The sequence below is a fragment of the Methanocella sp. genome (assembly GCF_035506375.1).
Taxonomy (GTDB): Archaea; Halobacteriota; Methanocellia; order Methanocellales; family Methanocellaceae; genus Methanocella.
Genome location: NZ_DATJPM010000043.1, coordinates 1 through 50,307, shown reverse-complemented (window position 1 = coordinate 50,307; position 50,307 = coordinate 1). Strand labels below are relative to the sequence as shown.

Annotated in this window: 59 protein-coding genes; 24 read left to right on the top strand and 35 right to left on the bottom strand. The window is 53.7% G+C overall.

Annotation, left to right across the window (positions count from 1 at the left end; genetic code table 11):
- Positions 1–647 (bottom strand): SDR family oxidoreductase (locus VMC84_RS05855; RefSeq protein WP_325379044.1); only part of this gene is annotated, 647 nt, incomplete at its 3' end.
- A gap of 84 nt (positions 648–731) precedes the next feature.
- On the opposite strand from VMC84_RS05855, the gene VMC84_RS05850 reads away from it, so the two are divergent.
- Genes VMC84_RS05850 through VMC84_RS05840 form a run of 3 tightly spaced genes read left to right on the top strand, consistent with a single transcriptional unit; the run spans position 732 to position 3,354 of the window.
- Positions 732–1,085 carry a PadR family transcriptional regulator gene (locus VMC84_RS05850; protein WP_325379042.1) on the top strand — a complete coding sequence of 118 codons (354 nt, stop codon included), beginning with the start codon at positions 732–734 and terminating at the stop codon, positions 1,083–1,085.
- A 46-nt stretch (positions 1,086–1,131) separates the two neighbouring features.
- Entirely contained in the window at positions 1,132–2,868 is a 1,737-nt protein-coding gene (locus VMC84_RS05845; protein ID WP_349256748.1) for an MFS transporter, read from the top strand.
- Between the two features lie 48 nt (positions 2,869–2,916).
- Positions 2,917–3,354: a universal stress protein gene (locus VMC84_RS05840; protein WP_325379040.1), complete on the top strand. Its 438-nt coding sequence runs from the start codon at positions 2,917–2,919 to the stop codon at positions 3,352–3,354.
- A gap of 111 nt (positions 3,355–3,465) precedes the next feature.
- On the opposite strand, the gene VMC84_RS05835 is transcribed toward VMC84_RS05840, so the two are convergent.
- Positions 3,466–4,125, bottom strand: coding sequence for a DUF2284 domain-containing protein (locus VMC84_RS05835; RefSeq protein ID WP_325379039.1), 660 nt, complete (start codon positions 4,123–4,125; stop codon positions 3,466–3,468).
- Between the two features lie 367 nt (positions 4,126–4,492).
- Here VMC84_RS05835 and VMC84_RS05830 point away from each other — a divergent pair, with 367 nt between their 5' ends.
- The 3 genes from VMC84_RS05830 (at position 4,493) to VMC84_RS05820 (ending at position 6,495) form a co-directional block, all read left to right on the top strand.
- Entirely contained in the window at positions 4,493–4,657 is a 165-nt protein-coding gene (locus VMC84_RS05830) for a hypothetical protein (RefSeq protein WP_012900561.1), read from the top strand.
- A gap of 147 nt (positions 4,658–4,804) precedes the next feature.
- Positions 4,805–6,076 (top strand): MFS transporter, encoded by a 1,272-nt coding sequence (locus VMC84_RS05825; protein WP_325379038.1) that lies wholly within the window; start codon positions 4,805–4,807, stop codon positions 6,074–6,076.
- Positions 6,077–6,264: 188 nt separating this feature from the next.
- The gene (locus VMC84_RS05820; protein ID WP_325379037.1) at positions 6,265–6,495 is read left to right on the top strand and encodes a DUF2769 domain-containing protein; all 231 of its coding nucleotides are present in this window, start codon (positions 6,265–6,267) and stop codon (positions 6,493–6,495) included.
- A gap of 127 nt (positions 6,496–6,622) precedes the next feature.
- Here VMC84_RS05820 and VMC84_RS05815 read toward each other — a convergent pair whose 3' ends face one another.
- The 8 genes from VMC84_RS05815 to VMC84_RS05780 all read right to left on the bottom strand — a co-directional run bounded on the left by VMC84_RS05815 (position 6,623) and on the right by VMC84_RS05780 (position 13,245).
- Positions 6,623–7,429 carry an SPL family radical SAM protein gene (locus VMC84_RS05815; RefSeq protein ID WP_325379036.1) on the bottom strand — a complete coding sequence of 269 codons (807 nt, stop codon included), beginning with the start codon at positions 7,427–7,429 and terminating at the stop codon, positions 6,623–6,625.
- Positions 7,430–7,433: 4 nt separating this feature from the next.
- Positions 7,434–8,723 (bottom strand): Nre family DNA repair protein, encoded by a 1,290-nt coding sequence (locus tag VMC84_RS05810; RefSeq protein WP_325379035.1) that lies wholly within the window; start codon positions 8,721–8,723, stop codon positions 7,434–7,436.
- Between the two features lie 59 nt (positions 8,724–8,782).
- On the bottom strand, positions 8,783–9,664 hold the full coding sequence (gene uppS, locus VMC84_RS05805) for a polyprenyl diphosphate synthase (protein WP_325379033.1): 882 nt from the start codon (positions 9,662–9,664) through the stop codon (positions 8,783–8,785).
- Positions 9,665–9,777: 113 nt separating this feature from the next.
- Positions 9,778–10,101, bottom strand: a complete 324-nt coding sequence (locus VMC84_RS05800) for a DUF2551 domain-containing protein (protein WP_349256747.1) — start codon at positions 10,099–10,101, stop codon at positions 9,778–9,780.
- Positions 10,079–11,149, bottom strand: a complete 1,071-nt coding sequence (locus VMC84_RS05795) for a radical SAM protein (RefSeq protein ID WP_325379029.1) — start codon at positions 11,147–11,149, stop codon at positions 10,079–10,081. The genes VMC84_RS05800 and VMC84_RS05795 overlap by 23 nt, the downstream gene beginning before the upstream one ends.
- Before the next feature lie 56 nt (positions 11,150–11,205).
- Complete coding sequence (locus VMC84_RS05790) at positions 11,206–11,682, bottom strand: hypothetical protein (RefSeq protein WP_325379027.1); 477 nt, start codon at positions 11,680–11,682, stop codon at positions 11,206–11,208.
- Positions 11,683–11,694: 12 nt separating this feature from the next.
- Complete coding sequence (mtnP, locus tag VMC84_RS05785) at positions 11,695–12,540, bottom strand: S-methyl-5'-thioadenosine phosphorylase (RefSeq protein WP_325379025.1); 846 nt, start codon at positions 12,538–12,540, stop codon at positions 11,695–11,697.
- 9 nt (positions 12,541–12,549) lie between these two features.
- A complete protein-coding gene (locus VMC84_RS05780; RefSeq protein ID WP_325379023.1) occupies positions 12,550–13,245 on the bottom strand; it encodes a phosphoribosyltransferase in 696 nt (231 codons plus the stop codon).
- A 162-nt stretch (positions 13,246–13,407) separates the two neighbouring features.
- Between VMC84_RS05780 and VMC84_RS05775 the strand changes: the two genes are divergently transcribed.
- Complete coding sequence (locus VMC84_RS05775) at positions 13,408–13,698, top strand: DUF211 domain-containing protein (RefSeq protein ID WP_325379021.1); 291 nt, start codon at positions 13,408–13,410, stop codon at positions 13,696–13,698.
- 23 nt (positions 13,699–13,721) lie between these two features.
- Positions 13,722–14,246, top strand: coding sequence for a VIT1/CCC1 transporter family protein (locus tag VMC84_RS05770; protein ID WP_325379019.1), 525 nt, complete (start codon positions 13,722–13,724; stop codon positions 14,244–14,246).
- Between the two features lie 886 nt (positions 14,247–15,132).
- Here VMC84_RS05770 and VMC84_RS05765 read toward each other — a convergent pair.
- The gene (locus VMC84_RS05765; protein WP_325379017.1) at positions 15,133–15,636 is read right to left on the bottom strand and encodes a DUF6789 family protein; all 504 of its coding nucleotides are present in this window, start codon (positions 15,634–15,636) and stop codon (positions 15,133–15,135) included.
- Between the two features lie 95 nt (positions 15,637–15,731).
- Here VMC84_RS05765 and VMC84_RS05760 point away from each other — a divergent pair, with 95 nt between their 5' ends.
- The gene (locus VMC84_RS05760; protein WP_325379015.1) at positions 15,732–16,730 is read left to right on the top strand and encodes a replication factor C small subunit; all 999 of its coding nucleotides are present in this window, start codon (positions 15,732–15,734) and stop codon (positions 16,728–16,730) included.
- Between the two features lie 35 nt (positions 16,731–16,765).
- Here the strand turns inward: VMC84_RS05760 and VMC84_RS05755 are convergent, their stop codons facing one another.
- From VMC84_RS05755 to VMC84_RS05745, 3 genes are read right to left on the bottom strand one after another with little or no spacing between them, the layout of a single operon-like run.
- The gene (locus VMC84_RS05755) at positions 16,766–17,248 is read right to left on the bottom strand and encodes a DUF2240 family protein (RefSeq protein WP_325379013.1); all 483 of its coding nucleotides are present in this window, start codon (positions 17,246–17,248) and stop codon (positions 16,766–16,768) included.
- Positions 17,227–18,876 carry a transglutaminase domain-containing protein gene (locus VMC84_RS05750; protein WP_325379012.1) on the bottom strand — a complete coding sequence of 550 codons (1,650 nt, stop codon included), beginning with the start codon at positions 18,874–18,876 and terminating at the stop codon, positions 17,227–17,229. The genes VMC84_RS05755 and VMC84_RS05750 overlap by 22 nt, the downstream gene beginning before the upstream one ends.
- A gap of 17 nt (positions 18,877–18,893) precedes the next feature.
- Positions 18,894–19,379: a hypothetical protein gene (locus VMC84_RS05745; RefSeq protein WP_325379010.1), complete on the bottom strand. Its 486-nt coding sequence runs from the start codon at positions 19,377–19,379 to the stop codon at positions 18,894–18,896.
- A gap of 182 nt (positions 19,380–19,561) precedes the next feature.
- Here VMC84_RS05745 and VMC84_RS05740 point away from each other — a divergent pair, with 182 nt between their 5' ends.
- Positions 19,562–19,816, top strand: coding sequence for a hypothetical protein (locus tag VMC84_RS05740; protein ID WP_325379008.1), 255 nt, complete (start codon positions 19,562–19,564; stop codon positions 19,814–19,816).
- A gap of 495 nt (positions 19,817–20,311) precedes the next feature.
- On the opposite strand, the gene VMC84_RS05735 is transcribed toward VMC84_RS05740, so the two are convergent.
- Both VMC84_RS05735 and VMC84_RS05730 read right to left on the bottom strand, forming a co-directional pair.
- Complete coding sequence (locus VMC84_RS05735; protein ID WP_325379006.1) at positions 20,312–21,451, bottom strand: SPFH domain-containing protein; 1,140 nt, start codon at positions 21,449–21,451, stop codon at positions 20,312–20,314.
- A gap of 2 nt (positions 21,452–21,453) precedes the next feature.
- On the bottom strand, positions 21,454–21,888 hold the full coding sequence (locus VMC84_RS05730) for an NfeD family protein (protein ID WP_325379004.1): 435 nt from the start codon (positions 21,886–21,888) through the stop codon (positions 21,454–21,456).
- Between the two features lie 89 nt (positions 21,889–21,977).
- Between VMC84_RS05730 and VMC84_RS05725 the strand changes: the two genes are divergently transcribed.
- Complete coding sequence (locus VMC84_RS05725; RefSeq protein WP_325379002.1) at positions 21,978–22,550, top strand: hypothetical protein; 573 nt, start codon at positions 21,978–21,980, stop codon at positions 22,548–22,550.
- 28 nt (positions 22,551–22,578) lie between these two features.
- Here VMC84_RS05725 and VMC84_RS05720 read toward each other — a convergent pair whose 3' ends face one another.
- Together VMC84_RS05720 and VMC84_RS05715 are read right to left on the bottom strand one after the other, a co-directional pair.
- Entirely contained in the window at positions 22,579–23,307 is a 729-nt protein-coding gene (locus VMC84_RS05720; RefSeq protein ID WP_325379000.1) for a recombinase RecB, read from the bottom strand.
- Between the two features lie 105 nt (positions 23,308–23,412).
- A complete protein-coding gene (locus tag VMC84_RS05715) occupies positions 23,413–23,598 on the bottom strand; it encodes a hypothetical protein (RefSeq protein WP_325378998.1) in 186 nt (61 codons plus the stop codon).
- Between the two features lie 157 nt (positions 23,599–23,755).
- Here VMC84_RS05715 and VMC84_RS05710 point away from each other — a divergent pair, with 157 nt between their 5' ends.
- From VMC84_RS05710 to VMC84_RS05700, 3 genes are all read left to right on the top strand, one after another.
- The gene (locus tag VMC84_RS05710) at positions 23,756–24,103 is read left to right on the top strand and encodes a NifB/NifX family molybdenum-iron cluster-binding protein (protein ID WP_325378996.1); all 348 of its coding nucleotides are present in this window, start codon (positions 23,756–23,758) and stop codon (positions 24,101–24,103) included.
- Positions 24,104–24,170: 67 nt separating this feature from the next.
- Positions 24,171–25,322: a TIGR04083 family peptide-modifying radical SAM enzyme gene (locus VMC84_RS05705; protein ID WP_325378994.1), complete on the top strand. Its 1,152-nt coding sequence runs from the start codon at positions 24,171–24,173 to the stop codon at positions 25,320–25,322.
- Complete coding sequence (locus tag VMC84_RS05700) at positions 25,319–26,212, top strand: 4Fe-4S double cluster binding domain-containing protein (protein WP_325378992.1); 894 nt, start codon at positions 25,319–25,321, stop codon at positions 26,210–26,212. Before VMC84_RS05705 ends, VMC84_RS05700 begins: the two co-directional genes overlap by 4 nt.
- On the opposite strand, the gene VMC84_RS05695 is transcribed toward VMC84_RS05700, so the two are convergent.
- Positions 26,209–27,351, bottom strand: a complete 1,143-nt coding sequence (locus VMC84_RS05695) for a pyridoxal phosphate-dependent aminotransferase (RefSeq protein WP_325378990.1) — start codon at positions 27,349–27,351, stop codon at positions 26,209–26,211. The two genes, VMC84_RS05700 and VMC84_RS05695, sit on opposite strands and share 4 nt — an antisense overlap.
- Before the next feature lie 131 nt (positions 27,352–27,482).
- On the bottom strand, positions 27,483–27,656 hold the full coding sequence (locus tag VMC84_RS05690) for a hypothetical protein (protein ID WP_325378988.1): 174 nt from the start codon (positions 27,654–27,656) through the stop codon (positions 27,483–27,485).
- A gap of 236 nt (positions 27,657–27,892) precedes the next feature.
- On the opposite strand from VMC84_RS05690, the gene VMC84_RS05685 reads away from it, so the two are divergent.
- A complete protein-coding gene (locus VMC84_RS05685) occupies positions 27,893–28,441 on the top strand; it encodes a nitroreductase family protein (protein ID WP_325378986.1) in 549 nt (182 codons plus the stop codon).
- Between the two features lie 4 nt (positions 28,442–28,445).
- On the opposite strand, the gene VMC84_RS05680 is transcribed toward VMC84_RS05685, so the two are convergent.
- Positions 28,446–28,712, bottom strand: coding sequence for a hypothetical protein (locus VMC84_RS05680; RefSeq protein ID WP_325378984.1), 267 nt, complete (start codon positions 28,710–28,712; stop codon positions 28,446–28,448).
- 149 nt (positions 28,713–28,861) lie between these two features.
- Here VMC84_RS05680 and VMC84_RS05675 point away from each other — a divergent pair, with 149 nt between their 5' ends.
- Both VMC84_RS05675 and VMC84_RS05670 read left to right on the top strand, forming a co-directional pair.
- Positions 28,862–29,170 (top strand): hypothetical protein, encoded by a 309-nt coding sequence (locus VMC84_RS05675; protein WP_325378982.1) that lies wholly within the window; start codon positions 28,862–28,864, stop codon positions 29,168–29,170.
- Positions 29,171–29,280: 110 nt separating this feature from the next.
- On the top strand, positions 29,281–29,904 hold the full coding sequence (locus VMC84_RS05670) for a tetratricopeptide repeat protein (protein ID WP_325378980.1): 624 nt from the start codon (positions 29,281–29,283) through the stop codon (positions 29,902–29,904).
- A 322-nt stretch (positions 29,905–30,226) separates the two neighbouring features.
- Here VMC84_RS05670 and VMC84_RS05665 read toward each other — a convergent pair whose 3' ends face one another.
- Positions 30,227–30,400: a hypothetical protein gene (locus tag VMC84_RS05665; RefSeq protein ID WP_325378978.1), complete on the bottom strand. Its 174-nt coding sequence runs from the start codon at positions 30,398–30,400 to the stop codon at positions 30,227–30,229.
- A gap of 271 nt (positions 30,401–30,671) precedes the next feature.
- Here VMC84_RS05665 and VMC84_RS05660 point away from each other — a divergent pair, with 271 nt between their 5' ends.
- Both VMC84_RS05660 and VMC84_RS05655 read left to right on the top strand, forming a co-directional pair.
- Positions 30,672–31,205 (top strand): hypothetical protein, encoded by a 534-nt coding sequence (locus tag VMC84_RS05660; protein WP_325378976.1) that lies wholly within the window; start codon positions 30,672–30,674, stop codon positions 31,203–31,205.
- Positions 31,206–31,442: 237 nt separating this feature from the next.
- Positions 31,443–32,399 carry a J domain-containing protein gene (locus VMC84_RS05655; protein WP_325378974.1) on the top strand — a complete coding sequence of 319 codons (957 nt, stop codon included), beginning with the start codon at positions 31,443–31,445 and terminating at the stop codon, positions 32,397–32,399.
- Positions 32,400–32,480: 81 nt separating this feature from the next.
- Here the strand turns inward: VMC84_RS05655 and VMC84_RS05650 are convergent, their stop codons facing one another.
- The 4 genes from VMC84_RS05650 to VMC84_RS05635 all read right to left on the bottom strand — a co-directional run bounded on the left by VMC84_RS05650 (position 32,481) and on the right by VMC84_RS05635 (position 35,593).
- Positions 32,481–33,242 carry a DUF4386 domain-containing protein gene (locus VMC84_RS05650; RefSeq protein WP_325378972.1) on the bottom strand — a complete coding sequence of 254 codons (762 nt, stop codon included), beginning with the start codon at positions 33,240–33,242 and terminating at the stop codon, positions 32,481–32,483.
- A gap of 176 nt (positions 33,243–33,418) precedes the next feature.
- Positions 33,419–34,051 carry a flavodoxin family protein gene (locus VMC84_RS05645; protein WP_325378970.1) on the bottom strand — a complete coding sequence of 211 codons (633 nt, stop codon included), beginning with the start codon at positions 34,049–34,051 and terminating at the stop codon, positions 33,419–33,421.
- Between the two features lie 409 nt (positions 34,052–34,460).
- On the bottom strand, positions 34,461–35,099 hold the full coding sequence (locus tag VMC84_RS05640; protein WP_325378968.1) for a hypothetical protein: 639 nt from the start codon (positions 35,097–35,099) through the stop codon (positions 34,461–34,463).
- 2 nt (positions 35,100–35,101) lie between these two features.
- The gene (locus VMC84_RS05635) at positions 35,102–35,593 is read right to left on the bottom strand and encodes a hypothetical protein (RefSeq protein ID WP_325378966.1); all 492 of its coding nucleotides are present in this window, start codon (positions 35,591–35,593) and stop codon (positions 35,102–35,104) included.
- A gap of 385 nt (positions 35,594–35,978) precedes the next feature.
- On the opposite strand from VMC84_RS05635, the gene VMC84_RS05630 reads away from it, so the two are divergent.
- Positions 35,979–36,629: a hypothetical protein gene (locus VMC84_RS05630; RefSeq protein WP_325378964.1), complete on the top strand. Its 651-nt coding sequence runs from the start codon at positions 35,979–35,981 to the stop codon at positions 36,627–36,629.
- Between the two features lie 710 nt (positions 36,630–37,339).
- Positions 37,340–37,645, top strand: a complete 306-nt coding sequence (locus VMC84_RS05625) for a hypothetical protein (protein WP_325378962.1) — start codon at positions 37,340–37,342, stop codon at positions 37,643–37,645.
- A gap of 795 nt (positions 37,646–38,440) precedes the next feature.
- On the opposite strand, the gene truA is transcribed toward VMC84_RS05625, so the two are convergent.
- The 6 genes from truA to VMC84_RS05595 all read right to left on the bottom strand — a co-directional run bounded on the left by truA (position 38,441) and on the right by VMC84_RS05595 (position 43,867).
- Positions 38,441–39,244 carry a tRNA pseudouridine(38-40) synthase TruA gene (truA, locus tag VMC84_RS05620; protein WP_325379043.1) on the bottom strand — a complete coding sequence of 268 codons (804 nt, stop codon included), beginning with the start codon at positions 39,242–39,244 and terminating at the stop codon, positions 38,441–38,443.
- Between the two features lie 13 nt (positions 39,245–39,257).
- Positions 39,258–39,692: a phosphate-starvation-inducible PsiE family protein gene (locus tag VMC84_RS05615; RefSeq protein ID WP_325378960.1), complete on the bottom strand. Its 435-nt coding sequence runs from the start codon at positions 39,690–39,692 to the stop codon at positions 39,258–39,260.
- A gap of 39 nt (positions 39,693–39,731) precedes the next feature.
- Positions 39,732–40,151 (bottom strand): phosphate-starvation-inducible PsiE family protein, encoded by a 420-nt coding sequence (locus VMC84_RS05610; RefSeq protein WP_325378958.1) that lies wholly within the window; start codon positions 40,149–40,151, stop codon positions 39,732–39,734.
- 69 nt (positions 40,152–40,220) lie between these two features.
- Positions 40,221–41,909, bottom strand: coding sequence for a potassium channel family protein (locus VMC84_RS05605; RefSeq protein WP_325378956.1), 1,689 nt, complete (start codon positions 41,907–41,909; stop codon positions 40,221–40,223).
- 72 nt (positions 41,910–41,981) lie between these two features.
- Positions 41,982–42,809: a F420-dependent methylenetetrahydromethanopterin dehydrogenase gene (locus VMC84_RS05600; protein ID WP_325378954.1), complete on the bottom strand. Its 828-nt coding sequence runs from the start codon at positions 42,807–42,809 to the stop codon at positions 41,982–41,984.
- A gap of 140 nt (positions 42,810–42,949) precedes the next feature.
- The gene (locus VMC84_RS05595) at positions 42,950–43,867 is read right to left on the bottom strand and encodes an ATP-dependent 6-phosphofructokinase (RefSeq protein WP_325378952.1); all 918 of its coding nucleotides are present in this window, start codon (positions 43,865–43,867) and stop codon (positions 42,950–42,952) included.
- Between VMC84_RS05595 and VMC84_RS05590 the strand changes: the two genes are divergently transcribed.
- Positions 43,854–44,051 (top strand): hypothetical protein, encoded by a 198-nt coding sequence (locus VMC84_RS05590; protein ID WP_325378950.1) that lies wholly within the window; start codon positions 43,854–43,856, stop codon positions 44,049–44,051. The genes VMC84_RS05595 and VMC84_RS05590 overlap by 14 nt on opposite strands.
- Positions 44,052–44,108: 57 nt before the next feature.
- Here VMC84_RS05590 and VMC84_RS05585 read toward each other — a convergent pair whose 3' ends face one another.
- Genes VMC84_RS05585 through VMC84_RS05575 form a run of 3 tightly spaced genes read right to left on the bottom strand, consistent with a single transcriptional unit; the run spans position 44,109 to position 44,805 of the window.
- Positions 44,109–44,348, bottom strand: a complete 240-nt coding sequence (locus VMC84_RS05585) for a hypothetical protein (protein WP_325378948.1) — start codon at positions 44,346–44,348, stop codon at positions 44,109–44,111.
- A gap of 38 nt (positions 44,349–44,386) precedes the next feature.
- Positions 44,387–44,542, bottom strand: coding sequence for an ATP-binding protein (locus VMC84_RS05580; RefSeq protein ID WP_325378946.1), 156 nt, complete (start codon positions 44,540–44,542; stop codon positions 44,387–44,389).
- 2 nt (positions 44,543–44,544) lie between these two features.
- Positions 44,545–44,805: a hypothetical protein gene (locus tag VMC84_RS05575; protein WP_325378944.1), complete on the bottom strand. Its 261-nt coding sequence runs from the start codon at positions 44,803–44,805 to the stop codon at positions 44,545–44,547.
- 253 nt (positions 44,806–45,058) lie between these two features.
- Here VMC84_RS05575 and VMC84_RS05570 point away from each other — a divergent pair, with 253 nt between their 5' ends.
- Together VMC84_RS05570 and VMC84_RS05565 are read left to right on the top strand one after the other, a co-directional pair.
- A complete protein-coding gene (locus VMC84_RS05570) occupies positions 45,059–47,458 on the top strand; it encodes a DNA-directed DNA polymerase (RefSeq protein WP_325378942.1) in 2,400 nt (799 codons plus the stop codon).
- Between the two features lie 146 nt (positions 47,459–47,604).
- On the top strand, positions 47,605–49,785 hold the full coding sequence (locus VMC84_RS05565) for an amylo-alpha-1,6-glucosidase (RefSeq protein ID WP_325378940.1): 2,181 nt from the start codon (positions 47,605–47,607) through the stop codon (positions 49,783–49,785).
- The last annotated feature ends 522 nt before the right edge of the window (positions 49,786–50,307 follow it).

Below are 50,307 nucleotides of genomic sequence, written 5' to 3'. Positions count from 1 at the left end.
GGGGCGACAGCGGTCGCGGGGATGCCGAAGTACGTCTGGCCCCGGGCCCTGCGGGCGCCCTTGTCCAGGTTCGTGTCGACCATGGGTGGGATGAGCTCGAAGACCTTGACTGAGGTGCCTTCCAGCTGCTGCCTCAGCGTGAGACTGAACGTATGGACCGCGGCCTTCGTCGCGCAGTAGACCGGCATCGGGGCCATGGGATAGAAGGCCAGGCCCGACGAGACATTCACGATCGCCGCGTCCTTTTGCTTCATTAAATGAGGTGTGAAGAGCGCCGATAGGTACACCAGCGCCCGGAAGTTGACCTCGATCTCGTCCTCGCCGTCGGCCGCCCGGTGGCAGAGGAGGTCTTCCGTGCCCTTGCGGAAGTCGATCATGCGCTGGACGCCGGCGTTGTTCACCAGGACGCTGAGGCCGGGGAAGCTGGCGACCGCCCACGCGTACAGCGCTTCCCGCTCCGGCTCTTTCGAGACGTCGCATTGCTTCACGTGGATCTGCGGCAGCTTTTTCTTCGCGCTGGCCAGGCTCGCCCCGGTCCGCCCGCAGACGAGGACCTCGTTGCCTGCCCTGACGAATTCCTCTGCCAGCGCCAGGCCGATGCCGGTGGCGCCGCCCGTGATCAGTACGGTGTTGCCGCTGGTTTTCATGATCACACCAACGGCGACAAGCTATAAATACTATATCAGCTACCGATATATCGTCAGACGACTGACAATGAGCCAGGTGGGATTGTGGAAGATAAAACGAACAACGAGGTCCGGCGGATCTTTCTCAAGCTGATCGTGCTGAAGATCATCAAGGACAGGCCCACCCACGGCTACGACATCATCAAGACCATCGAGCAGCGGTCCGACGGCCGGTGGGCGCCGAGCGCCGGCTCCGTCTACCCGATCCTGGAAAGCCTCGAGAGGAATGGCATCATCCGCAGCGAAGAGATCGAGCGCAGGAAGGTCTACTCGATCACCCCGAAGGGCGAGCTCGGGCTCGAGCAGATGCTGGCGAAAAAGCGACAGCTGCTCGTGGAGATGACCCGGGCCATCGACTTCGCGACCGGAGAGGCCGGCGAAAACGAAAGAGGAAGGTAATACAGTGAGTGAAAACATCGACGTTACGAACACGGCGGGCGAAGAGATGCCGAAGAAGGGCATCTCGTACAAGTGGGTAGCGCTGTCCTGCGTGACCCTCGCCACGCTCATGGGCACCATCAACGGCAGCATCATCCTGATCTCGCTGCCCGCGATCTTCAAAGGCATCCAGCTGAACCCCATGGCCCCGGATGCCTTCCAGTACCTGCTGTGGATATTGATGGGCTACGGCCTCGTCACCGCCGCGCTGCTGCTGAGCCTCGGGCGGCTGGCCGACATGTACGGCCGGGTCAAGCTCTTCCAGCTGGGCTTCCTGATCTTCGCGGTGGGCTCCATCCTGCTGTGGCTGACGCCGGGCACCGGCGAGCAGGGCGCGCTGGAGCTGATCATCTTCCGCATGATCCAGGCGGTGGGCGGCGCGTTCACCATGGCGAACGGCGCGGCCATCATCACCGACGCCTTCCCGGCCAGCGAGAGGGGCAAGGCTCTCGGCATCAACATGGTCGCGGTCATGTCGGGCCAGTTCATCGGCCTTATCCTGGGCGGCATCCTGGCCGTCTACCACTGGCGCTACGTTTTCCTCATCAGCGTGCCCTTCGCTATCCTGGGAACGATCTGGTCCTACTGGAAGCTCAAGGAGCTGGCGATACCCGCGGCGAAGACGGGGATCGACTATATCGGCAACCTCATCTTCATCGGCGGGCTGACGTCCCTTTTGATCGGCATCACCTATGGCCTGATGCCCTACGGCAACGATGCTATGGGCTGGAGCAGCCCGTGGGTCATCGGGTCCATCGTGCTCGGCATCCTGCTGCTGATCGCCTTCCCGCTCGTCGAAAGCAGGGTAAAGTACCCCATGTTCCGCATCGACTTGTTCAAGATCAAGTCCTTCGCGTACGCCAACCTTGCCAGCACCACGTCGGCCATCGCCCGGGGCGGCGTCATGTTCATGCTGATCCTGCTCCTGCAGGGCATCTGGCTTCCGCTTCACGGCTACGCTTACGCGGATACGCCATTCTGGGCGGGCATCTACATGCTGCCCATGACCATCGGCTTCATCCTGATGGGGCCCATCTCAGGCATACTCTCGGATAAGTACGGCCCCCGGTGGATCGCCACGGGCGGCATGGCGCTCGTGACGCTCTGCTTCATAGGGCTGGCCACGCTGAACTTCGACTTCGAGTACTGGCAGCTGGGCGTACTTTTATTCTTAATGGGCTGCGGCAGCGGCATGTTCGCGTCGCCGAACAGCTCATCGATCATGAACTCGGTGCCGCCCCAGGACCGGGGCGTCGCCTCGGGCATGATGTCCACGCTGATGAACTCGGCGAATACGGCCAGCATGGCGATATTCTTTACGATCATCATCGTGGGCATCCAGAGCGCGTTTCCGGCCGCCGTACAAAATTCCCTGGCCAGCCTGGGGTCGGCGCAGCTTGGGCCGCTCGCGGCGGCGCTGGGTGCCATACCGCCGACTGGTGCGCTGTTCTCGGCGTTCCTGGGATATAACCCGATCGACGCGATCCTGAGCGCCCTGCCGGCTTCGGTCGCCAGCAGCATACCACAGAACGTCCTGGCCGTTCTACATAGCCATGACTGGTTCCCGAGGACGCTTGCCGATGCGTTCATGCCGTCGCTGCGGATATCGTTCATCATCGGCGCCATACTCTCGGGCATAGCGGCGGTGCTGTCGGCCATGCGAGGCGAGAAATACGTACATGAAGCCAGCGGCCCCGCCAACAGCATGACGGCCACGGCCGGCGTGCCGGAGGCGAAGAAGTAGATGCGGGTGCCGGGCATTACCGGTCCCTTTTTTTGGAGATTTCGAACTATGTCTGACCTTTTCAACAAAATATTGATCGCGACCGACGGGTCGCAATACTCCCTGGCGGCCATGCAGAAGGGCATAGACCTCGCCCGGTTATACGAGTCAAAGGTCTATGCGCTCTATGTTATCGACACGCGGGTGCTCGCCGGGACAGGCGGGATGCCAGAGCCTGAGAACATATACCAGCTGCTGGAGCTGGAAGGCAAGAATGCGGTCGGGCAGGTGAAAAAGGCGGCGGAAGGGCTACAGGTCGAGACGTTCGTTCTCCCGGGGCACCCCACCGAGACCATCGCCAGGTTCGCGAAGGACAACGGCGTTGACCTGATCGTGATGGGTACGCTGGGAAAGAGTAACATCGAAGAGATGCTTCTCGGCAGCATCGCCGATAGTGTCATCCGCATATCGCCATGCCCTGTACTCATAGTACGGGGTACCGTTTAATCTTTTTTGCTTCTTAACCTTTTCGAGACGAATTGCCGGAGGCTCAGAGCATATGGAGCCCGGCTTATTGGCAAGCCTAAAAAACAGAAGTAATAAAATTGTTTTGCCCGCTCATTCGATGAGCAGCAGCCCGTAGGAATTAAACCCGGGATGCATGAACTTCCCGTACTCGTTCTTTTTGCAGGGGATCACGTCAATAGGAAGCCCGAGCTTCCGGACCGTGGCGAACACGTCGATGCCCACGGCCTCCATGGAGGTCCGGACCTTCTCCGCATGCCGGCAGTCCCGCTTTACGCTCAGGTCTACGACGCCCTTCGCCTGCTCCGCCACGCAGTCCTCGCAGAAGTAGCAGGGATAAGCCCCGAAGGCCAGCGCCTTATAATAGCCCGCGTAGAAGGCGCACTGCTCCATATCATAAACTGTATTGTGGATCCAGAGTATCAGCCCCGAGAGGAAAGCGTGCCAGTTCGCGGGCACCTTATCAGGGTCTATCTCTTTCATCCCCGGAATGCCCTTAAAGTGTATGATGTAGGCCTTATGATATTCCTTCAGCATCTTCCTGGTATCTTCGGGCCCCGGAACATAGGGCGGACAGCTCAGATGCTTGCCGTAGCCCTTGCAGCCGAACATGCACTTCCAGCGCACCCACTCGCTCACCACGATGTCGCCGGGCTCGACCGGGCACAACTCCACATTACGCTTTCCAGCCATCGCCTTAAGGTCTTTTTCGAGCTTCGCGGCGCTCGATATTTGCTCCTGTTTCCGGGCCATAATACATAATGTATATAAGAAGGGCTTATAATATTTACGCCGAGGGCATGTCTATAAAGGCCGGGCTATTCCCGGTCGACTATTTAATATCCCGATCCCCCGGTATACGAGGGAAAGAAACCGGATAGCGGTCGAAACCGGTAAAAAGGCCATAATTGCGCAATAAATTGATTTCTATCTAGTATTATGCCATATTAAAGTGATATGACATTAAAAAGTCGATTATTCATCATTTTAAAGATAAATTCTAATTACAAGAGCCTCGAAGCCCTGCTGGCATTCTTCGGCATAATCAGGGGCTATGATACGATTTTCGCAGGTTAATGCTATTAACATGGAACTTAAAGTTTGACTAGGTGATATACCTATGGCTAGAAGAGAAGAACGTGGAGATATGACTGTCAGAGAGGCTGGCAGGAAGGGTGGAGAGACCACGAAGAGGACCCATGGCCACGACTTTTACGTCCAGATCGGGCACAAGGGCGGACAGAAGGTAAGGGATCTCATCAACAGGGCAAAGAGGTCCGAGTAAGCGGGGCTTCAAAGAAGCCCATGGCTTTTTTAAGCCCTTTACTTCGGCGGTCCTCCACGGGCCGCCAGGATCTTTTATCGTATATATTTTCAGTAAGCTCAGGGTAAATATTTATAAGCGAAGCTCTTTTTGGATAGACCGGGTACCATGGAGGACATATTCGGCATCCGGTCGTTCGCATCGAAGTTCGACCGGCAGGTCTGGGGGCTCTTCGGCGCTTCCATCGTGGGTGTGCTGGGCAGCTCACTCGTGATGACGTTCATGTCGATCTACATGTACGAGAGCCTGGGAATGTCCATGACCCAGGTGGGGATCGCCGATTTCATCACGACCATCGTCGGCGCGGCGGCCGCCTATGCCGGCGGGGCTCTGTGCGACGTCTATGGCAGAAAAAAGCTCCTCGTAGCGGGCCTTGCCCTACAGATCATCTCGTATCTCCTCATCAGCCTGGCCATCGATACTAAGGTCGCCATCCCGCTCTTCATCCTCACCCTGGCGTTCAACTCGTTCAACGGCGGGCTCTACCGGGCCATACCGGACGTCATGATCGCCGACGTCGTTCCTGCCGGCGAGCTCGTCGAGGCATACGGCCTGCTGCGTATAGGCTCGAACCTTGGGTGGGTCGTCGGGCCGGTCCTGGGCGGCGCGTTCCTCATGGTCACATCCTATGGGAATCTCTTTCTCATCACCGGCCTGACCACCTTCACGTACCTGCTCATCGCGGTATTTTTACTGCGGGATACCATGCCGAAGACCAGGCCGGAGCGGTTCCGGCTGAGGGACATCGTTACGGTTGCGAGCGACCGGCCGTTCCTGATGTTCTGCCTCATCATGCTCTTCATGACCATCCCGTACCAGCAGATGTACACGCTGTTCTCGGTCTACGCGTCGTCCTACGTGGGCCTCGATAACTTTTCGATCGGCGTGCTGTTCGCCCTCAGCGGCCTCATGGTGGCCCTATTCCAGTACTCGGTATCGGTCCGGGTCGGCCGCCACCCCATGACGTCCATGCTGGCCCTGTCCGCCGTTATTTTTGCGTTCGGCTTCTCTCTGCTCTCGGTCTCAACGTGGTTCTTCATGCCGTTCATCGGCATGGCTATCATCACGACCGCGGAGATGATCTGGTCCCCGGCGGCGTCCACCATGCAGGCGAACCTGTCGCCGGAGCGCATGCGCGGCCGGTATTTCGGCTTCAGCGGCCTCACGTCGAACATCGGGTGGGCAATCGGGCCGCTCTTCGGCGGCGTCCTGAAGGACTCGATGAATAATAACGTCCCTGCGCTGTGGGTCGTTGTCGGGGCCATGTTCCTGGTATGCGCGGTCGCCTTCCTGGGATTCAGGCGCTTCGTCCCCGACAGGATGAACTCTTCACGGGAAGCTGCAAAAGAAAAGGAGATGGAAGCGCCTTTGAAAGCTTAATGCGCGTCGTATTGTTTTAACCCTGTCAAACGTCTCGCTGGCCCGAGACATTCTTCACAGGTTAAGCACATGGGACGAGAAAAAGGCCTTTTCCGGCTTATTGTATGCTCTTCGGACCGTTGCAGGAGAGAATCGACTTTATATATATTAAATAAATAATAATAAGCTGTTAATGGTCGGGTGTGAATATGTTCGTTGAAAACAGCTTAGATAATAAAAACATATGCATGCAGTTCTGCGGTACGTGCCCCAGCTATACGGAGTGCGGCGGCAAGCTGCTCTTCTGCTCCCGGGGCAACCTGACGGGCAACGTGGCGAGAAAGGGGTGCAAATGTGGCATGTGTCCCGTCGCTGTGAAGCATAACCTGGACGGGGGCTACTACTGTATCCACGGCAATCTGGATACTCTTCTCGATTGAATTTTCTTCTTTTTTAAGGTCCCTCTCCATATTTTAGATTACAAGTATTATTCCTTTGGTTTCTCACCACATAGGCATACGTCAATAGCAATGTAATCCGACATTAATAAGTTGGAGAAGGCTATTTTTAATAATTCAACTCGAAGGAAAGCTTAATCTCTCGGCATATTTCCGCCGCATCTGCCCGTAGCGACTCAAATGTTCCATCATTTTTGAAGAGGGCGCTCCGGCAGGCATCTGCGATATCGGGCGCCTGCTCATTAAGGCGAGGCTCAATCCTGGCCCATATCCCGGGCTTGAGCCGCAGGCGGTCGATCATGACGTGCGAGGCGCCGGCATCTTTTATAGCCTTTAAAAGCTCCTCAAGCTGTACTTTATCGATAATACCGGGTACCATCGGGCCGACGAAAGCCCATGCAGGGATGCCTTCATCCGTAATTTTTCTCAACGCGTCCAGACGCTCCCAGGGCTTGGAGGCCCCGGGCTCAATGACGGCGCTCAGGCGGTCGTCCAGCGTGGTAATGGTGAAGCCGACTTCTTTTTCCCGAAAGCCCTGGAGAATATCTATATCGCGTAGCACAAGTGCCGACTTTGTCTGGACACACACGGGAAAATCCTTCGCCCGGAGCACCTCAAGGCAGCTTCGCGTGAGCTTTAGCTTAGCCTCGAGAGGCTGATACGGGTCCGTGACCGTGCTGATGCCGATCACTCCGCGCTTTTTCGTCCGGATCTCCTTTTCGAGGATGCGGGGTATATCCACTTTTGTGTTGACGAACGTTCCCCAGGCTTCGGGGCCGGAATACCTGAGAGTCGCGGGCGCATAACAATAGATACATGCGTGGCCGCAGCCCATATACGGGTTTAGTGTATAGTCTAATCCTGGCAGTCCCGACTTACTTAATGCCGACTTACAGCTTATTTCCCGGTAAATCATGGTCTCAGAAATCCGTCAGCCGCCTCTGGAAGCGGCTGTCCTTTAATACGAAGCTATTGAGCGTCCAGCGCTTTATGGGGATATCAAAGCGGCTCTGTATATAATTAAGCGCGGCTTCGAGCGAGCTGAACGAACTATATGGACCCCGAAGGGCGTTGCGGACGTTCTCCCTGACGTTCCAGACGCCCACGGGCATGATGTATCCTGAATGGGCCTCCCGGAGTATGACCACCTTCGCCTGACGCTTTTCCTTTAATAGATACTCGGATGTCGCCAGCCGGGCCGCATAGTAGCAGCCGCCGATCCTCGCGTATGTCGTCCGGCCGCCGCTCAGCTCGTGGTCCGATATGATCATGATGTCCCGGCCCGCCGGGTTCCAGATAGTGTCCGGGTACCAGGCCTCGACGAGCTCGTAGCTCCAGGGCTCGGGCGCCATTAAGACGATAAAGCGGTTATCCAGCTGCCAGCTCTCGAATACGCGGTACTCGCTGATGAGCGGGAGACGCTTGACCTCCTCGACCAGCGTCTCGCCTATGATGCTGTCCACGGCCGTGATGCTTTGCCGGGTAGGGACGAGCCGGCGGGTCTTTTTCGCGCCGAAGGCGCCCATGCTGAAGGCCCGCTGGATGCGCGTCACGAGAGTATTATCGTGGTAAAGCCCCAGCACTGCATCTCTGGCCATTAAGTCCTTATCGTAGAACGCCTTCTCGATGCGGTCGTCGAGCCGGAAGTTGCCGATCTCCATCTTTTTCAGGGGCGCGGAGGGGCCGAAGGGCTGCACTTCGTCGTCCAGCTCGATGCGCCCGGAGGGCTTTTTAAAGAACTCGGCGCTGGTATCGATGGGCTTCTCGGCCATCGAGAGAAGCTGCAGGTCGTTAACGAGCTTCTCGGCCTTCTCGGGCTTTTTCACGTTGACCGTCGCCAGGCCCCTGACCAGTGCGCTCCGCATGCCCACGATGTCGTCGATCGTTTTGCCGATCCACTGCTCGGGCGTGTCCATCTCGGAAGTATCGCCTACGATGGGCGGCACCAGCGGGCCGATAGAAACGGCAGGGTACCCATAGCGGCCTACGAAGACGCCCGGTGCCGAGCCGAAGAGCGAAGTGGTGTCGATGGACCGCTTTTGCTTAGCGGCCGCATAATATTTTACAAGCAATGGGCATCGCGTCTTGGCGCAGAGCATCTTCGTACCCTTGCACTCGACGCAAAGCGACCGTTCCCGCTCCCCTAAATAGCCTGCGCTTACCGGACGGTTAAACAGCTCATTCCCGGGTGCGGTCATGGTGCTCTCCATGTCTTATAAAAAATAGACGATGGCCGCATATAAAACCATTCAAAGCGGCATGAAAGTATTCAGGTGCCGCTCTTTGCGAGTTCGCGCTGGACGAGCGGATTTCCGAGGATCGTTTCAGCCTCGATGCTCCCGATGCCGAGCGCGTCCATCAGGCTCTTGCGCAGTCCTTCCCGGTCTATGCCGCCGTTCTGACGCTTCATCCTCAGCATGCTGACCGCCAGCTTGACCCGGTGCTCCCGCTCACGGCTCTGATAGGCCCTGACGGCCCGGATGAAGTCGATCTTGCGGAACTCGGGCCAGTATGGCGCGGCGATATATATGGCGGACTCGTTGCCACTGGCCTGCCAGGGCAGGAAATTCGATGTCCGCTCGTCGCCTCCGGTACGGATAATCAGGTCCACCTGGGAGCGCGGCTCGCTGCCGAAATACAGGTACCTGTCCACCATCTCCTCGGTGATGCTTTCGGGCGCAAGGGAGCCGCTTTCCACCTCTTTCGCCATCTTTCGGGCGCCATCGACGATCTCCTGACGGCCCCCGTAGGCGACGGCGACGTTCAGGTAGAACCGGTCGTAGCCGGCAGTCGCCGCCTCGGTGAGGGCGATCTCGTCCTTCACGTCCCGGGGCAGCATCGAGATGTCCCCGACCGGGCGTATCCGGAGCTTAGACTCGTGCGTCTTTTTACTTTCCCGTGCCTTACGGGCAAATTGCTTGAAGAGCCCGAAAAGGGCATTTTTCTCCTGCGCGGGGCGCTTGAAGTTCTCCGTCGAGAACGCGTACAGCGTAAGCTGTTTAATGCCCAGCTCTACACACCAGTCGAGCACCTTTTCCGTCGTGTCTGCGCCGTATATATGGCCCTGCTCGACCGTTTTGCCCAGGCGCTTTGCGTAGCGGCGGTTCCCGTCCTGGATTATGGCCACGTGCCGGGGTATTGGATGCTTCAAAACTTCATTTTTGAGGAAAAGCTCGTACCAGCTATATATTATCGGGATATGCTCGTACCAGCCTGTCGAAAGGTCCCATAAAAAAGACTTGATACTATTCATAAAGAGGATACTTAGCTCGTCTCTTCGAGAGCGGCTTTGACGAGCCTCTTGTATTTTTCCTTGATCGAGTACATGTTGTGGTCGCCGGTGACGTCGACGCTGAGGATGCCGGTCTTCGAGCCCATCAGGCCGACCATTGCCGGTGTTCCCTTATTCTTCACGTCGAAATTCTGCTCCCTGAGCTTTTCGTCGATATCCTTCGTCTCGTAGGGGCCGCCCTCCAGGAATATCTGTAAAACTGCCTTCCTTCTGCCGTCCTTATCCCGGCTCAGGTAATCTTTGATGCGGGCGAGCACCAGTTCGTCTTCAGAGCTATTCAGAGTCACCACTTCCAGATGATCGTAATGGTATCCTTTCTACGACAAGCCCGTTATCAAGCGGGTAGCGCTCCACGATGGAGCAGCGTGCGACGGCACACAGGCCTCCGGTTTCTTCAAGGAGCCACCATGCGGTCTCAATGCGGCCGCCGTATGAACGATACATGCGCCGGGGGATATTCGAGCCTTTCAGGATCCGAAGCGCATCCGTAATATTACCTTCTATTTCCCCGTATATAATTGTTCCATCAGCGCTTATCTCGTCAAAGGGCCTCACAGTATGTCGTGCGATACGCTTAAGCCGCTCGCGTAACTGGACAGCGTCCTTAAAGCGTGACGAGCAATACCTAGTATAGGCTATATTATTTAAAACTATCTCGTGCCCTGTTTTTTCGCTCCCCAGTACGGCGTTCGATATATCGTCCCGGAGCCGGTAGCCTTTTTTCTTCAGGGCCGCGGAGTTCGTGTCCGAGAACTCGAGCTCATTGACATTGAGAAATCCGCCGGCCTCCCGTACGGCTTCCGCCATCTGCGGCACAGGCCGGATGGAGGGGATCTCGACGCCCGCGTCCATCCCCAGCCCCTTCGAGCGCTTTAATGCATGGAAGAACGACGTCTCTCTAAAGCGGTCCCAGTCCTCAACGGGCGGGTGGAACCGGATCTCGTCCAGGCCGGCGTCCCGGAGCCTTTTCAGGATGGAGTCGGGCGGGGCGATGCCCGTGTAGAGGTGTATGTGGTGGCGGTCGCCGAATTTCGCCTTGAGTAATCGAATATAATGGAGCGTCCTCTCGAGCTTCAGCAGGGGCTCGCCGCCCGTTATGCCCGTTCCCAGCGCCCGCATGCGCTTCGCTTCGGCGATGACGTCCTCGTCGGACAGGACGCGCCGCTCGTTTGCATAGACGTCGTCCCGGCCCTTGCGCGCCTCGGAGAGGGGACAGTAAAAGCAATCCCTGGCGCATGCTCCCGTAACGAACAGTACCAGCTTCGCGCCCTTCATGCAGAGCCGGCACCCTCTGCACAGTTTCGTGTACATTGAGCCCGTCTCGTCGGCCTCGCTTATTTTCATGGACGAGGATTTCATGGCGACTATACCCATAAATACATTCTTATTTTAGAATAGCGTCAGCTTTCCTTGTTCGCCTCGATCACCTGCAGCTTCCAGTCGTCCTGCAGCTCTTCGGAAAGCTGGCCGATCTTCGAGGGGTTGCCATCCCAGAGGAGGGAGAGGTCCATGTCCGCCGACGCAAGGCGTTCCGATATAGTTATTGCCAGGCGGCGCAGCGCCTTGCGGCGCGAGAAGGGCACGCTGAAGATAGTCTTGTATCCGGACGGGCCGGTCTTCGAGTAGGAGACCACGATATAGTCTTCCAGCCGCAGGCGGTTGATATCGCCGTACTGGCACATCGTCTCGTACTCGTAGGCGATGTTCGAGTCGACCCGGGAAAGCGAGAGTAGGATCTTCGCGAGTATGTCCTTGTCCAGGCCTTTTTTCAAGTTGACCGTGATCTTGCCGATGGTACAGGTTAGCCGTGCGTCCTTATCTAAACGCTCGATGATGTACAGCGTCGTGTCGGTCTTCGGCTCGAGTTCAACGGTCATGGTATCATGCCATCATTTGATGTAAGGGTCGATCAACAGCCCCAGGTCACGCCTCACTTTCTCCGGGATGGCGTCGGGGCTGGTCGCGATGGCGCCCTCCAGGGCGTGCCGGCACGGGCAGTCCGCGTCGGCTATGCGGCCGACGGCCCTTCGGAGGATGCCCTTGACGGCCTCCTCGTTCTTCGCGGCCGTCTCGATGACCTGGCCGATGGAGACGGGATCCTCATACCAGACGTCGTAATCGGTAATAGTGGCCAGAATGCTGAAGCAGATCTCCGCTTCCCGGGCCAGCTTGGCCTCGGGCATCGCGGTCATGCCTATGATATCGAAGCCGAGTTTCCTGTAGATACCTGATTCGGCCCTTGTCGAGAACTGGGGGCCCTCCATGCACAGGTAGGTTCCGCCCTTGTGAGCCGGATACTTTTCCGAAGCCGTCTCGAAGAGAATCTTATTAAGAGCAGGACAGAATGGGTCGGCCATGCCGATGTGCGCGACGATGCCGCCCTCGAAAAACGTGGATGCGCGCCTGGCCGTGCGGTCGTATACCTGGTCCGGGACCACGATGTCCAGCGGCTTAAGGCTCTCCTTAAGGCTTCCGACGGCCGATACGGATACGATGTGGGTGACGCCGAGCATTTTCATGCCGAAGATGTTGGCGCGGTAGTTCAGGTCCGTAGGTGAATAGCGGTGCCCCCTTCCGTGCCTGGACAGGAAGACGGCGTCCACGCCGTTCATCGAGCCGATGATGAAGGAGTCGCTCGGCTGGCCGAATGGCGTATTCAGCTTTTTTTCTTCTATGTGATCGAACATAGAGGGGTCATAAATACCGCTCCCTCCGATGATACCAATCCTGACCATGAGGATACCTCAGTGCCTGACCGGTTCCCAGACGCCGCCGCCGAGCTTACGGATCACGCCGCGGTACTCCATCTCCTCGAGTATCTCGTCCAGGCGCCCGGGCTGCGTAATCTCAAAGTACGTCGGCTCGATCTGGTGATACTTCTTGAGGCCCAGCTTAATGTCGTCTATCGTCCAGACCTTTAGCGTGTCTTTCGACATGACCTGGCCCGTGATGTCGCACATATCCTCCATGAAGTTCCACGGGAAGATGACCCAGGCCCACTCATCCAGGAGCTCGCCGATATAGTCGGCTTTCGACTGCGAGCACATCAGGTGCTGCAGCGTCGCCGTACGGACCTCTTTCGGGCTGTACTTCGAGACGTATTCCTTCGCGAACGTCATACTCTTGCCGGTATCCGAGATATCGTCGACGATGAGCACGTTCTTGTCCTTGATCATGTTCTCGTCGATGGAATACCGGATGCGCGGCCCGCTGCCGGCGTTAGCCGTACCCGTGTAATGCTCGATCTTCAGGCTTATGAGATCGTTCAGGTTTAAAAAGTCACATAAGACCCGGCCGGCGAACCAGCCGCCCCGGGCCAGGGCCATTATGACGTCGGGCTTGTAGCCCGAGCTCCGTACGTCCTTGGATATCTTACGACACAGGCGATAGATATAATCCCAGTTAGTAACAACACATTTGAAGTTTTCAGGAAGCGACATTCGGTCACCAGCATAACTGCGAATTGCATCAACATGATAAGTCTTAAAGATATTTAAGACTATACGGCCCGATGCCAGTACGCCCGTATATGGTAAAACTTCATATACGTAGGATAAAGTTTGTATGTCAGGTAATATAATAGAATTACAGAATGATAAGAAATGACTGGCATTAAACGATTGGTACTGGACGTGCTTAAGCCGCACCAGCCGTCGATCCTGGAGCTGGCAAAGGCGATCGCCGCGCTGAAGCACGTGAACGGCGTGAACTTAAGCCTTTATGAGGTCGACACGCAGACGGAGAATATCAAGATCACGGTGGAAGGCGTCAACATCGATTTCGACGAGCTAGAGCGCGTTATCGAGGACATGGGCGCCGTCATCCACAGCATCGATGAGGTCGCCGCGGGCATCAAGCTCGTGGAAGAGGTCGAGACGCTGCAGGATCGCTAATCCCGAGCATTATGGCAATATTAATGGAAAGCGAGAGGGGCCGTTACATCATCCTCGGCAGCATCGACGGGATCCTGGCCGTCCTGGGCATCATCATAGGCCTATCCTCCGCCACGCTAGACCCGGGCGTGATCCTCAAGGCCGCCCTCGGCGGCGGCATCGCGCTCTGCCTGACCAACGGCATCGGCTCCTACCTGGCGGAAACGGCCGTCGAATACGGCAGGCTTTCCGACGTTGAGCAGGCCCTGTTGCAGGACCTGAGGCATACGAAGATCGAGAAGCTGACGAAGCGGAATATCCTGATCGATTCCTTCCTGTCCGGCAGTTCCAGCTTCTTCGGCTCGCTAATCCCCATCCTGCCCTTCGTCTTTGCCAGTGATGGCATCGCAATTTATCTTTCAGTCGCCCTGGCACTGGCATCGCTCGTGGTCCTGGGCTTGTTTTCCGGGCGGATCTCCCGGCAGAGCTATATCACATCAATAGTCCGCATGGTCGCCCTCGGCGTCATCGTCGTCGTCGTTTGCAGCATGCTACACCTGAGCCCTTAAGCTCCTCTAAACCTCCTAAGAATGCCCTAAGACTGTTTCAGCCACGAAGTGGCTCGAAGACATTATTAAATATTTTTGCTTTGTTGAATATGCCCTTTTAAGTCTCGGAGTGTACGGAGGCACTATTTTTCACCACAAAGACCGGTTGTTCCGTGTTTGTTTTGTGGTCGTTCGTCCTTTGTTTGTTTGGTTCGCTGATTTGTCCGGTTTTTCAACACGAAAACACGAATTCTTTTCTAGTCCCACGTAAGGGGGCACGAACCACACTAAGATGGATGCTTTCACGTCAAAACACCAAACAACTTCTCGAATGGCACGAACCTCACTAAATTAATTGAAACACTAGAGAAAGCATTAAGTTCATGCCGTTCTCGTGTTTCAATCCTTTAGTGTTTTAGTGTTCATTCGGGAGGTTGTTTCGTGTTTTAAGCGCCAGGCATGAGCCTTGGTGTTTTAGTGCCCTTACGTGGGATATAAAAGAATTCGTGGTTTCGTGGTGAAAAACCGACGGGCAGTACGAAAGTGGAAAATAGAGCAGAGGACCACTAAACAAACACGGAACCACTCGCATTTGTGGTGAAAAATAGTGTCCTCAGTGCCATTAAAAAGCTTAAAATACGGGAGTAATTCAACACAGCAAATATTTTCAAATAAGTTAGTGCCGCCCCTGGTGTAATCCTGGTGCCGCTTGAGAGCAACTGTAGTCTCAACCACACCAGGTTTACACCAGGCCGCACCAACGATTTTTAATTAGTCTTAGAGAACTCAGAGCCAGCTTAGAGCCACTTTGAGGCTGAAACCGTCTAGAGTAACTTATCTTTTTTTGAGAGCCTTGGAAAACATAAATATAAAAGCGGCCGGCCCGAGAGCCGACCTTTCTTCAATTTTAAGGTGTCCTGACCACGGGCCTCGTCGGAGCCGCCGCGCGCCGCGCCACCCAGGTAAAGACAGCACCCAGGAGCGCGCCCCAGATGATGGACGCGATGAACGATGTGACGATGCTCGCGAAAGTGATACCGGCCGCACGCGCTCCGGCGCCCATGCCCAGGATGAGCGGGATCAACAGCCCGAAGATGACCCATAGCACCACCATGAAGACAACGCCTTTGGAAATGGCGCTGGTCGTTGGTATACGCTCGTACAGGGCGCCGAAGACGATGCCCAGTATGAGGCCGACGATGGTTAAGAATATCAGCAGTACCATCGAAGCCGAGATCGTCAGCCCCGCTCCGCTCACGCCGGGCAGGATGCCGCCCAGCACGTTATTGATGTTAATATACTGTCCGATGGACGCCAGGCCGATAGCACCCAGTATGATAGTCAATAAGCCAATAATGAGCCCCGTAACGGCCCCCGCTATCGCCCCATCCGTAATGTCTCTTGCTGCCATTTATATACCTCCACCTGCTGCATGATAATTTCATTTCTCTTTTCATAATGTTTGGCCGCAATATCCACAGAGCTAAAGAAAATTTAAAGCGTAGAATGACCATTATAGTGGTGGAAGTTATCAAGATGGCATCGGACGATGTATGGACAGAGAAATACAGGCCGAAGACGCTCGACGAGGTCATCGGGCAGGAGCAGATAGTCCGGAGGCTGAAGTCCTACGTGAAGACGGGTAACCTGCCCCACCTTTTGTTCTCCGGGCCGCCGGGCGTTGGCAAGACCGCCTGCGCTATCGCGCTGGCCAGGGACATGTTCGGCGACACCTGGCAGAATAATTTTACCGAGCTCAACGCCTCCGACGAGAGGGGCATCGACGTCGTCCGTAACAATATCAAGAATTTTGCGCGCACAGCGCCGCTCGGGGAAGCCAGGTTCAAGATCATCTTTTTGGACGAGGCGGATGCGTTGACGTCCGACGCCCAGTCCGCGCTGCGGCGGACCATGGAGCGCTATACGGCGACCTGCAGGTTTGTCATTTCCTGTAACTACTCGTCCAAGATCATCGAGCCCATCCAGTCCCGGTGCGCCGTTTACCGGTTCGGCCCGCAAAGCCCTAAGGATATTGACGTGATGATCCGGCGCATCGAGAAGGGCGAGGGCATTAAGATCACGAAGGACGGCATGGACGCCGTCGTTTACGTCGCACGGGGAGATATGAGACGGGCCATAAACGCTTTGCAGTCCGCGTCCACCGTTTCGAAGGAGATAACCGCCGAGACCGTCTATGAGACGACGAGCACGGCGCGGCCGAAGGAGATCGAGGATATGCTGAAGCTGGCGCTCAACGGCCAGTTCATGGACGCCCGCAACATGCTCGACGACCTGCTAATAAAATATGGCCTGTCCGGCAGCGATATCATCGACCAGATCTACGCCTCCATGTTCTCGCTCGGGTTGAATGAGGAAGTTCTGGTGGCGCTGGTGGACCGCATCGGCGAGGCCGACTTCCGCCTGACCGAGGGTGCGAATGAGCGTATCCAGGTCGAAGCGCTTCTGGCGCACTTCAAGATGCACGGCGAGGCGATGAAAAAGTAATTTTTCCGGAGGGCTGTGCGAGCAAGAACACGGCATTACTTTTTCTCTTGAATTATTTCCTTATACGCTTCATCGATGTAGGGCTCGACGTTGAGCTTTTTCTCCCTGGCGATGATGAGGGCGGCCGCCTCGGGCGTCACAAGGCCCCCGTATTCTTTTTGCTTTTGCCCGATCAATTCCAGGGCCGCGACCCGGTCAATGCCCGCGGACACCAGCAGGTCAAGGGTGCGGTCAAAAAGACTTTTCTCTTCAAGGATGTCCTTTCCGGGCTTAAAGTCGGGAGGCACGACGACGCCCTTTACATTGAACGCGGGCACGAGCCTGTCGCCCGTCTCCTTGAGCACGCCCTGCTTTAAAGCGGCCTCCAGCACTTCCTTGCTCTCCTCGGGAGTGAACCACTTGAGCTCATAGGCCAGGGCAAACGTGAACTCGGTGCGGTTCAGCCGTGACTTGCCTCGCAGCTGGAAAGCGCGGGCAACGGCCAGCTCAAGGTCGCTCAAAGCCCTCGTTTCCTCCATAAAAGCATGCCGCCGGCCAGCGCAGCCAGAGACAACAGAACATCGACCGCCGGGGACAGTTTGGCCGTCGGCGTCGACGACGCCGCCGTGTCCGCGAGCGGCACTATCTTGACCTTCACGTCGATATCGGCGTTATTGGGCATGAGCACCTGCTTCTCGGTCATATAGCCCGGGGCGCTCACGGTAAGCACGTACGAGCCGCTTGAAACGGCGTACTGGAACGCGAATTTCCCCTCGTCGCTGGCCGATATCTGTATCGTGTCCAGGAGAACGGTCGCGCCCCGGACGGGCGACCCGGTGGAAGCGTCGACGATAACGCCCGTGACGTTATGTTTTGTTGAATCTACCGGCGATAGGGATATGGTGGGAGTCACGCTCGAGCCGGGCTTTATCGTGACAGTAGGTGTCACCGTTGTATTGTTCGGCTTCGGCGTGGGAGAGACCGTCGGGGTCGGCGTGAGCGTCGGGGCCGTGGACGAGCGCAGCTCGCGTGCGATCATGAATATGCCCTGGGGCGGGGATTGCTTCGTATAGCGATAGTGCAGCGATATGGAATCCTGGAGGTTTGCGGCCGAGACGCCCGTGTTAAAGGTCACCGAGGAAGTCGCCCCGTTTACGTTTAGCAGACCTACATCGCCCCGTGTCGCGGCATTCGTATCCTGATCCTGAGAGACCGTATATTTAATGTGCCGGGTATCGACGAACCCCTTATCCATATCCGGGTCATATGGGACCCAGACACCTTCGTCGGGGTAGTAGACCTCGATCCAGACATGCGAGCCGTCGCCCCAGCCGATCTCGGTCGTCGCCATCCCGCCGTTGACATTATAGGATACGGAATACTTATTTCCATAGATTATTCCGCCGACACAGCGGGCAGGTATGCCCGCGCTACGGAGCAGCGCCAGGGCCAGATGGGCGCGGTTTACACAGTTACCCTTCGAGCTGCTGAGCGAAGACAGGGCATCCTTGGCCACGTTCGAGTCCTGGTCCGGAATGCTGGCCTTGACGAAGTTGATGATGTTATCCACGGCTTCGGCCTCGGAAGTAACGCCCGATATTAGGGAGTTTTTCTTGTCTACGATCCTCTGGTCATCGGACTGCACCATGCTCGTGGGCAATAGATATTGTGAGATATAATCAGGGTAGGATATAGTACCGAGGGTGTCCTCGTAGGATAGCGGGCTCATGTCCTCCGATATATCGGCGTTGAAGCGCGTCGTGACGACCAGCGTCAGCGTCGAGCTGGTGCTCGAATTAATGTCCCAGACGAGCTGCTTATATGCGTTCCCGTAATGGTCGGTCATCATTCCGGAGATCGATGACGGCGCCGGGCTGGCGGAGATCTGGACGCCGGAGGCGCCGATGGAATAGCCCCCGTCGCTTAACGTGGAGGGGTATGACGCGTTATAGTATATCTTCGACCCATTCGGTATCGAGGCGGGGTTCAGGCCCGAGACCGTAATGGTCGTCGTCTGCGTGATCCTGGCCTGGGACCGGGCGCTGCCGTCGAAAACATACGTTTCCGCATTAGCGGCGCTTATCATATAGCTGATCAGAAGACATGCAATAATGAGAACGGTAAGTATGGCGCCTGCCATCTGGTGGTGAATACGCTTAGGCGGCACCGCGCAGCCCTCCGGACTTATCCCTTGAAATGTTCCATCACGGTCTCGATGGTGGCCGCCACTTCTTCAGGTATGGTCCGTCCCTGGCCATGTGTCTGCGCGATCTGCAGCGTGAGATCGTTGTTCATAGTGGCCCGGACGAGGAACACGTCGTCGACGAGAGACATCTTATCGTAGTTTTTATCCATGTACGTGTAGCCGACCGTGAAGCGGAAGTCGATGGTACCCTTCGGCGGTATCGACGAAAGCTCCTTCTCCAGCGTGGCCTGGCTCAACGGCACGAAGTCCAGCCTGTTCTGCACGATGTCGACCTTGATGTCCCGGCGCGCCTTGACAGTGTCCGGGTTTCTTTTTACGTTGGGCCCCGTCGTATCTATCTCCATATGGCCCGACTTCCCGTACATGCTCGCCATGACGCGGGCGAGGTATTTCAGATCGCCGTTAAAGCCGTAGCGCTGCTCGAAGTCGATCTGTTGAGGAAAACGATAGTAGATCCGATCCATAACCCATGCTCCTGCATAATTATTATAAGAAAAAGAAAGGCTTGTTGCGTCATAAACTTTACGTAATGGGCAGGCGGTTATGCGACAAGCGTTGATAATATCGTTTTTCGGCCGTATTTTCGCTCTAAACACAAGTTGCTTTCTAGTACTTCCCTGCGGATTTTCAGAGTGAGGGTATCCATATGATAAATGTCGTAGAGCTAATTGTCGATAACGAGTTCATGGACGTCGGCCAGCTTAAGACCGCTTATCTGACTGGCATCAGGGATTTCCTGACCGGTTACGGCTATGACGTTTCTCATGTGGATAACAGCGAATGGTATAGCTACGAGCAAAAGCTTCTGGTCGATACCGACGCGCCGGGCCGCTACATCAGCCAGGCGCTGGAGGCGCAGAACAAGAAGCTCAAGAACGCCTACGGCGTGCTCGTCGAGTGACCTCTTTTAATATTTTATAGCATTTTCATTTGTGCCGCGGGCAGAAATAATCACCTAAAACATGACAAGCTGAAATTAATTGCTGTGTTGAATTACTCCCGTATTTTAAGCTTTTTAAGGGCACTGAGGGCACTATTTTTCACCACAGAGGCACGATGGCACGGAGGCTCACAAAGTTTTCTTTTTAGATTAAGTTACAAAGTACACAAAGCCGGTTCATTGGCGATCAGGATACGGGGGCACAGTGGAATGAACATGCGAGCACTTTTTACCATTGTGCCTTCGTATCCTTTGTATCTTAAAAGTTCAAAAAGCGGCTCTGTGCCCTTTGTCTCTTAATTATAAAGAAAACTTTGTGAGCCTCCGTGCTCTTCGTGCCTTTGTGGTGAAAAATAGTGCCTCCATACACTCTGAGACTTAAAAGGGCATATTCAACACAGCTTTAATTTCTTTAATAAAGAAATAGAGGCATGGACAGAGCCATGCCCGTATCGTTTATTTCTTATCCAGCAGTTCCGTAGGCCTATCGGCACCGATCTTCTTAAGGTCCTTCGTGGTCTTGGCGGTGTCTTCGAGCTCCTTCTTGAGCTGGGACTCGATATCGGCCACTTCGGCCCTAAGCTCGTCCGGGTTGGGTATCTTACCGAGCACGTCCTCGGGCTTGCCCACGATCTTCTCGACATTGGTCGATTCGCCGACCTCGGGCACCTTCTCCTCGGAGGCGCCGAGATATTTCGCGGACTGCTCGATGAGCTTCGAGATCTCGAATGGGAAGATTATCTTCGTGGCCTGGCCGTTGGACATCTTCGACAGCGTGTCCAGCGATAGAACTGTAAGTGCTTTCTTATCCAGGGGCACGGCACCTAGCGATATGAGCCTCAACGACTGAGCTTCACCCTGCGCCTGGAGAATGCTCCCGACCCTGGTACCTTCGGCTTCCAGGATCTTCGACTGCCGGGAGCCTTCGGCCTTCAGTATCATGGCCTGCTTGGCACCCTCGGCCTCCAGGATCGCCGAACGCTTATTACCGTCGGCGAGAAGGATGGCCGCCCTCCTGCGCCTCTCGGCGGAGGTCTGCTCCTCCATGGCCGCCTTGACGGGCCCCACGGGGTCGACTTCACGGATCTCGACTGCCTCGACGCGCACGCCCCAGGCGTCCGTCGCCTTGTCCAGGATATCCCTCAAGCGGTTGTTGATGAGGTCCCGGTTGTAAAGCACCTCATCCAGCTCCATGTCGCCGATGACGCTCCTTAGCGTCGTCTGCGCGAGGGCGATGGTCGCCATGCGGTAGTTCGTGACCTCGAAGTAAGCCTTCTCGGGGTCTACGACTTTAATGTAAATGACCGCGTCTACGTTGGTGGGCGAGTTATCCTTGGTGATGACTTCTTGTTTTGGTATTTCAAGCACCTGCGTCCTCAAATCTAATTTAATGACGTTACTCACCAGCGGGATGACCCAGTTAAAGCCGGGGTTCAAGCGGCCCCGGTACTGGCCGAGCAAGATCCACAGGCCCTGCTGATAGGGCTGGATGATGCGTATGCCCGAGACTAAGATGAGAACGATGGCGCCGATTACTAACAATAAAACGATGCCGAAGAGTAGTTCTACTCCCGTGATTGCCTGTAATAATAACATCTTTATACCCTCTTGACGAACAGATGCACTCCTGAAACACTCACGACACTGACCTTCTGGCAGGCGTCGATGCACTCGTCGGACGTGGCGCTCCATATTTGGGAGTCGATCTTGACCTTGCCGTCGATGCTGTCCGGCGATACCTGCGTGATGACTTCCCCGGTCCTGCCGACGAGCGAGTCCATACTGGTTGTGAATGGCTTCTGGATAGGAGCCAGACGCTTATAGAACATGATAGTCAGCACGCTGACCACCACCGTCAACACCACTAGCAGCGCGATGCCCAGCGGAGACGTCACCAGCCCGGGGAATAATAACATGAGGCCGCCGACGATCACAAGGATCGTTCCCGGCACGACCGCAAAGAACCCCGGTAAGGCCAGCTCCACCAGTAAGAACATCACGCCGGCTATAAATAATATCCAGCCCAGTTCCATAGTAATCAACCACTTATACGCTGTTCAGTATCTTTATTCTTCCGAGAGTTTATATCCTTGAATGCCTTAGAAGGTAATTGGGCAAGGATATGGAGTTAAAACGCTCGTTCATAAGTCTATTTGCTTCATTATTAGTGCTGGCTGCCATATTATTTATAGCGCTGCCCATTACCGCCTCGGCACAACAGCAGGCGTTCGATAGCAGTTCAGACGCCGTGCCGCTTTCATTCATCCTTGACAATGCGCTGGATACTCACGCCCAGGATATTCAGGAAAATATATTCGAGTATGAGTTTAACGCTGCCGGAAATGACCCGGGCCTGCAGTCGGCCCTGGTTCTTAAGCGCAGCGACCAGCTCGCGAACGAGACGAACCATAAAAAGGCCTTCCTCCAGGCGCTCATTAAAAAGAACGATATGGTCCCGGACGACCAGGCCGCCGAAATGGCGGATTCCATCGGCGCCAGCGTCGACAGGCTGGGCAACTGGTCGAAAAAGCTCGGAGAGCACGCCGCCGGGCTATCGATACTGAACGGCCATAAAGCGTATTCGGAAAATGTGATACCACTGATCAGCGACATCAATGAGACGAAGGGGATATCGGATAAGCTGAAGGCAAATAAGAAAAATTCCGGCAATTATGGACACCCGGTAATAATGTAAATTCTTTCAATGGCGGTGAAAAAAGAGATTATCGAAAAATACTGCCCAGCAGCGAAGGCTTTACACTGCAGGCGCTGTCATGCCCGCATCCCGTACACCACTTACCCCGGACTGCTTCGGGCATCCTGCCTTTGTCCATATCGAGGATCCGATTGCGGGCATAAAGCGCTTTTCTCTTATCCTCGTATCGTATCTCAGCCCATCGCAGGCTCCAGCCGGGTACGTATTCGACGGCTCCCCATGTGCATTGTTCGCCGAATTTTTCGCTGAGAAGCATCGCATATGCGGCCAGGCGGATGCGGTCGGACGCATAGACGCCGGTTTCCGGGGGGCCTGACGCGGAGATGACGACCGGAGCATGTATGCCTCCGTGCTGTATGACCTTATCGATGGTACCGGATATCCGGAGCCGGTCGGAATAGGCATTGACCCCGATAGAAACCGGCCGCATAAGATTCATCAGCCCATCTTCTCCTGACCCGCCTTTTTCTCGGGCCACGCCTCCCAGGATCTTATCGGAAATTCCTCGCGCTTCCTGCGCTGCGCCCGATATGACAGGCTCATATAATGTTCCATAGACCGATATCGAATCGGCGCAGGCTCTTGTGACGGCTTCTTCAAATGATGCTTCCGGGCATGTGGACTGGACGACCTGTGACAGCTCATGGGAAAGCGCTTTAAAAAAGCCGGCCCTCACGCCCGAGTCGGTAACGTCGCGGGCGCAGCGTCTCTGAAAATATACAAGGCGAGGGCACATATAATAAGAGGAGATCTCGGAAGCGCGAATAAACTTATTTTCATTTAATTGCATAATTGTCTATTGCATCGTCAGGGGTAAAAACTTTTATGGTGTTGCCTGGAATTACCTGACGACCTTATTCTTGACCATGCAGTTCTCGCAACCCTCGCGCTCCTGGCAAAAAAGGTTCTCGTCGAAGTAGCACCAATAGCCGAAGTTACCTTCCTGCTCTGCGCGGGCCAGTGCCGTATAATTCGACCAGAACATACGGGATAAGCTTTTATCGACCATCTGGTACTTACTCATCATTTTATCCTACTATTTATATAATGTTTAAAGGTAATCGCCGATATCCACATGAATGGCGGCCGGCAGTAACGGAAAAATCGACGATTAAAAATTTTGATAAGCCGGTATCTAAGTGCCGCGGAATAATTAAGCCTCTCCGGGGTGAATATATGGATATATGACCCGGCTCGCCGTGCCTGTTGTTTCCCCGGAAGGATTATCATCGAAGGTCAACGACCACTTCGCTAAGAGCGAATACTTCGCCATCATCGAGGATAAAAAAGGCAAGCCCAGGATAGTCGATTTTATAAAAGGTGCGGCCTCCGAGAAGGCGTCTGCCGGAAAAGTCGCCGGCGCCGGCATCGACGTCGTGCTCGCCGGCCGCATCGGCTCCTGCATGATCAGCGTTTTTATGGATAAGGGCATTAAGATGTATAGCGGCGCCGCCGGCACGCTGCTGCAGGCTTTCAAGGACTATAAGGCGGGAAAGCTGGCCGAAGTCCAGCCAAATCCGTACCAGCTATGACGGCTGGCGAAAACTTATTCGTCTCCCGTGGCATACCATAATCATTATAGCAAGAGGGGCGAATCTGATGCCTTTTCACGTGATGCTTATCCCGACCCTGGGCTGCCCGTCGAAGTGCAGCTACTGCTGGAGCTCTGACCCGGACTCCCCGAAAATGAGCGTCGATACCATCAAAGAGGTCGTCGCATGGCTGAAGGAGTTCCGGCCTGGCGAGGCCGTCACGTTCACCTTCCACGGGGGCGAGCCGCTTCTCGCCGGGGCGGATTTTTATAAGAAGTCCCTGGCGCTACTTTCTAAGGGCCTGAAGGATCGCAAGATCGCTTTCGCCATGCAGACCAACCTCTGGCTCATGACCCCCGAGATCGCGAAAGTCCTGGCAAAGTACAACATCCCTATCGGCTCCAGCCTGGACGGGCCGAAAAAGCTGAACGACAAGCAGCGGTCCGAGGGCTACTACGACCGGACCATGCGGGGCTATCAGATCGCTAAAGAGAACGGCCTCGACGTTAAGTTCATCTGCACTTTTACCTCGTATTCCGTTAAGAAAAAAGAGGAGATCTTTGACTACTTCCTGAAGAACGACCTGACGCTGAAGCTGCATCCCGCCCTGCCGTCCCTGCGGAGCAATAAGCCCGGCGAGTGGGCCCTGGACCCGGAGGAATACGGCGAGCTGCTCGTCTATCTGCTGGACAAGTATCTCGAGAACATGGATAAGATCGACGTCATGAACATCGACCACCTCTGCAAGTGTATCTTCACCGGCCACGGGACCGTCTGCACGTACGTGGACTGCATGGGCGACACGTTCGCCATCGGCCCCGACGGGAGTATCTACCCGTGCTATCGCTACGTGGGCATGCCGAACTATGTCATGGGCAACGTCTACGATCACCCGACCATGGACGACCTGATGGGCTCGAAGGCCGGGATACTGATGCTGAGGTATAAGAAATACGTGGATAAGCACTGTAAGGACTGCGCGCACATCAGCTATTGCCGCGGCGGCTGCCCGTACAATGCCATGGCGCCCTATGACGGCAAGATCAAGGGCGTCGACCCACATTGCGTCGCCTATAAGCGTATCTTCGACGAGATCATCGGCCGCATGAACACCGACATGTTCGGCGGCTCGGGCGGCCTCGAGTCGGCGACGTTCGGGTTCCCGCCCGAGAGGTCCTCGAAGCAGGGCATCATGGCCATCATGTTGAAGGAGATATGAGCGTGCGCCTCGAAGAGCATGGCCTGTCGGCTCGTATCGTCCCCATCTCTCGCCTGGATGACCTGCGCCAGGGATTCGATGGGTTAATACAGCAGGGCCTGATAGACGAGGGACTAAACCAGGAATACCTCAAAAGATTCGTTTATCGCCCGCCCGAGGGATTTTCCGGGGCCATGTCGGTCATTGTCATGGCTAGCCGTATGCCCGCGATACGTTTTTCATTTATTAAAAATGAAGTTAAAATCCCGGTATACATACCGCCGACGTATATACACGGTGCCCGATATGACCGAAAGGCCCAGGACACGCTGGCGGAATTGCTGACACCATATAAAGTCACGCCGGCCGTGCTGCCGAAGAAGTTGCTCGCCGTCAGGAGCGGGCTCGCCGCGTACGGGAGGAATAATATCACGTACATCGAAGGGCTGGGCAGCTGTTACTGGCTATCGGCATTTTATACGGACATGCCCTGTGCCGAAGAGGGCACATGGCGCGAGCCGACGATGATGGAAAGCTGCAATGATTGCAGTATCTGCAGGGATAACTGCCCCACCGGAGCTATCGTTGAGAATAGATTTTTATTACATGCCGAGCGCTGCATTGTCTTCCATAACGAAATGCCGGGGAACGTGCCCTTCCCATCATGGATGGACGAGACGTGGCATAACTCCCTGGTCGGGTGCTTGTATTGCCAGGAGTATTGCCCGGAAAACAAGGGCATGATCGACATCGTCGACGGGGCCGAGTTCTCGCGGGAAGAGACGGAGCTCCTGCTGGCGGGCACGCCTGAGGATAAGCTGCCGGCGCCGCTGGTGAAGAAGCTCGAGGAGTGCGACCTGCTGTCTATCCTGGACATCATCCCGAGGAACCTGACGCCACTCCTGCATTAAAGCCCGTGCAAGTATTTATCCAGCCGGTCCATGCCTTCCCCGATGTTCTCCATGCTGTTGGAATAAGAGAACCGCAGGTACCCTTCCGCCCCGAAGTCCAGGCCGGGAGTCACTGCGACGCCCGCCTTTTCGAGAATATCACGGCTGAAGCTGAGAGAGTCGTTACTATATTGTTTCGCGTCCGTGAGGATATAGTAGGCCCCGGCGGGCTCGCTTTTTACGGGCAGGCCTATCTTCCCGAGCCTGCGGAGCATGTATTTCCGGCGCCGGTCATACTCCGCGACCATCGCCTTAATGTGGTCCTGCGGCCCCCTCAGGGCGGCCACGCCGGCGTGCTGCACGAAGCTGTTGGCGCAGATGAAGAAATTCTGCTGGAGTTTTTGCAGAGGGCGAACGCAGTCTTTCGGGGCTATGAGGTACCCAAGCCGCCAGCCGGTCATGGCATATAATTTTGAGAACCCGTTGAGCACGAAGGCGTTATCCGTAAATTCGAGGATGGAATGGTCCTCGCCTTTGTAGACGAGGCCCTGGTATATCTCGTCCGAAATGACTGGCACGTTCCCGGCCGCCTCGCATAGATCTTTGTATTCATTCGCATCCATGACGTGGCCCGTGGGGTTGGCCGGCGAGTTGATGAGGACCGCCTTTGTCCTCGGGCCTATTAGCTCTTTTACAATATCCGGCTCTAGCCGGAACCCGCCCTCTTCTTTCGTTTGGGCGAACACGGCCCTGCCGCCCACCCCATCGACGAAGTTGGGATAACAGGCATAATGCGGCCTGGACATGATCACCTCACCGCCAGGCTCAAGCAGCCCCATGAATAAAAGAAGCATCGCCGGGCTCGTGCCCGAGTTTACGATGACCTGGTCCGGAACGATATCCACGCCGAACTTTTCTTTATAGGTAAATGCGACGGCTTCCCGTAGCTCTAAGAGGCCGAGGCTGTGAGTGTATTTTGTCTCGCCCCGACGTAAAGCCTCGCCGGCCGCCTCGATAATATGGGGCGGTGTTATAAAATCGGGTTCGCCGACCTCCAGGTGGATAATGCTCCGGCCCGAGCGCTCCAGCTCCTGGGCGCGCTCCAGGACGTCCATCACGAAAAATGGAGGTATCCTTTCGGCTTTTGGCGATAACTTCATAGGGCATCCGATGGCCTATTTGCGGCATCAAGGATAATGTATCTTATGCCGGATAAAGCTGATGATTTTGAGGTATATAGCATACGCTGGCTCTGAGGCGATGCTACCAGCCGTTTACCGCGGGATCGACGTTATCGTGACTTCACTTTAAGGTGCGACATGCCGTACTGCTCGAGGAGCTCGTCCACGCAGGCCTGGAACTCGAACTCTACCTGCCGGGCATACGAGACATACAGGTCGATATTGTCGTACGGTACGTTGAAGTGCATGACAAAAGCGTCATCTACTGCACAGGATTCCATCATTTTTCTATCCCCTACTAGACACTATACGTGTCTATATTTTTGTAGTGCTTCAACCTATTAATATTTTTTCGATTGTAGTGCAGGCGGTCATAGCAAATATTATTACGCCCGGCCATTATGACTCATGGGGTACTGTGAAAAGAAGGGCTGGGTGTATATGGGTGACGAAATGTACAGAGAGGGCGAAATAGTCAGAATCTATAAAAAAGAAATTACTTGATATTAGAGGGGTTCATATGGACGTTTTCGAGGCGATCAAGAGCCGGAAGAGCATCCGGTCGTATGCCGATAAGGACGTGGAGGAAGAGAAGCTGCAAAAAGTTCTCGAGGCGGGGAGGCTGGCGCCCTCCGCGAAGAACCGGCAGGAATGGCGGTTTATCGTCGTGCGGGACCGGGAGACCAGAAAAAAGCTCGCCGTAGCGGCGATGGGCCAGAGGTCCGTCGAGCAGGCGCCGGTGACGCTGGTCGGGTGCGCGGTCGGGACGGACTACTATATGCCCTGCGGACAGCTCGCCTACACCGTCGATGTTTCCATTGCCCTGTCGTTCATGATGCTGGAGGCCACGGAGCTGGGACTGGGCACCTGCTGGCTGGGCGCCTTTCACGAGGACGCGGTCAAGGAGATCCTGAACATACCCGACGCTATGCGGGTCGTCGCCGTCATGCCTTTAGGCTACCCCGCGGAGAGCGTGGGCGGAACGGCGAAAAATAGCATAATGCGGATAGTATCGACGGGCTCATACCGGAAACCGCTGGACGAGATCGTTTATCGAGAAAAGTATTAGCTGATCATACCCAGGGCGGCATTGTCGGGTATTGTGACGGCCCCGGTGAGACCGTCGGCATGGCCGTGGGAGTGATAGATATAATCGGAGTCGCCGCTGGCACCGTCGTCGGCACGGTAGTCACGGATGGCACAGGCGTCGGAGTCGTATACCACTGTAAGTATGGAAATATGACCGGCCTGTGTACATCGGGCATGGGAACACAGCAGCAACAGCAGCCGCTCACGGCCAGCGCCAGCATGACGGCCACAATGAATAACAAGCGCTTCATATTTCTGATACCAGCTAAATTATTAACATAATATTATGGTGATTTTAGCTATAAAGATTTTTAACGCCATAATGGACAGGCCTGACATATCACATGTTATAGGAAAAGCCTTTTTTCAATGTAGCGCCATATCTTAATTGAGTGATATAATGGCTGAAGCAACAGTCGAAGAAAAAATGGCCAGCTTTATAAGCGGCAACGTAAAACGAAAACAGATACTCGACGTGCTCCACAAAAATGGCAGCGAGACTTATGAAAGCCTTCAGAAGCTGACGCGAATGCCCAACATCATGCTGAAGAACGTTCTCAAGGTGATGGAGGAAAAGGAAGTCATCGTAAAGAATAACGACCGCTATTCCCTCACGGAGAACGGCAAGAAAGCGGCGAATATCCTGCCCGGGCAGTCGAATAAGGCCAACGCCGGGCGGTTCGACGCGAACATACGCCGTGAGATTTGATCTTTTTATAAATTTTTCCTGCAATGCGGTACATACTTGAACAGCCTTTCTCTTTATTCTATTGAGCGATATTTTATATAATATGGTAATAATTTTTATAAAGGGCATAGATGATTAACGAGGATATTATTGACTATATAGTGGCTGCCAGACTAAATCCGAATGATCCAAAGGTCCATGACCGACTTGGTTATGTCTTTTTCAGTCGAGGGTTATTTTATAAGGCCTTAGATGAATTTAAAAAAGCCATTCAGCTAGAATCTAATGACATACATGCTCATAATGGTTTAGGGCATGTATTCGATAGAATAGGGATGTTCGACGAGGCTATAAAAGAGTACACGGTGGCAATCCATATGAGCCCCAATAATCCACAATTTCACTATGGCCTTGGGCAAGTCCTTAGAAAAAAGGGTGCATCGGATGATGCGGTAAAGGAATATAAGGAGGCTTTAAGGATAAGATCGGATTTTCCAGAAGCTCATTATGCACTGGGACACGTCTATAAAAATCGGGGAGCGCTGGACGATGCGGTGCAAGAATACCAGGAGGCCTTAAGGCTTAAGCCGGATTTCCCGGAAGCCCACTATACGCTGGGACTCGTCTTCTATAAAAAAGGTTTAATGTCCGAATCCATTTATGAATTTAACGAAGCTATCCGTTTAAATCCCGATTTTAAAGAAGCCCGCTTTTACCTCCAAAATATACATAAAAACATATTGAAAGGGATTTGAACCATCGATCTGCTGATTCGCAGGCTTGGCAGAACCTTCAGGCCTTTATCGGCTTCTCATTCTTCTGGCCCATATATTTCAGGCAGCAGTGAAAGCATAATTTCTTAAGCTGTCCATTCGTTATTATACGCTGCGGAAAGAATAGCTCGTTCCCGCAATCCTCACACACATGCGTTTTCATATGTTTACATTTCGGAAATACTGCCATATGATGGTTACGATTATATTCTATGGGCGTCTATATATTGATAAACTTACTTCTCGCAATATATAATTTTATCATTAAACGTTAAAAGATCATCCGGAGATAGGAGTGTGCCGGTTAATCCATATCGACCATTGGCGACACCTCTGCGATGTGCTTTGCAGGGCGTTGCGCGCACTCCTCGCACGAATCGCTGTCCAGTTCCCATCGGCTTAAAAAATCATTATAGCGCTTGAGCGTCGAGAATTTCCGGCCGCATTTACGGCATGTTGAGGTGATATTGAATTCCATGGTATCACCGGTATATCTGAAATATTCCTAATGTAAACATTATAAAATAATATGGCCCTAAATGTCCAAACGTTTTATCGATAAATGCCGCGTAAGTAGCGGCATAATCCCCGATCGCCAAAAATAAATTATTGGATATAGTGGTTATTCGCCTATTTTTACGGATGAAAAAGGCTAAAAGTGTAAATATCGGCATCGGATGAATATGTTTCATCGGCCTTATTCGGCAAATAGTTAAGCCGCCACCCGCCGACCCCCCTAGGGAGGTGTGGTGAATATTCCCAATCTATTGAGCAGTATCCTTCGCTCACGACAGACCTTCCGTGTGCTGTTGGTGTTCGTCTTTTTATCCTACGTCGCCCTGGATACGGCGACGACGCTGTACTGCGTCCACGTCTTCGCCGCGTCCGGCGTGAACGCCCTGGACAGCGAGATATCGCCCATCGTCCGGGTTCTGGGCGACGGGCCGCTGGCGGTCGTCGAGGCGAAGATTTTCGCCGGGTCCGTGTGTATTGCCGGCCTCTATTTACTGAGCCGGCTCGACGGCTTTCTCGAAAGCTGCAATATACTCGCCATCGCCCTCGTCCTCCTGGGTATCGTGGCCGGGGCCAACAACATCCTGGAGGCCTGGGGCAGGCCGGCGATCGGCATCCTGGGGATACCACTGGTATTCATCGGCCTCGCGCTGGCCTGCGCGCTCGAAGCCTATAGCGTAGCCTCGCTGCTTTCCCGTACGCGAGCCCCAGGAATTGAAGAAGGCGAAACCGGCGAAAAGCGGCCGGTGCGGCGCCCATGGCAACATTAGATCGGGCGAGTGAAGTCGCGTAGCTCGTCATATCGGGCGCCGCAGGCCTGAGTGACGTACCATAGGTTTAAGGTGCTTATCCAAGCCAACATGCGTTAAACGATTAGAAAATGTTTTGGACTGTAGACTCTATATGAGTAAATACGCCTACGGTGCCTATATCTAAATTCCGCGGCAATTCCCGGGTGCCGGCGATAAAAACCGCTTATACCGTAGATATCATATAAATAATCGGAAATGAACGATGCCGCTGGTATCGTCCCCATGCCCGACGACCTTTATTCGATCCTTGGCTTAACGCCCGGCTGTACCGTGGATGAGATAAAGCAGGCCTACTATAAGCTGGCAAAACAGTTCCATCCCGATGTCAACGCGTCGCCCGCGGCCGTCGAAACGATGAAGCGGATCAATAATGCCTACGCGGTCCTGTCGGACCCGGAGAAAAGGCGATCGTATGACGAGTGGTATATCTCCCGCCCACGCCCCGAATACCGTCGCCGGCAAACGGCAGAACGCCGATATTCATACCGGGAGCCGGCCCCGAAGGCCGATCCGAACATTAACTATCATAGCGTATCTCGTACGAGTAGCCGGGTAAAAGCATATGCCCTCGTTATGGCTGTCGTGCTCCTGAGCATGTCATATTTATTTATTCTTCCGCTCGTCCATAACAACCCTGGCGATTCTCCCGTCTTCACATATTCCCCAAAGATCCCTGTCGCAACACCTGTCGCAGCCTCGCAGGCAGCCGCAGTCCAAAGGATGCCGGTGACCACGACCCCTATTCCTCATATATCGCCCTGCCCGACTCCTGCCATTACGCCAACCCCCATCCCGACGGCGACTGCCGTGCCGTCGGCCGGCCAAAAGGCCTCCGTATTCCCCGTTCTCATGGCCAAGTCGGGCATTGTCAAGGGCAGGATCACAGAGCCTGGGGCGGGTATTTGGCCGGGCGATATATATGTCGCCATTTGCGATGCGAACGATAAGGCGATCCGGTACTATCAGACGTTCACCGGCCCCGGTGGTTACTTCCAGCTCATTCCCGTCAACAATACAATGGGCCTGGACGGCGTGATAGAAGAGCGCTACGTGCTCTACGCCCGGGATAACCAGACGAAGAGCGAGGCGTGCTCGCGGCCTTTCGGCGTCGGGCCCTATGCTATCGTGACCGAGGATCTGTCGCTCTCCTGATAGGTAAATCATGGGGCATACTGTTCAAATTATATGTGTCCCTCTTTCATTTCCAGCTATGACAGCCTTATTTTACACCTTTTATTTAGCTAAGTTTACCGCCATCGCGACCTTATCATGATCGGCTCCGGCAGATATGGAAGCGATTGCGGATGGATCGAATCCTTTAACGATCAGCCATATGGCCATGACCATTTCCTGCACTGCCATCGGAAGGACGAGCAGAGTCTGGATGATCGAGTCCGGGGTGATGACGCCGAACAGATTTAACAAGGCCTCGGCTATAAACAAGGCGACTGCAATGAGGCCCCAGCCTGATATCCAGCGAGGTATTAGCCTCGACCGGTATAAGACATAATAAAACATCAGGGCACCAAGGGGAAACACGATTTCCGTAAGATTCGCGCTGATCGCCTTTGCTCCCTGTAATAAAGTCCCCATTGCTTGAAAATCGGATTGATCCGGGGCTCCGGCCTGAATGAATGCCCGGCCTAATGGCAATAGTAACAGGATGCTGATGACCACTGCAAAATAGGTAAATGTCTCGAGCCCTCCCCGGAAAACGACGTACCCGAGAGCCAGGGTTTCATTAAATTTTTTTAAGACGGGATACATTAAGACCGGGACCATCGCCAGTGCCAGGCCCATTATCAATATGAAAAGCGCTCCCATGATCACCTGGCTTTCATTTGCCGGTATTTTCGCCAGATAATCTGGTGTATTTAAAATCGGCCCGGTAATGACAACGCTCAGTATGCCTGCGACCGTTCCGATAATATATAATACTCCCACGATCCTTGCGGTATTTTTTATAGAGTTTATTTTACCAGTTTCACTATCCATGATTTTGCTCCTTTCTATTTTAATCGATCTAAAATAAGCGATCATCGCCAGCGACGAGAATGAAGAATATGCCACCTATCGAGTAGAGGCCCTTCCAGCGTGTATCTGTTATATCCATATCTGGGGGATTTTTTTCTTGTGCTTGAGCCATCGGATCTCCATCCATTAGTTTTCGGTCATTGACTACTAAGCGCCGCCATCTCCCTCGCGAACCTTCGTGCGCCTTCCAGGTCATTACGGTCCGGGTGGCCGGAGTTGATGAACACGAAGGTGGTCCCCGTTCTATCATAACTGCCCAGGACTATGGCCTCTTTTTGTTTTAACGCTTCCACCATGGCCTGTGTTTCCTGCCCAACGCCACCGCCGGATGTGCCAAAAAGGGCCACCCTCCGCCCCCTGAAATCGTTATTCGCGATGAACTTCACCATGGCGTCGCCGGGCTTGCCGCCATAGCAGCCAGAGCCCAGGAACAGGATCCCGTTTGACGGGACCCCCGTCACATCCTTTACACTGACGGCCGTGACGCCGAGCTCTTCCGCGATCACGTCTGCCATTTTTTTCGTATTTCCCGTCATGGTATAGTAGATCACGTTTGCCATTGTCCTTGCCCCGGTATTCGTTATATTGCCGACGCCGGTAGTCGGCGCGGGTAATGGGGTTACGGTGGGCGAGGGCGTCACGGAAGGGCCCGCGCACCCGGCAACGGATAAGCCGGCGATGCCCACTCCCGTTGCGATGCCGGCTTTCAGCACGGTTCTACGCGATATCTTCTCATCGTCGAGCCTGTCAAAGATCCAATCGTAAGCCATAATGCTCCATTCCTGATTTATTCTGAGTTAGCCCTTTAATCCCGTTTTTACTTTCTACTGAGGTATATATAGCTCCATTATGTACATATTAGTTATAGGTATTAGTTATCGCTAACATAATAAATGTTTCGATTAAAAAACCATAATTTTATATTAGTGCACAAAAAACATGCCGTCTACCCCCCCCCCCCCAGATTATCTCGCTCAAAGCGAGAGCCTTTATCCATTTCAGAAAACGATAATTCTCGATGTTTATGAAGGATAGCCTGGATATATGGACATTATTTTATTAAAATTCGATCAAGACATTGTGCAAAAGTGATAGTGCTTAAGGAAAAAAGGGCCCTGGGGGTTAATACTGTTTTTTTATGGTATTTACCCTCTAAAGTCCGATAAATTCAGATCCGGATTAGTATGGAAAGTCAAACAGCGACCAGTAGCGGGGCGTTAAATGGGTGCCCGGCAATGTGTAATTCAATGCTGCCGCATTGACATCGTACCAGTTGTTCATCGCTATGGCGGATTTTGTATATTCCGTCGGTAGTATCCAGTCCGGATATGAGGTATCTCCTTCGTAGGCCCGGCCCATCGTACAGAAGAAGTGGCTATTTCTCCACATCCGGTCCAGGAGCGACATATTCGAGACCTGCGCGGAGTCGGCTTTAAAATTAAAGTCCGGATATGACATCGCTTTCCCGGAAGGGGGAGTTATAGGCGTCGCCTTATTTGATGCCGTCTGATTTGTCGTATTACCCGATGAGGTTTTATTCGCAGCGGTATCGCCCGGGTATTCGCCGATAGTGCTCGCATTACTAAAGGCAATTCGAGGTCCTGCGGGTTCTGCGATATTCAGCGCCATCGACGGGCCCTGGCTGGTACTAATTCCACCGGTAATATCCCCGAGATTATTCGTAAGAGGTGGGATGTTTTTTATGGCTCCCGGGCCCTGAACGGCCACCATGGAAGATGCGGGAAGGGTTAATGTAATAGTGAAGAGTAGTGCCAACAGGATTGTCGACCCCTTTTTCCCGATGTAGAATTTCGCCATTATCATCCGCTCCCGATTTTCATAGAGCTAAAGGAAGGAGACAGGGACGATCTTGTTTTGTTCCCGCTGGTCGTGTTAGAAGCTTTTGATGCAGCGGCCAGAGCCGCTGTCCTTTCTGTCCCCGCGGCCGTGTTGACCATCTCGGGGAAAGGCGTATTAGGCCCGGCGATCCTTGGCGGCGACGTCACAGGGCTTATGGGCGTACCCGGCCCGGACCATACGAGCCCTGCGCCCGTGTTCACCGGCGGAATGCCGAGGAATGTCGCGCTATAAAAGCCCGTACTCGATGCAGCAATCGATTGGAACACGATCTGGCTGATGTCCGGGAAAGCGAGGTCCACCGGCCCGAAAGGCAACACGTTAGCGCTACCGGTCAACTCGTCTCCTTTAACTTCAGCGGGACCAGGGGCAAGGATGTTATTGGCGCTCCCGGAATTGAATGAGTCGAATACGGGGAAATTGATGTTCAGCGATTCATCGTCGATCGTCTGCAAAGTTTTCTGATGGAACAAGTTTTGTGTATCTTTCGCCCGACCGAAGTCATTACCAAAAGAAAAATCACCCGAAATTAGCTCATACCTGAACTCCTGCCTCGCGAATGAATTTAGAGGCACAGTCCATAAGATGATTAGAAACATAATGAAGGCGATGACTAACCTTCCTCTCAAAGTCGCAACTACTCTCATTACTACCCACCTCATAATAATTGCTCGTTTTAACCCTCAATCAGTAAATTATTATAATGCTAATATAAAAATATCTTGTATATAATATATACCACAATATATTTTTAATCAAAATTAAGGCGTGTAAATTGATATTTATAAAAATTAGATATATCTATGTAATATAATTATTTATTTCATTGAATAACATGATTTGATATTATATAAAAAATCCATCATGGCACAGCTTTTTTATCATCATTCCGGTTTAACTTTGATATTTTTGATGACAAGTCATTTATTTTATTTTTATGATAAGATATTTTTTTATTTTCATGTCGATTACCTTTTACTTATTTTAGCCCCCTATTTATTTGGACTTGATAACATGAGGATGGATTGGAAACGAGTATTGGTAGTTTACATTATAATAGTGTTGGGATGGGCTCTTCTGTTAACGCCTGTTGCCATGGCGGCAGGTTCTGGCAATGGTAGTAGTGCCGGACAGGGCGGAAGCGGTGGAGGAACAAGCGGTAGTAGCTCTTCTGGACAGAGCGAGAGCACCAGTATTACTGGTGGACACGGCGCTGGCAGTGCGTCAGGACGGGGCGGAGCTACTCAAGCACCGATGAGAACAACAAGTGTCGAAGGATATTGGCCGGCGGGACCGGCAAGTGCTGTGCCCGCACAGAATGATCAAGGCGCCCATCATAAAGGCTGGATCGGAGGATCCATGAACCCCTGGGTCCTCGGCGGGAAGAATCTGGGAATTTATGGCGCAGGCAACCTCAGAAGCCTGGCCTGGCCCGGAGAATTTTATAGTCCCGGCTATTATTGGCACGCAGGCTGGCCCCCGATTCGATAGGCTATAAAACACGGAAGATCAAAAAGCCAGATGATAGCCTGGTAACGATTCGCCTGCCATGGTCATTATGACAGTGGCCGGTCTGGCGTTAGGCCACCCGGCAGGTGTTTCAAGCCCATCGACCATATGACGACGAACAACTTAAATACAAATATTATGGGCCGGGCCACCAGGAAGAGTTGTAGTGGCCGGCCGTGGGACCTGCAAACCATCGGTGTGTATGACCTAAGGCAGCTAAAGTGACGGGTTTGCAGATGTAGGTTGTTGAGTTGGGCTTTATTCACATAATCCAATACTGTACATGAATAGCAAGTTAGTAAGCTTTATCTCTATAACTTATAGAGTAGTATAAACTTCTAGTTATGATAAATCGTCTATATAACCGTTAAAAAGTACAGTTTAATATTGATTCATATTGAGTCTATAGCCATCACTCTTTTTTAGGAATGATAATTATCCAGTTTTATAGTATGGGAATGATAAATGAAAGGTCTGAGACATTCGGGTAAAGTACTAAACAAATTATATGGGCCTTATCAGGAAAGTTACGCGACTTGACTCGCTTATCCTAATATGTTGCCTAATGGGCTCATTCAAGCTTTGCCCGATGTCTCGGAAATCATAAATTCGTTTTATGTAACCGTATAAAGAAGACGTTTTAATAATTTTAATAGCAACATATAATATATATGACAATATAGTTATATATTATGGCAAATGCAAAGAAAGGAATCACTTATAAAACAAGCTATAAGGCCCTTAAAAACATGATTAGCGATAAGATAGACAAGGAACACCCGTTCTCCACCAAAAAGGAACGTAAAGAAGCGGTAAAAAGTGTAATGGTAGAAACAAGAGACGCGTTTAAAAATGGCATAGCCGATTATTTAGATACAAACATCGATAAATGCATACATAAACTATCCTTAACTAACAAAGAAGTGACTAAAGCGAATTTGAAAGAGAATAAGAAGATAAAAACAATAGGTGCCCTTAAATCTTCGACTAAGAAGTAGACCTGATACTTTCTATCCTTGATCATTCATTAGCGAAGAAATAGTAGAAACTGGACTGTTTCTTATAAAAATAATTGCTGTGTTGAATTACTCCCGTATTTTAAGCTTTTTAAGAGCACGGAGGACACTATTTTTCACCACAAAGGCCAATAGTTCCGTGTTTGTTTAATAGTCCCTTGCCATATTTTCCACTTTCGTACTGCCAATCGGTTTTTCAACACGAAAACACGAATTCTTTTATATCCCACGTAAGGGGCACGAAAGCACTAAGGTCCATGCTTAAGGCTTAGAACACGAAACAAGCCTCCCGAAGGCACGAGCCTCCCGAAAGGGATTGAAACACGAGAGACAGCATGTATAACTGGAAATGCATGCCGTTCTCGTGTTTCTAATTATTAGTGTTTTAGAGCCGTTCGTAGGCTTGTTTCGTGTTTTGAACACCAGGCATGGACCTTAGTGCTTTCGAGACTTACGTGGGATATAAAATCTTTCGCGTTTTCGTGTTACCAACCGGAGGCGCCAACGAACGAGAACACTGAACATACGCCGGCAGGAGGACTATACGCTATGGATAACAGGGCAAGAATATAAGCCACGAGCACGGAACTTCTGGCACCTGTGGTGAAAAATAGTACCCCCATGCCATTAGTGAACTTAAAACCAGAATAAAATTATAAGGCGAGCAAGCAGGCGCGCCTCTAACATAAGCACGGAACTGCTGTGCCTGTTTCCGTGGCGGGAAGACTCCAGGAAGGCATACCAGGCTCATAGATCGATGAAATAGCTATAATTTATTTATTTCATCGCGTCCTTGAACTCGCCATACACTTCGGCCATCGTACGCTGCCACTCGTAAGAATGAAGTATGCGCTGATACGCCCTGCCTTTAGAATAGTCCTCTTCGACGAACACGACGCCGGGATAGTCGACTTTCATCAGGTAAAGGCCGACAGCAAGGGCGGGCGGTATACCCTCCCTGTGCTCTTCAGGCTTCAGCATCTGCCCGATCCACTGAGCGGGCCGCTTGTTCGAGCCGACGAGCCGGAGGCCCGTCACGATCTTGCGTACCATGTTCCACAAGAACGAGTCCGCTTCGATGTCTATGACATATATGTCGGAACGCTTCGTTACCGAGATTCTTTTTATAGTCCGCACCGGGTTCTTGTTGGGCTCGACACTGGAAAAGTTCGTGAAGTCATGCGTGCCGAGGAAAAGCTGGGAGTGAGTGACAATGCGGCGCTCGATGACGTCGGGAGCATAGAGAATATATCGGTAAGTGCGGCTGGCCGCGCCGCGGCGGGGGTCGAAATCGTCGGGCACATCGGCCCTTGCGTATACCCACATATCGTCCGGTAATACCGAATTGATGATCCGGGGCTCGGTGAGCTTCAGGTTATGTGGCTTAAAAGCTATGACCTGCCCCAGCGCGTGGACGCCCGCATCCGTGCGGCCCGAGAACTCGATCTTTGCCTTATCGCCGATGACCCCCTTCGAGGCCAGGGCAGCTTTAAGCTCGCCTTCAACGGTCCTGCGGCCGGGCTGCACCTGCGAGCCGGAGAAATTAGTGCCAATGTAGGCAAGCTTATAGGCGCACTTCAGATTCCCACTCCCGCTAGGTCGAGACCTTCTTTTCGCCGATCAGGTAGATGCCGACGATGATGACGAGAATGAGCAGCGCGGTCACGGCCATGTCCTCCCAGGTGATGCTCTTCTCCACGCCGAAGACCAGGATATGCCGGATCATGGCCGTCAGGCCTGCCGCCAGGATGAGCTTCAGCTCCAGCTTGTGGCTTTTAAAATATACAATGACTGTCTGTATTAGCTCCGCGATGATGAGGGTCACGAGCAGGTCGTTCAGCACCAGAACGAGCGTATCCAGGCCGTACTGCTGGCTAACGAAGCTCGCCATGTCCTTGCCTACGATTATAAGCGTCATCAGCGCAAGCAGGACGAGAAATATCGATACGAGCAGGTATACGGCGGACTCGACCTTATCGAGAAAGCCGGCGATGGTGCTGTCATAGTCCGGGTTGCTGGAAGGTGCCATTATCAGACAATAAGTCCGGGATAACTATTAAAAGTTCTCTTACGCGCTCTTCTTTTCGCCGATCAGGTAGATGCCGATGATAATGACGAGAATGAGCAGCGCGGTCACGGCCATCTGCTCCCAGGTGATGCTCTTCTCCACGCCGAAGACCAGGACACGCCGGATCATGGCCGTCAGGCCGACGCCCAGGATGAGCCGCAGGTCCAGGGTATGGATCTTGATGTAAACGATGACAGTCTGGATAAGGCCGGTTATTATCAGAGCGACTAAAAGGCTGTTTAGGGCCGAGTCGATGATATCAAGGCTCGCAGTATCCGTAAAGAAATGCGACAGGTCCAGAGCAACGACGAAGAAGGTCATCAGCGCCATGATACTTAAAAAAAGAGCTACCAGCAGGTATATGCCCGTCTCCACCCTGTCAAGTACGTTGGTGATACTGCCACTTCTGTCGGATGCCATGCTTTCAGTCACCACAATGTTCTCAGGGCATAAAAGCCCACGTATTATATAATATTTATTCCCCGGCCATTACTCGATGGCCTTTTTCAGGCTGTAGGCCGCAGCGCAGGCCTCGAGCTGCTTATAGGTGCCGATGGTGAGGATGATCGAGTCCTGGCTCAGGACCAGCGAAGGCTCCGGGTTCGGCGTGAACCGCCCGGCGTCAATGACGCCGACGATGGAGCAGCCGGTTTTCGACCGCATCTCCGTTTCATTTATGGCCTTGCCTTCCAGGGCCGAGCCCTTAACGTGGAACTTGTACAGCAGCACGTTCTCCGACAGTATCACCGTATCCTCGAAGACGCCCTTTTCCACGACGCGCGCCATGATCTGGCCGCCCGTCGTGGACAGCGACGTCACGTAATCCGCGCCTGCGCGATATATCTTGCTCACGTTATTGTCCAGGTTGGCCCGGGCGATGATGTTCACGTGGCGGTTCATGTTCCGGGCCAGGAGTACGGTCAGCAGGTTCTTGTTATCGTCGTTCAGCGTCACCACGATGGTCGAAGCGTCGGCGATGCCGGCCTTCTTCAGCGTCTCCTGGTCCGTGGAGTCGCCAACGACCTGTTCCAGCCCCTCATGCGGCTTAAGGTCGATGATCGTGTAGGATATGCCCCTCTTATCGAACTGCTTCGCGACCTCCCGGCCCACGTCCCCATAGCCGGCGATGATCCTCTTTCCGCCGCAGACCTGGCCAACGATCCGCCCCATGTCGCTCATGTCGTGGAGCTGGCGGTCGTTACCGATGGCCATTAGAACGGTAGCCTCGTCCACCTCCATGTCAGCCGGCGGATTGATGATGAACTTGCCATCCTTGAACGCCCCGACGATGTTCGCGCCCGTCTTTTCCCGGATCCCGAGCTCCTTCAGCTTTTTTCCGACCATGGGATTATCCGGGTAGACGGGGAGCTTACAGATCTTCATGTCCTCCCCGAGGTCCACGACGTTGGTGACTTCGAAGTTGATGGACGAGATGGCGGTCATGCCCATGTTGATGCCGAGAATCTGTTTAGGCGATATCACGATGTCCGCTCCGGCGTACTTCAGGTATTCGGCCAGGTCCAGCCGCTCGACCAGCGCGATGATCTTGCAGCCCGACATCTGAGACGCCGTAAGGACGACGGCCGCATCCTTATCCTCGCCCTCGTTCGCGATGAGCGTCGATGCCTTATCGACCTGCGCTATTTTCAGCGTCTTCTCGTCAGTCGAATCGCCGGATATGGCATAGAACCCCCGGAGCTGAAGGTCGTGGACGCTCTGGCTCGACTCGTCTATGATCACGAGCGGTTTGCCCGCGTCCGCCAGCTCGGTGATGAGCGAATCCACGAGGGCATTATACCCGCAGATGATGACGTGGCCCTTAAGGCGCTCCGGCGGCTTGCCTTTCGGGGACTTGATCCAGCGCTCGATGCTCGGCGTGATCATCAGGGGCAGGACGACGGCGAAAAAGATGGCGATGCCGGACAGGATGACCAACATCGTGAAGAGCTTCCCCATCACGGTGACCGGGTAAATGTCGCCTAATCCGGTGGTCGTCATAGTGACGACGACCCAGTAGATTGCCGTATAAACATCACGGCTATGCGGGTTGAACTCGTTCGGGAGCATCAGGAAGATGCCCGTATAAATGAGTATCAGGGCCAGGATACCTGCCGGATAGATGAGGTAAGGAGATTTAAGGATGCTCCTCAGCTTGACGTCCGAGATTCGTAGGGCCATAGAGTATACAGGAATATGGCCGTGATAATAAAAAAGGATTTGCGTGAGGGTTGCTCACGCAGGAATAAAACTTTACTCGGGCTTGGATACCAGCGTGGTCTTGCCTAAGACCTTGCCGTCGGCGGCGTGCGGGGTCCTCTTGACCGAGTCGCCGGCCTTCTCGAGCTCCCTTGCCTGGTCGCACAGCAGCGCGGCGGTCCTTAACAGCTCGTGGGCGCTGGCGACGGTGATGACGTACTGCTCCATTTCCTTCTGCATGAAGCAGCCGAGCAGGTCGAGGTCGCCGACTTTCTCGGCGGCAGCGAATGCTGCGAACGCTTTTGCCTGTGCGTACGGGTTCTTGTAGCCCGCCATCGGGACTGCCTTGGCGGCATCGACGACGATCTGGGGCACGGTGGGTGCCTGGCCGGCGTTGATCTGCTCAATGCACTTGTCGAGCTCGGTCTGGATGAGCCTGACGACACCAGTTTCCGCTAACACCTTGGTCATGTCCGCATTGAACAGGACCATTTCGGTGGGGTCCAGGAACTGCCTGCGGGCGCCGATCATCGAGTCGCACTTGACGATGAAGTAGCCCAGGCCCTTCGCCTTGAGGTCGTCCTTGACCTTCATCATGGGGACGTCCGAAATAGCGATCGTCGGTACGCCGGCGGCCTTGATGGCCTCCCTGGCCTTGGTCGGGCCGGGTAATGCGCCGTTCGGGCTGATGACAATACACAGCTGGGGCTTAAACTCGAGGATCTTTGCGACTGCCTCGTCTGCCTCCGCCTCGCCCAGCTTTGCGCCGGTGCCGACGGTCCTTACGTAAACGTCTCTGTCTGCCCTCTCATCGAGAATGAGGTCTATGTACCTTGAGGTTCCAAGGTTTCCTAGCTTAACGATTCCAACTCTTGCGGTCATAACTATACCTTCTATGAATTTATTTGGCCAATATGGCGCAAATATCTATTCGGCCTTCCTCCCTTAGTTTATATAAAAGGCCATTTTAGATTTACGAATACTATTAAAGGTCTTAATGGTAAATAGCTTTTTCGAGCCGGCTAAGTCGCAAGAATGCTTGCCAGCCTGAGGATGCTCTCGTCAAGCGGCTTTGACGCCCCGGCCGATTCCCTGAGGCCTATGCTGGTGATTTTACCGTTCTGCAGGCCGACAATGCAGTTGCTTTTTCCTTCCGCCAGAAGCTCTACGGCCTTTTTGCCGAACTCGCTGGCCAGGTATCGGCTGCGCGCTGTAGGGCTGCCTCCCCGCTGGGCATAGCCCAGGATGCTGAGCCTCGTCTCTAGGCCCGTGTTCTTTTCAATGGCCGAGGATAGCGCCCTCGTATCGCCAATGCCTTCCGCTGCGACGATGATGGCAGAACGTTTTCCTTTTGAGACATTATCCTTTATGACACTGAATATCTCGTCCTCACGGACAGGCAATTCGGGCACGAGAATGATCTCTGCTCCCACCGTCAGGCCCACCATGGCGGCCAGGAAGCCCCTGCTACGGCCCATGACTTCGACTACGAATATGCGGTCCAGAGATATAGCGGTGTCCCGGATCTTATCTATCTCTGCGACCGCCGTGTTGACGGCCGTGTCAAAGCCGACGGTCTCGTCCGTACCGTATATGTCGTTGTCGATGGTCGCCGGTATGCCGACCATGGGCGTGTCGGTCAGCTCGCTTAACGCCATTGCTGCCCGGAAAGATCCGTCGCCACCGATGACAACGAGGCCGTCGACGTCGTATTCCGCAAGCCGGGCGGCCGCCTTTGCCAGACCCGCCTTCGTCCTGATGTGGGGGCATCTGGTCGTATGAAGGATTGTGCCTCCCAGGTTAATGATGCCGCTGACGGACCGTGCGCTCATGGGCTTTACGAGGTCCGATATGAGGCCTTCCCAGCCCCGGCAGAAGCCCAGGACATTGAAGCCTTTGAAGGCGGCAACTCGGGTGACGGCACGTATGGTCGCGTTCATGCCTGGGGCGTCCCCGCCGCTGGTCACGATGCCGATGGCCTTCAAAATAAGCCCCGGAATAATCTCGACGGCCGTGCTGAACTATTTTTACCGCCCGTCGAACGGCTTATTTGCCGCCGTATTGTGCCGCGCCCGGTGCGCCCGTGACCTGAGGCTCGTCCGGAACGCGGAGCACGACGTATAATCCCTTTCGAGGGCGTTTCAATACGATGTTTCTCCCATCCAGAAGAAAAAACGCCGTTCATAGACCGCTTCTTTTACAGGGCGAAAGGATCTGCAGGATCTCCCGGCCCCTCGGCGTTACGATGAAGGGGAAACCATCGCCAGTTCTCTTTTCCACATACCCCGCATCCAAGACAGGCGCCATATGCCCTATAATAAATTCATCGATCTCCTCCCTGGTCATCCACCGGAATTCCCGCTTTTGTTCCGGCTCGATGAATGCCAGCACGAGGTCTTCGATATCATCGGGTATGCGCATATAGGTAAAATACGGCATCTGATAATTAAAAGATTATGTCATGCGGCCGGGAGCAGGACAACGAAACGGGCTCCCCGTGAAGAGTCGCCCGGCACGCGGTCCATGATGTGGAGGCGGCCGTAGAACTGACTTAAGAACGTGAGGATCAGGTACAGGCCCAGTCCCCGCCCGCTAAGCTTCTTGCGGGAGAGCAACTCTACTTTCTTCGCGTCCGATATGCCCGGGCCATTATCCTCGATAATAGTCCCTGGAGATCGATCCCCCAGATGATGTCGCCGGAATTCTCCACGAGAAAACGGTAGCTTTCGCGCAGGGAGCACTCGATACGGCAGCAGAGTTCAAGCTCTTCCTGCTGCTTTTGGACCAGATTTCGCAGCGCTATCAGATCGCCCTCCGGGGAATTTGGGGGCAGTTTGATATGTTCCTGTTTGCCCATATGATCGTCAGCACCTAACATTATAGGCTCATATGAATATTTTATAGTTAATATTTATATTAAAATTGCTCAGTCGCTATAACATTCTAAATGACTTTGAAAAAATAGGCATTTCGACTTCATGTTTTTTCAACTATAATTATGTATATAGTTGTACATATTTGTATTTATATATACATATAAGTATGAATATATAACATTGTCGCTCGCCAGGCGAAACACTTTCAGAGTCCGCGGGAAGTTTTTAAACCGCGGAGGCTCTATAGTTAATATAATGAAGTTCCGCGGCTGGCTTTTAGACGTCGACTATGAAGTCGTGAATAACAGGCCCCTGATACGCATGTGGTGCGTGGACGACTCGGGCCGGAGCGCCGTTATATTTGACGATTCCTTTGAGCCTTACTTTTATGTCGTGCCTTACGGCGATGTCCCCGTAAGCCAGCTGATGAGCATGTCCAAAGAAGTGGGCGGCGAGCTGATCCGCCCCGTGAAGGCCGACGTCGTAGAACGCAGGAACTTCGGCGTACAGATCCAGTGCTATCGCATTTTCACGCAGTTGCCGCGTGACGTCCCGTATTTACGTGAGCTGGCCCTGAAGTTCGGCGACGTGCGGGAGGCGGACATCCTTTTCGGCGTCCGCTACATCATCGATAAGCGGCTCATACCCATGGGCGGCATCGAGGCCGAAGGCGAGCCCGTGCCCATCGATTATGCGGATCAGGCGCTGATCTGCCGCAGCCCGAAAGCTTTTGCCAGGGAGGAAGAGCCGCCGCTAAAGGTCCTCGCCTTCGACTGCGAGATGTGGAACCCGCACGGCATGCCCGATCCCAAGAAAGACCCCATCATTATCATATCGCTAAAAACGAATGAGGAAGAAAAGATTTTGAAGGCCACCGACGAGAGCGATAAGAGCCTTATTAAAGAGTTTATCCAGTACGTCAGGAACTATGACCCGGACGTCATCGTCGGCTATAACCAGGACGGCTTTGACTGGCCCTACCTTTCGGAGCGGGCGAAGAAACATAAGCTTACGCTTAACGTGTGCCGCGACGGGACGTCGCCGATGTTCGGGCGGGGCGGCCTCCAGCGAAAGGTCAAGCTGATCGGGCGGCTGGACATCGACCTGTTCCAGGTAGCCCAGAGGGACGTGGACGGTGTCAAGATCAAAACGCTGGAGAACGTCGCCGACTTTTTGGGCGTCATGAAGAAGGGCGGGCGCGTGAATCTTTTCGCGGCCGACATCTACCAGTACTGGGCGGACGAGGCGAAGCGAGGCGAGCTCATCCAGTACGCGAAGGACGACGTATCGAGCACCTTCGGCCTGGCGAAGGAGCTCCTGCCGTTGCAGTTCGAGTTTGCGCGCATGGTGCACGAGCCCGCGGACAATGTCTCAAAAATGGGTCGGGGGCGGCAGGTGGAATCGTACCTGGCCTATACCGCCTACGAATATGGCGAACTGATACCTTCCAGGGGAGGCGAAGTGGAGACGTACCTGGGCGGCTTCGTTTTCCCGCCGGTGAAGGGCATCCACAAGAACGTCGCGTCGCTCGACTTCTCGGCTATGTACCCTTCCATCATGATCACCTACAATATCTCGCCGGATACGGTCTGTAAGGACTGTAACGCGGAATGCTACCCCCCGGCGCCCGAAGTCGGCCACTGTTTCCGAAAGGAGCCGGAAGGCTTCTTTACCCGCATTTTACGCTCCCTGGTAAGCCACCGCAGCGCGCTGAAAAAGAAGCTGGCGCTGATGGATAAGGCAGACCGGGACTATAAGATACTCGACATAAGGCAAAAGACCATCAAGATACTTACGAACGCCTTCTACGGGTATACCGGCTGGGCGCAGGCCAAGTGGTACCGGCGGGAATGTGCGGAGGCTACGTCGGCATGGGGCCGGTATTTCATCAAGAAGGCCAACGACATCGCGCAGGCCATGGGCCTCGAGGTCCTGTACGGCGATACGGACTCGCTCTTCGTCACGCTCAAGGACGGAGGGAGGCTCTCAACGGTCACGGGCAACTTCATCCGGAAAGTAAAGGAAGAGCTACCTCTGGACATGGACGTCGATAACATTTACCGCTCCATCTTCTTTACCGAATCCAAGAAACGCTATGCGGGCCTGACCAGCAAAGGCGAGATCGTCGTCCGGGGCCTGGAAGTGCGCCGTGGCGACTGGTGCGAGCTGGCGAAGGAATTACAGTCCGAGGTCATCCGCATCATCCTCGAGGAGGAGGACCCGGACAAGGCCGTGAAGTTCGTCAAGGATACGATCAGCGAGGTCAAGGAAGGCAGGGTGCCGCTGGATAAGCTCATCATCCATAAGACGTTGACGAAGGGCGTGGAGAGCTACGAGAGCGCCCAGGCGCACGTGAAGGCAGCCGAGCGGGCGCGGGAGATGGACATGTCCGCCTCCGTAGGCAGCAAGATCAGCTATGTTATCGTCAAAGGCCCCGGCGGCACGCTGAGCGAGCGTGCATACCCCGTGGACATGTTCAGCAAGTTCAAGGACGGGAAGCTGTATGCGAAGGATAAGACCTATGAGCTCGATGCCGAGTATTACGTCGATAAGCAGCTTATACCCACGGCGCTGCGCATCCTGGGCTACTTCGGGCACACAGAGGACGAGCTAAAGGGCAAGGGCGTGCAGGGTACGCTTGCCCGGTTCTTCTAAGACATGCAGTGTTATATATTCCTTTATGTCAGTGCTTAAGCTGCCCCCTGGTTTTGTAGGTTAGATAAAAAGACAATAAAATCTGAAGTATGTCGGTAATCTCGTCGGACTCATTTTTCTATTCATGACAGAATACGCTAATTAACATGCTTAAGCCTTCAGACATAGTGGAAGCAATAAGAAAAAAGTGGGACATGGGCCAGAAGCATACCCAGTCCAATAGCATAACCAACGCACTCGTCATCCGCGACGGAGAGCTGACGCTGGTAACGCTGCGTAATGGCGAGATACCGGCCAGGGATAATTACGGGTACGGCCTCTATTACCATGACTGCCGGTATTTGAGTAAATTCCATATACGGCTGATGGAAAGCCCCGTGACGGAGCTATTATCCAGTGACGAACAGGGTTCCCAATCGGTAATGGTGGGCACGAATAGCAAGTTCAAGGACTGCAGTGGCAACATGGTCGAAAAGGAGACGATGATGGGCACGTACGTGGTCAAAATCTGCCCCGGCCTCATGCAGCAAAGTCTTACATTTAGTAACTTTAATACTTTTACCGTCACGCAGAACCTGACCATAGAGTTCGACGCCGATTTCGCCGATATGTTCACTATCCGGGGCCTTGTCCCGCCGGCCCATGGTAAAAAAATGCCAATCGAATACGACAATAACAGGCTTTGCCTTTCCTACCAGGGCGAGGACGGGCATATCCGCAGGACGATAATAACGTTCTACCCCGCCCCAAAAAGCATGGAGGGAGGAAAGTGTCATTTCGAGCTAAGAATTGAGCCGCAGGGATCCAGTTCGGTGAAGACGGACATCGCCGTCCAGGACGTCGGGGAAAGGAAGATGCCCAAAACAAATATCGGGAACATAATGAAAGGGGCCACCGGGTCTTGCACCTCGACATTCGAGTGTTGTACCGACACTCTGACCAGCAATAATATTTTTAATAGTGTTATAGAGCGTTCGCTCTGCGACCTTAACATGATGCGCATGAGCCTGGAGGGGGAAGTATTCCACTCGGCAGGGGTGCCCTGGTACGACAGCCTGTTCGGGAGAGACAGCATCATCTCGGCGCTTCAGCTACTTCCGTTCGGGCCCGACCTGGCAAGGAGCACGCTCCTGGCGCTCGCGAAATACCAGGGCAGGGAGTTCGATGACTGGCGGGATGAGGAGCCGGGAAAGATCCTCCACGAGCTCAGGCTCGGCGAGCTTGCCAACCTGAACCATATCCCTCAGACGCCATATTATGGCACCGTCGACGCAACGCCCCTTTTCCTCATCCTCCTGTCGGAATACGTAAACTGGACCGGGGATACGGGGCTACTCAAGGCCCTGGAGGGAAATGTGGACGCGGCCCTGAAGTGGATAGATGACTACGCCGACATAGGAAAAAGGGGCTTTACTTCATATGCGGTAAGATCCAGAAAGGGGATATTTAACCAGGGGTGGAAGGACTCGTTCGACGCGGTCGGCCATTCCGACGGCTCGCTCGCGAAAAAGCCGGTGGCAATGGCAGAGGTACAAGGCTACGTGTACCTGGCTAAAAAAAGCCTGGCACCGCTATTCCAGGTGCTCGGCCGGGACGGTGAAGGCAAGCGGCTTGAAAACGAGGCAAAGGCGCTGAAAGAAAGGTTCAACCGCAAATTCTGGATGGAGAATAAAAAATATTTCGCGGAGGCGCTGGACGCGGACGGCCCCTGCGATGTTGTGGCATCGAACCCGGGGCACTGCCTGTGGGCCGGGATCATCGACGATAAGTATGCAGGATATCTGGTCGACGGGCTTTTCAGGGAAGATATGTTTACCGGATGGGGCATACGGACGCTGTCTTCGGAAGAGCGCCGTTACAATCCGCTCGGCTACCACAATGGCACCGTCTGGCCGCACGACAATTCGATCATCGCCGCAGGCCTTAAAAAATGCGGATTTATTAACGAGATGTCAAAGCTGTTCACGTGTATTTATGAGGCGGCGAGGACGTTCGAGAACTTCAGGCTTCCCGAATGTTTCTGCGGGCTGCCGCGCTCCATGTACCGCGTTCCCGTGAAGTACCCGGTGGCTTGCAGCCCCCAGGCGTGGTCTTCAGGCGCGATGCCCTTCATGTTTACCTCTTGCCTGGGACTGTCCCCGGACGCCCTGCGTAAGCGGCTGGTCATCAGCAAGCCGTACCTGCCGCCCTGGCTGGATCGCGCTCAGTTAAATAAACTGAGCGTCGGAGGCACGCTGATTGACCTCGACTTCAGGCGAATCGGGGATAAGACTCAGGTCGACACGCCTAAGAAGAAGGGAGACATAAGCGTATTTGTTGAGTATTAGGCTCTAATGGGCGACCCGTTGTTACAGCCCGGTAGCCAGGCAGGTCTACATCTTAAGCACAGTAGTTACGTGTTTGTTTAGTGGTCCTTTGCCTTTTTTTCCACTTTCGTACTGCCCGTCGGTTTTTCAACACGAAAACACGAATTCTTTTATATCCCACGTAAGGGCACAAAAATCACTAAGGCCCATGCCTGGCGCTTAAAACACGAAACAACCTCTCCAATGGCACTAAAACACTAAATGATTGAAACACGAGAACGGCATGACCCTTATACTTTATTTTATATGCTTTCTCTAGTGTTTCAATTAATTTAGTGAGGTCCGTGCATTTGGGAAGTTGTTTAGTGTTTTGACGTGAAAGCATCCACTTTAGTGTGGTTCGTGCTCCTTACTTGGGATAAAAAAAAATAATTCGTGTTTTTGTGTTGAAAAACCTGGGGCGCTCGCTCCACAGGAAACATGGTGCAGGATAAGGCGTTTATAACCGCTATTTAATAAATCGCTCAAGTGTAGAATCCTTTT

What these genes read in the sequence shown, in the direction of transcription:
- VMC84_RS05775 (WP_325379021.1), top strand. Translation starts at nt 13,408, where the DNA reads ATGACTGGCATTAAACGATTGGTACTGGACGTGCTTAAGCCGCACCAG.
- VMC84_RS05625 (WP_325378962.1), top strand. Translation starts at nt 37,340, where the DNA reads ATGGCAAATGCAAAGAAAGGAATCACTTATAAAACAAGCTATAAGGCC.
- VMC84_RS05810 (WP_325379035.1), bottom strand. Translation starts at nt 8,723, where the DNA reads ATGGAGAGCACCATGACCGCACCCGGGAATGAGCTGTTTAACCGTCCG.
- VMC84_RS05705 (WP_325378994.1), top strand. Translation starts at nt 24,171, where the DNA reads ATGCCTTTTCACGTGATGCTTATCCCGACCCTGGGCTGCCCGTCGAAG.
- VMC84_RS05830 (WP_012900561.1), top strand. Translation starts at nt 4,493, where the DNA reads ATGGCTAGAAGAGAAGAACGTGGAGATATGACTGTCAGAGAGGCTGGC.
- VMC84_RS05840 (WP_325379040.1), top strand. Translation starts at nt 2,917, where the DNA reads ATGTCTGACCTTTTCAACAAAATATTGATCGCGACCGACGGGTCGCAA.
- VMC84_RS05670 (WP_325378980.1), top strand. Translation starts at nt 29,281, where the DNA reads ATGATTAACGAGGATATTATTGACTATATAGTGGCTGCCAGACTAAAT.
- VMC84_RS05685 (WP_325378986.1), top strand. Translation starts at nt 27,893, where the DNA reads ATGGACGTTTTCGAGGCGATCAAGAGCCGGAAGAGCATCCGGTCGTAT.
- VMC84_RS05590 (WP_325378950.1), top strand. Translation starts at nt 43,854, where the DNA reads ATGGTCGCGTTCATGCCTGGGGCGTCCCCGCCGCTGGTCACGATGCCG.
- VMC84_RS05640 (WP_325378968.1), bottom strand. Translation starts at nt 35,099, where the DNA reads ATGGCGAAATTCTACATCGGGAAAAAGGGGTCGACAATCCTGTTGGCA.
- VMC84_RS05845 (WP_349256748.1), top strand. Translation starts at nt 1,132, where the DNA reads ATGCCGAAGAAGGGCATCTCGTACAAGTGGGTAGCGCTGTCCTGCGTG.
- VMC84_RS05745 (WP_325379010.1), bottom strand. Translation starts at nt 19,379, where the DNA reads ATGGATCGGATCTACTATCGTTTTCCTCAACAGATCGACTTCGAGCAG.
- VMC84_RS05565 (WP_325378940.1), top strand. Translation starts at nt 47,605, where the DNA reads ATGCTTAAGCCTTCAGACATAGTGGAAGCAATAAGAAAAAAGTGGGAC.
- VMC84_RS05815 (WP_325379036.1), bottom strand. Translation starts at nt 7,429, where the DNA reads ATGATTTACCGGGAAATAAGCTGTAAGTCGGCATTAAGTAAGTCGGGA.
- VMC84_RS05780 (WP_325379023.1), bottom strand. Translation starts at nt 13,245, where the DNA reads ATGTCGCTTCCTGAAAACTTCAAATGTGTTGTTACTAACTGGGATTAT.
- VMC84_RS05740 (WP_325379008.1), top strand. Translation starts at nt 19,562, where the DNA reads ATGATAAATGTCGTAGAGCTAATTGTCGATAACGAGTTCATGGACGTC.
- VMC84_RS05795 (WP_325379029.1), bottom strand. Translation starts at nt 11,149, where the DNA reads ATGAAAATAAGCGAGGCCGACGAGACGGGCTCAATGTACACGAAACTG.
- VMC84_RS05825 (WP_325379038.1), top strand. Translation starts at nt 4,805, where the DNA reads ATGGAGGACATATTCGGCATCCGGTCGTTCGCATCGAAGTTCGACCGG.
- VMC84_RS05645 (WP_325378970.1), bottom strand. Translation starts at nt 34,051, where the DNA reads ATGGCTTACGATTGGATCTTTGACAGGCTCGACGATGAGAAGATATCG.
- VMC84_RS05790 (WP_325379027.1), bottom strand. Translation starts at nt 11,682, where the DNA reads ATGACCGTTGAACTCGAGCCGAAGACCGACACGACGCTGTACATCATC.
- VMC84_RS05695 (WP_325378990.1), bottom strand. Translation starts at nt 27,351, where the DNA reads ATGAAGTTATCGCCAAAAGCCGAAAGGATACCTCCATTTTTCGTGATG.
- VMC84_RS05835 (WP_325379039.1), bottom strand. Translation starts at nt 4,125, where the DNA reads ATGGCCCGGAAACAGGAGCAAATATCGAGCGCCGCGAAGCTCGAAAAA.
- VMC84_RS05595 (WP_325378952.1), bottom strand. Translation starts at nt 43,867, where the DNA reads ATGAACGCGACCATACGTGCCGTCACCCGAGTTGCCGCCTTCAAAGGC.
- VMC84_RS05820 (WP_325379037.1), top strand. Translation starts at nt 6,265, where the DNA reads ATGTTCGTTGAAAACAGCTTAGATAATAAAAACATATGCATGCAGTTC.
- VMC84_RS05770 (WP_325379019.1), top strand. Translation starts at nt 13,722, where the DNA reads ATGGAAAGCGAGAGGGGCCGTTACATCATCCTCGGCAGCATCGACGGG.
- VMC84_RS05605 (WP_325378956.1), bottom strand. Translation starts at nt 41,909, where the DNA reads ATGGCCCTACGAATCTCGGACGTCAAGCTGAGGAGCATCCTTAAATCT.
- VMC84_RS05690 (WP_325378988.1), bottom strand. Translation starts at nt 27,656, where the DNA reads ATGATGGAATCCTGTGCAGTAGATGACGCTTTTGTCATGCACTTCAAC.
- VMC84_RS05700 (WP_325378992.1), top strand. Translation starts at nt 25,319, where the DNA reads ATGAGCGTGCGCCTCGAAGAGCATGGCCTGTCGGCTCGTATCGTCCCC.
- VMC84_RS05730 (WP_325379004.1), bottom strand. Translation starts at nt 21,888, where the DNA reads ATGGAACTGGGCTGGATATTATTTATAGCCGGCGTGATGTTCTTACTG.
- VMC84_RS05755 (WP_325379013.1), bottom strand. Translation starts at nt 17,248, where the DNA reads ATGGAGGAAACGAGGGCTTTGAGCGACCTTGAGCTGGCCGTTGCCCGC.
- mtnP (WP_325379025.1), bottom strand. Translation starts at nt 12,540, where the DNA reads ATGGTCAGGATTGGTATCATCGGAGGGAGCGGTATTTATGACCCCTCT.
- VMC84_RS05585 (WP_325378948.1), bottom strand. Translation starts at nt 44,348, where the DNA reads ATGCGCATACCCGATGATATCGAAGACCTCGTGCTGGCATTCATCGAG.
- VMC84_RS05720 (WP_325379000.1), bottom strand. Translation starts at nt 23,307, where the DNA reads ATGTGCCCTCGCCTTGTATATTTTCAGAGACGCTGCGCCCGCGACGTT.
- VMC84_RS05655 (WP_325378974.1), top strand. Translation starts at nt 31,443, where the DNA reads ATGAACGATGCCGCTGGTATCGTCCCCATGCCCGACGACCTTTATTCG.
- VMC84_RS05680 (WP_325378984.1), bottom strand. Translation starts at nt 28,712, where the DNA reads ATGAAGCGCTTGTTATTCATTGTGGCCGTCATGCTGGCGCTGGCCGTG.
- VMC84_RS05735 (WP_325379006.1), bottom strand. Translation starts at nt 21,451, where the DNA reads ATGTTATTATTACAGGCAATCACGGGAGTAGAACTACTCTTCGGCATC.
- VMC84_RS05600 (WP_325378954.1), bottom strand. Translation starts at nt 42,809, where the DNA reads ATGACCGCAAGAGTTGGAATCGTTAAGCTAGGAAACCTTGGAACCTCA.
- VMC84_RS05725 (WP_325379002.1), top strand. Translation starts at nt 21,978, where the DNA reads ATGGAGTTAAAACGCTCGTTCATAAGTCTATTTGCTTCATTATTAGTG.
- VMC84_RS05715 (WP_325378998.1), bottom strand. Translation starts at nt 23,598, where the DNA reads ATGATGAGTAAGTACCAGATGGTCGATAAAAGCTTATCCCGTATGTTC.
- VMC84_RS05675 (WP_325378982.1), top strand. Translation starts at nt 28,862, where the DNA reads ATGGCTGAAGCAACAGTCGAAGAAAAAATGGCCAGCTTTATAAGCGGC.
- VMC84_RS05765 (WP_325379017.1), bottom strand. Translation starts at nt 15,636, where the DNA reads ATGGCAGCAAGAGACATTACGGATGGGGCGATAGCGGGGGCCGTTACG.
- VMC84_RS05650 (WP_325378972.1), bottom strand. Translation starts at nt 33,242, where the DNA reads ATGGATAGTGAAACTGGTAAAATAAACTCTATAAAAAATACCGCAAGG.
- VMC84_RS05615 (WP_325378960.1), bottom strand. Translation starts at nt 39,692, where the DNA reads ATGGCACCTTCCAGCAACCCGGACTATGACAGCACCATCGCCGGCTTT.
- VMC84_RS05575 (WP_325378944.1), bottom strand. Translation starts at nt 44,805, where the DNA reads ATGTTAGGTGCTGACGATCATATGGGCAAACAGGAACATATCAAACTG.
- VMC84_RS05760 (WP_325379015.1), top strand. Translation starts at nt 15,732, where the DNA reads ATGACCATTATAGTGGTGGAAGTTATCAAGATGGCATCGGACGATGTA.
- VMC84_RS05610 (WP_325378958.1), bottom strand. Translation starts at nt 40,151, where the DNA reads ATGGCATCCGACAGAAGTGGCAGTATCACCAACGTACTTGACAGGGTG.
- VMC84_RS05665 (WP_325378978.1), bottom strand. Translation starts at nt 30,400, where the DNA reads ATGGAATTCAATATCACCTCAACATGCCGTAAATGCGGCCGGAAATTC.
- VMC84_RS05570 (WP_325378942.1), top strand. Translation starts at nt 45,059, where the DNA reads ATGAAGTTCCGCGGCTGGCTTTTAGACGTCGACTATGAAGTCGTGAAT.
- VMC84_RS05710 (WP_325378996.1), top strand. Translation starts at nt 23,756, where the DNA reads ATGACCCGGCTCGCCGTGCCTGTTGTTTCCCCGGAAGGATTATCATCG.